This window comes from Synechococcus sp. Nb3U1 (genome assembly GCF_021533835.1).
Classification (GTDB): Bacteria; Cyanobacteriota; Cyanobacteriia; order Thermostichales; family Thermostichaceae; genus Thermostichus.
Genome location: NZ_JAKFYQ010000001.1, coordinates 1,053,450 through 1,108,965, shown reverse-complemented (window position 1 = coordinate 1,108,965; position 55,516 = coordinate 1,053,450). Strand labels below are relative to the sequence as shown.

The window sequence follows — 55,516 nt, the reverse complement described above, 5'->3', positions numbered from 1 at the left end:
TTCGATGCACCCGTGGATTTAAGCCGTTGGGCAGGTGATAGGCAATTTGCACCGGATCAGGAACAGAATCGATCGTTTGACCGACCGCAGCCAGTGCCCGTGTCAGTAAGTTGGTGGTGCCCTGAGTACCCAGGCCGAAGATCATAGAAGCCCCGACATCAAAGCGATAAGAACCCCTGCCATTGGGATCCGGACGGTCGAAATACCCAGCACTTCCCCCTGGGATCAGATACTTTTCCAGTACCAGCACCGCATACCCTTTCGCCGCCAGTTGGCTGGCGGTAACCAAGCCCCCAATCCCAGAGCCGATGACAATGGCATCCAAGATTTTGCTCTTCGGGGCCGGGGCAGAAGCTGTGGCCTGCACTTGAGGAGGCATGGTTTGGGTCAAGGGATCCCTCACAAACGGGCACTGATGTGACTTCGGGCTGCTTATCTCCAAAGAGATCGCGGCTCAACTCCCTTTCTCAACTTACCCGATGTCCGTTCGCGTTAGCGGGACGGAGTCCTTGATCCCCTCCGCGCAAGGACAGATCCAGCCGTCTTGGATTCCCTTGAGGCAGAGGGATTGTGGCACGGGCTACCAAACCGAGTTCACGAATTTGATACATAGAATCTGGGTTTGTTGATTGATGATGGTGCCCCATGTTAGTGACTCAGCATCCTGTCTTGCGGCGATTTTGGTATCCTGTGATGCCCCTGAGCCTGTTGGAGGCGGGATCCCCGCAGCCCTTCGAGCTGTTGGGGGAAAAGATTGTCCTTTGGCTAGACGAAACGGGGCAACCCCAGGCGGCAGCAGATCGCTGTTGTCATCGGTCGGCACAACTCTCCAAAGGGAGTGTCTGCGAGGGCCATATTCGCTGCCCTTACCACGGCTGGGAGTTCGATGGCACTGGTGCTTGTGTCAAGGTGCCCCAATGGGAAGATCAAGCCTCTATTCCCCGCTCCTACCGGATCCCGGCCTTTCCCTGTCAGGCCCGCTACGGGTACGCTTGGGTGTGTCTGGATCCTGAGCCGTTACGGGGGATCCCGGTGATCCCGGAAGCGGAGGATCCCCATTTTCGGCTGATTCACGAGTTTTATGAGCGCTGGGAGTGCGCGGGCCTACGCATTTGCGAAAACGAGTTCGATGCGGCCCACATCAGCTTCGTGCATCAAAACACCTTCGGCAGCATGGAAGACCTCTTACCCAGCCACTTCGAGCTCAAGGAGCTGGACTACGGCATCTACAGCCACATGGTCATGGGTGTGGCCAACCCGGAGCTACAGCAACAAAACCTGGGTATTGCTGCCAGCAAAACCGAACGCACCACCACTCTGATCTGGCATTTGCCTTTCACCAACCACATCCACATCCGTTACCCGAATGGTCGCAGCCATGTGATCGTCAATACCCCCACCCCAATTAACGACCGTGCCTCCCAAGTGGTGCAGTTCTGTCTGCGCAACGACACCGAAGTCGATACCCCAGCCGCAGAAGTAATCCGTTTTGATCGGGCTGTCACCCTGGAAGATAAAGCCATCCTAGAAACGACGGATCCCGATGTACCCCTCACCCTCAGCGCCGAACAGCACATACTCACGGATAAGCCTGGGATCCTGATGCGCAAACAATTGGCCGCCCTGATCAAAGCCCACGACACCCCCCTTAAACCAGATCTTCTAGGCTGCGGGTGCCTGCACAACGACTGTAACCATAGAGCAAGGCCAAGGTTAGCCCAGTCACCAAAAAGCTGAGGGCCGCCCCAAAGGGATAGTCGAGGCTAGAGCCAAACTGCAACTGAATCACATTGCCGATGAGCAGGGTTTTGCTGCCCCCCAGCAAATCTGGCACCACGAACATGCCAAACGCGGGGATCCCGACCAGAATCAGCCCCGAGGCCAACCCCGGCAATGTCTGGGGCAGAAGCACCCACAGGAATACCTGCCAGCCGTTAGCATAGAGATCCCGTGCCGCTTCCGCCAACCGCCAATCGATGCGCTCCACCGCTGTGTAGAGGGGCAAAACCATGTAGGGCAAAAACGTGTAGACCATGCCCAGATACACCGCCAGCCAACTGGGATAAAGCGCCGTTTGGGGTGGGATCCACCCCAGCCAAGCGGCCAAACGCGCCGGCCAAGCCTCCGGCCCCAACACTAACATCCAGGCGTAGGTACGAATCACCAGATTCGTCCAGAAAGGGATCACCACCAAGGTCAGCAGCAGATCCCGCTGGCGGGGCGGGTGCGCGGCGATAAAAAAAGCTAGCGGATAAGCCAAAAGCACACAAAAGAAGGTCGTCACCGCTGCCACCAGCAAACTGCGGCCCAAAATCTGCCAGTAAATCGGTGTCCAGCCCAAGGGGCCATAGCCGAGAATGCGCAGGTAGTTGTCCAAGGTGAGGGGCAGTTGGATCTGGCCAAAATCCCCGCGGCTGAGGAAGCTGTACACCACCAACAACAGCCCCGGCAGCACCAGAAACCCCATCACCCACAGCACTCCCGGCCCGACAAACATGAAGCTGCGCCATAGCTCCCCTAACGGGGTGAGCATTTCCCCAAACCGCACCTGTTGCTGGGATCCCTGGAGGGGGGAAGGCGGGATCCTCTCCTCTACAGGTGATTGCAGCTTCAACATCAAGGCTCCTCCGTGGAGTTGGGAATAGCAGGGGGCTGCCGCAAGCGAATCAGGCTTTTCGGGGGTAGGTGGGCCATCAAAGACTCGCCAATTTCAAAGCCAAAATCTTCGTTATCAGTATTGAGAGTATTGAGAGCAGTGGCCTTAAGGTGCTGGCCATTGGCGGTTTGCAGCAGGTACTGGTTCTCCGCCCCGGTGTAGATCAGGTTCTCTACCCGTACAGACACTTGATTGGGCAGCAGATCCCAACCTTTGCGAGAGAGCTGAATTTTTTCCGGGCGAATCGAAAGGTGCACCGGCTCCTGGCTGGCCGGGATCCCCAACACCTTCAGCCTCCCCAGGGGAGTATCTACACAGTCGGTGCCACAGGCGGTGCCCTTGAGCAGATTGCTCGCCCCCAAAAAATCCGCCACAAACGCCGTCGCCGGACGTTCGTAAACTTCATCGATCAACCCCATTTGCTCAATGCGCCCAGCCCGCATCACCGCTACCCGGTCGCTGGTCACCAAGGCTTCTTCCTGGTCGTGAGTCACGAAAATAAAAGTCATCCCCAAACGACGCTGCAACTCACACAACTGCACCTGCAGTTGCTTGCGCAACTTGGCATCCAAAGCCGACAGCGGCTCATCCAGCAAAAGTACTTCAGGCTCATTCACCAGGGCACGGGCCAAAGCCACCCGCTGCTGCTGCCCACCGGACAACTCGTGGGGTTTACGCCCGGTAAACGCCCCAATCTCCACCAATTCCAGGGCTGCCGCCACTTTTTTGCGGAGGGTCTCTCCTCGCAATCCCCGCATACGCAGGCCAAATCCGACATTTTCCTCTACGGTCATGAAGGGGAACAGGGCATAGCTCTGAAAAACGGTATTGACGTTGCGCTTGTGGGCGGGCAAATGCCCGACTTGACGGCCCCGAATCCGCACATCCCCGCCATCGGCCATCTCCAGACCAGCCAGAATACGCAGCAGGGTTGTTTTGCCACAGCCGGAAGGCCCAAGCAGGCCAAAAAACTCGCCGCGTCGAATTTGCAAATCGACGCCATCCAGGGCAACAAAATCCCCAAAGCGCTTGTAGAGGCCCTTCAATTCCACATCCCAAGGGGTGGGGACACTAGACATCACAATTGGCAAGCAAGAGGACAACACTTACCCAGTATGCAAGTCTGCGGGTGAGCTGGAGTTACGTTGGGCACAAGTTCTGTAGCTGAGCCTCCCGAAGAGGGGCCAAAACAGGAGAACATTCATGAAGAATTCGGTAGCCAGAGATACGAGCTTGACGGGCAACCTGATTCACGATTTGAGTGCACCTTTTCGTAAGGGATCCCATCTGTGCCGACCTACACCCTCAATGCCACCCCCAGCACTGTTCATTTGGGCGGGTTTTCCTCAACCCTGTCCCCAGCCTTGCGGGTGCAATCGGGGGATGTGGTACAAGTGGAGACCTACTCGGGGTTCGCCCACTACGGCAAAGCCCCGGATCACTTCTTCACACCGGAGTTCATCGAAATTTGTAAAACCCTACCTGCCGAGCGACGGGTGGGGCCGGGACCACATTTGTTAACCGGGCCGATTTATGTGGAGGGAGCAGAGCCGGGGGATGTCTTGGAGGTACGCTTGCAGTCGATAACCCCCCGGTTACCGATTGGCTTCAATGCCATTCGTCCCGGTTGGGGGGCATTGCCCGGCGAGTTCGACCAACCCCGGCTGCGCTTCATCGATTTGGATCTGGAACGGGGGGTGGCAGAATTTCCCCCTGGCAGCGGCATTCGTGTCCCGATTTGCCCCTTCTTCGGCATTCTGGGGGTAGCCACCGACGAAACCAGCCGCAACTCCGTACCGCCGGGGGCCTATGGCGGCAACATCGACAACCGCCAGCTGCAGGCGGGATCCCGTGTCTTTTTGCCAGTTTTCCTGCCCGGGGCGCTCTTTTCGGTGGGGGATGGCCACTCCGCTCAGGGGGATGGAGAAATTGATGTGACGGCGATCGAGACCTCCATGAATGGCACCCTGCAGTTGATCCTGCGCAAGGATTTGCATTTCCAGGTGCCGATGGCGGAAACCCCTACAGATTTCATCACCATGGGCTTTGCCGAAGATCTGGATACAGCCTTTGAGCTGGCCCTGAAGCGGATGATCGATTTTCTGCACAAGTTTGTCGGCATCGAGCGGGAAGAAGCCTATGTGCTCTGTAGCCTTGCCATCCACTTTCACATTACCCAGGTGGTGAATAGTCCGATGAAGGGAGTACATGGGTTGTTGCCCAAGAAGATTCTGCCCCAACCGGCCTTGCTCTAGAGGGATGCTTTGGGTCGCTCTCAATCAACCTGTGGATCAGCCTGCTGCGGTTCTTCCGTCGGCCAAACCCAATCTAACAGGTCTTCTGCTGGGATCCCTTCTGGCAGCAGCCCATAGCAACGGGAACGAAACAGACAACTGCCACAGCGTTCGGTGTGGGGTGTCATGGGAAAGTTTTGCGCTTCCAATTGCCGCAGGTGGGTCAGGGTGGCTTTCAGATGGGCCAGATCTTGCTCATAGGCGGTAGCGCTGTAGTGCAAGTGGAAGGGTTGCTGCGGGTGCTGGGCATACCAGAGGGTGAGCTGTACCTGTTCAGGGCGAAAAGGGCTCTCTAAGGGCAGTTGCTCCGCTACTCCGCAGAGCAACAAAGGATAAAGTCGAACCTGCCAGTTTTTGCGTAGGTGGCTATCAAGAGGGCGTTGGCGCTCGGTTTTCCAATCGACAATCTGGAGAGATGCCGGGGCGATCACCAACTGATCCAAACGGGCGATCAGCTTAAACCCCTCTATTCGTTGCCACAGGGGCAATTCCGCAAACACCCGCCCCTGTGGATGAGCATGGGGGCTTGCCAAAAACACTCGCCACCACTGCTGTACCTCCTCATCCAAGCTGGGCAAACGCGGCTCCACCTCTCGCCCCTGACTGTGCAATTCCACCAAACGATGAAACTGTTGGCCGTGTTGCCGCTCCAGTTCGTGTTCAAAAGCGTCAGCAGAAGGCCAAATCAACTGCTCTAGATACACGTAGCGAAACAGGCGGGGGCAGTGTTCCAGGAGCGCCAAGGAAGAGGCAGACAGGTTGATTTGCTCAAGGTCTAACCCCTCTAGAGAGCGGGGAGGAACGGGCGACGGGGCAGCAGGGATCCCAGACATGGCAGTATTGACACTCCCCGGCGTGACAACTCCCGACACCCATCTTTATTGAGTAAACACATAAACACAATTCACAACAATTCACAAATACAGTGCGGGCTAGGAACGACCTGCGGTCTACCCGCCGCTTAGCTAATAGGTCTTCTAGACATCCATCTCTTCAGATTTTAGATGAAGAAGAAGCTGCAATCTTCATCCGCTCGAGTAAGTGTTGAGCAACTGCATACAGTAGAACACCAGCGGGGCGGTGAACACGTAGCTATCCCCCCGATCCAGAATGCCGCCATGGCCTGGGATCAGATCCCCAGAATCTTTGACCCCGGCATCCCGCTTCATCAGGGATTCTGTTAAGTCTCCCAGCAAGCTGGTTAACCCGATCAGAAACCCCAAGACCCCGCCGCTGATCCATCCCCACGGCCAGCCTAAGTAGTCAGCCCCCGCCACCGCCAGCGACATACTGGCGGCAATGCCTGCCACTGCCCCTTCCACAGTTTTTTTCGGGCTAAGGATGGAGAGTTTGGTGCGCCCAAAGGCCCGCCCGCACAGGTAGGCCCCCACATCCGCCGCGATCACACAACCGATCGCCAACAGGGTAATCTGCAAGCCCTCGCCGATCCCCTCCGACAGGGGCAAAGCCCTGACCCGAATCCAAAAGCTCGGTAGCAAGGCGCAGTAAAACAATCCCAAAATCGAGGTGGCAATATCGGCAATAGTGGCCACCTTCGGCTTAAAGAGCAGATAAAAACAGATCACAGATCCCGCCACGATGAAAGCAGGACTGGTCCATTCCGGTTTCACCTGCTGCAAGATCACCAAAATCTGGCTGGAAAACATGGTGGTGCGCATGGCTGGGGCATTGCCTTTGGCCTGCACCAACCGGAAAAACTCCAATTGCGCCAAAAAGATGATCAGCCCAATCGCCGCCGTAAAGTACCAACCCCCCAGCAGGGTGACCATCAGAGCAAACAACATTGCTGCAGCACCGCTGACCAAACGTGCTCCCATCATGCGTATCCGGTCGCGTGAATCTGCCGAAACTTTCTCCACCCAAGCATGAGTTGTAAGTAAACAGAAGAGTAGGCCCTGTCACGGCTCTCGGCTCCATCAATCTCTGAATACAGCTTTTTCCAGCGATATTCACTACAGTCCATATGGGCTAATTCCTTAATCTGATAAGGATTCCAGGCCGCCTCAGATCCTCCATCTAGTCGGGAAAAGCTGTACCGCTGCCGCAATGGAAAAGCTTCTTGCCTTAGCCTCTCAGTTTAACCTTCTCAGCCAGCGGGTAACCTCTCTATCTGGGCAGAGAAGGGATCCCTTCGCAAGGCTGCAATCTGGCCGGGGCATGCAATAATTGATGGACTGCAAAGATTTGTCACCTTTGGCCCTTTCCCAGCATGGTTCAGGAACTTACGCCCCCCTTGGCTACGGCCCGCATTTCTGCCGAAGAAGCCCGCATCCTTTACCAAGATATGACGCTTGGTCGTCTGTTCGAGGACAAGTGCGCCGAGATGTACTACAAGGGCAAGATGTTTGGCTTTGTGCATCTCTACAACGGCCAAGAGGCGGTTTCCACCGGGGTAATCAAAGCGCTGAAATCCAGCGACTATGTGTGCAGTACCTATCGGGATCACGTCCATGCCCTCAGCACCGGGATCCCAGCACGGGCGGTAATGGCGGAACTCTTTGGCAAGGCCACCGGCTGCAGTAAGGGGCGAGGGGGCTCGATGCACCTGTTCTCGGCAGAACACAACTTCCTCGGGGGCTATGCTTTCGTTGCCGAAGGGATCCCAGTGGCCACCGGGGCGGCTTTTTCCGCAAAGTATCGGGGTACCGACCAAGTCACCGCCTGTTTCTTCGGGGATGGGGCCTGCAACAACGGCCAGTTTTACGAATGTTTGAATATGGCCGCCCTTTGGAAATTGCCCATTCTGTATGTGGTGGAAAACAATTTCTGGGCGATCGGTATGGCCCACGAGCGCGCCACCTCCGATACTGATATCTATCGCAAAGGCCCGGCCTTTGGCATGCCCGGCTATCAGATCGATGGCATGGATGTGCTGGCGGTACGAGAGGCCGCCCAACAGGCGATTGAGCGGGCACGCGCAGGAGAAGGCCCCACCTTGCTCGAGTGCATTACCTATCGGTTCCGGGGACACTCTTTGGCGGACCCAGACGAGTTGCGCAGCCCCGAGGATAAGGAATTTTGGCGGCAACGGGATCCGATCAAACAGCTGGAGCGCTACGCGCTAGAACACCAACTGATGAGTGAAGCGGAGTTTCAAACCATTCAAGCAGAGACCACGGCATTGATCGAAGATGCCGTTGCCTTTGCCCTGGAAAGCCCGGAACCCACCCTGGATGAGCTGTACCGCTTTGTGTTCGCAGAAGATGATTGACGCTCATTCCGCAGCGCTTCTCAAATCTTTTCAATCTATTTCGCAGCACTAAGGTGCAAGCTATATCCCAGAGCACTCCTGAAGGGAAATATTTTCTGAAGCCCTGCAAAAGCCACGGCTTCGCACATTCTACGGTCTACACCATCCAGCCAAACCTGTGCTTTTAGAGCACTGCGACGAATCTCGGTCGCGAGATTCGTCGCAGACATTTCGTGAACTCAATTTTGTAGCATGGTGCTAGGCAACGCTCCCTCTGAATTTGACTGATCCTGCCATGATGCACACCTTTGTTCCACCCCACCGTTTCTTCCCATACCTGACTTGGACCGAGATTCAGGCCATGCCCGACAAAGAGAATGTGGTGATCATCCAGCCGGTCGCCTCGATTGAACAGCATGGGCCGCATCTGCCCTTGGTGGTGGATGCTTCGATTGGCACGGCCATCATCGGACGCGCCATGGAAAAATTGGATCCCAAGATTCCGGCTTATGTTTTGCCCACCCAGTGCTATGGCAAGGCCAATGAACACTGGCATTTCCCCGGCACCATCGCCCTTACCGCCCAAACCTTGATGGCGGTGCTAACTGAAGTGGCCGAAAGCATTTACCGAGCTGGGTTTCGTAAGCTGGTCTTCCTCAACTCTCACGGCGGCCAACCGCAGGTGCTGGAGATCGTGGCGCGGGATGTGCACCAGAAGTACGAAGATTTCATGCTCTTCCCGGTAGCGGCTTGGCGTGTCCCCCACGAGGGGCGGGATCTGTTTACGGAGAAAGAACGAGAATTTGGTATTCATGCTGGCGATGGCGAAACCAGCATTCTTATGCATATTCTGCCCGAAACGGTGCGAACCGATAAGCTGGTGTGCGAGTATCCTCACGATCTACCAGAAAATAGTCTGCTCAGCATGGAAGGGGCAATTCCGTTTGCTTGGGTGACCCGCGATCTGACCCAGAGTGGTGTACTTGGAGACGCTACTGCCGCTACGCCGGAAAAAGGCAAGCTCTTGGTGGAGTCGATGTCGGATGGCTGGGTGCAGCTGATCCAGGATCTGCACAAATTCCAACAGCCCAAGGCTTGGCGCAAGTCGGTACCCAGTGCCGCTCCTATCCCCAGCTTGGCCTAGGGCCCTTACCACAGCAAAGTAGCAACCCCCGCCAACCAGGGCCAACGCCCTACCCGACGCTTTCCTGCCAATACCCCCTTCACCAAGGGATCCGCCGTCGGGCGTTGGCGAATTTGGGGGGGGCGACTGAGTTGACTGGCCAACTGAGCTTGCAACCCGGAAGGGGCACGCGGCGGAAACACCAAGCTCAAGGACAGGCGTGAACCCGCTAGGGATCTGGAGCGAGCTTCGGCCCATGTCCAGAGAGCGGCTTGCGTAGCGCTAAACTCCCCCAAGCCTGGCAGGCCAATGCGGCCATTTTGCCCAAGGAATACTCCAATGCGACCCCCGTCGGACATCGTCTGGATCCCTTGCTCGATCAGCTGGATCGGCCCCAAGACATTCACCTGCATCATTAAGGCCAGATCCTGATCAACCTGATCAAACCGAGCAGCACAGTGAAAGATTGCCTGAGGAAAATCCAGGAGTGGATCCCAGTTGGGGTCAGCTAAATCGAAGTGGAACCATTGCAAGCTCTTGCCCTGTGCTTCAGCCCAACTTTGCAGATCCTTGGGCTGGCACCGCGACAAACCCACCACCCCCCACCCTTGCCGCAGCAGACAAAGGGCGACATTCCGTCCCCAGTAGCCGGTAATACCCGTGACCCAAGCTGTCGGTGTTGCGGCAGGAACCTCAGATGGCATCCGCAAGTTTGATCACAAGATGGCGGTGTTTATCCAGCGTAACCCACCCCTGCTGGCGAAAGCGATTTAAGAGGCGGGTAATGGTGACGCGGGTAGTACCGATGGCATTGGCCAAATCTTGATGGGTGAGGCGCACCTGGATGCGAACCCCTCCAGCAACTGGGGATCCCAGTTCCGCCGCTAACAAAGAGAGCAATTGTCGCAATCGATCTTCCACTCGTCGCCGTCCTGCCAAAGCCAATAAAGCTTCGGTTTGTCGCAATCGGCGCATCACCTGCTTGAGCAAACCCTGACTCAGGGCTTCTGAGGCCTCCACTTCCGCTGCCGACAGCCGCAACACATCCACAGCCGTCAAAGCTGTTGCCTGATAGGGATCCAACAGGGTGAGAGGGGATCCCAGGGGCATGGAGGGCCCGGCAAACCCCAACAACGCCTCACTGCCATTTGGGTAGCTGGTCGTGAGCTGGACCACCCCTCGGCAGACGATCACCCATTCTTCAGAAAGCAAAGGAATCTTTTGGCCGGAGGTGTAGGGAGTTAGATTGCGTCCCCGATAGAGGTCTTCCAGCAGTTGGCGCTCCTGAATCGTCAGACTGGCGGCAGAATGGCTGGGCATCGTTTCAGGCATAGGTTGGCTCCGATAGGGCAAACTGAGCACACTTGAGGCTGGGCTTCCTTCCACCAACCAGCGGCAATCGGTTGCTGTCGAGGCTGATTTGTGTGGCCAGGTCTACGTATTCCTGACAACACCTTACCGTTTGCCTTTCGGTCTGAAGTAAAGACAGGGTTATACCTGGGTTAAGCCTGATAGCGTGCCCACATCTCAAAACAGGGTGAAAGACTCCCGCTGCCCCCACTCGATGACTACGTTCCGTTCTGTAAGCTGGAGGAGAACTCCGGTCAAGAGGGTCATCGCTTATGCCCGTTTCTGAAGCCCAGACGCTAGTGCATCCGGGAAGTGCTCGCCGCCTCCTCAAGGGATCCATCATTGGGGCCGGACAGGTGGGCATGGCCTGTGCCTACTCGATGGTGATTCAAAACACCTTGGACGAACTGGTGATCAGCGATATTGCCCGTAACAAGGCAGAAGGAGAGGTGATGGATCTCGTACACGGGATCCCTTTCGTGGAGCCGACACGGGTACGGGCGGGCGAACTGGCGGATTGTGCCGGATCGGATGTGGTGATCTTAACGGCAGGGGCTAAGCAGCGGCCTGAGGAAACCCGTCTGGATTTGGTGCAGCGCAACGTCGAGATTTTCAAGAGTTTGATCCCGGCTGTGATGGAGCATTGTCCCGACGCCATTCTGCTGGTAGTGAGTAACCCCGTCGATATCATGACCTACGTCTCCTGGAAACTGTCTGGGTTACCGACTGGGCAAGTCATCGGCTCAGGCACAGTTCTGGATACGGCCCGCTTTCGCTACCTTCTGGCGGAGCGCTTGGGAGTAGATCCGCGCAGCCTACACGCCTACATCATTGGCGAACATGGGGATAGCGAGGTGGCAGTTTGGAGTAAGGTGAACGTAGCTGGCACCCCGATTGGAGACCTCTCGCCGGAATGGGATCCCGCCCATTTGGGGGATATTTTCGAGCAGGTGCGCAATGCCGCCTATGAGATCATCCGTCGCAAAGGGGCTACCAGCTACGCCATTGGGTTGGGGGTAACCCAGATCGTGCAAGCTCTACTGCGGGATCAACACCGTGTTTTGACCGTAAGCAGCCTCACTCAAGGGGAATACGGTCTATCGGATGTGTGCCTCAGTTTGCCCAATATCATCGGGCGGCGCGGGGTAGAACGCACCCTCGCTATGTCCCTGACGGAAACCGAGCGCAAGCAACTACACCACTCCGCCCACATCCTGCGGCAAATCATTGAGGATATTCAGTGGTAGCCTAGGTACTCTCAGCTTTTTTGCCTGTTGCTGAAACTTGCGGCTGTTCTATGGAACCGGACGTGGGAGGGATGGGATATTCATCCGTTAGCCAACCAGAAGATCGTTCTTCTCCCCGACCCTGGGTAGGGATCCCGTTGCAGCGGAGCCTCAATCATCGGGTGCGGCAACACGTCAATCCATTGCAGGTGCAATATCAGCAACCCACCCCCCCGCCCCACTGGGAACGGGTGTACCGACGCTTGGGGCAGCCCTTGCATCTGGATATTGGCACGGGTAGCGGACGGTTTTTGCTACGCATCGCCCAAGAGCAGCCAGAGTGGAATTTCTTGGGGGTAGAAATTCGCCAGGCGCTGGTGGAACGAGCCAATGCCTGGGGGGATAAGCTGCAGCTCGACAACCTGCATTTTCTCTTCGCCAACATCAATGTGTCCTTGCGGCACCTGTTTGCCCCAGGGGATCTGAGCCGAGTGACAATCCAGTTTCCGGATCCCTGGTTCAAGAAGCGCCATCACAAACGGCGCGTGGTGCAGCCGCAACTGGTGGCAGACTTGGCTGTGCTGCTCCAGCCGGGTAGCCCGGTATTTCTGCAATCGGATATTCAGGCGGTAGCCGAAGAAATGGCAACGCGGTTTTTGGAACACCCCCAATTTTGGAATCCCCACGCCGGCCCGTTGGATCACAACCCGTTTGGTATTCTCACTCAACGGGAGTGGCACTGCCAACAATTGGGCTTGCCGATCTACCGCTATTGGCTGGAGCGACGATAATCAGGGGATAAGATATAACCCGCTTGAGTTGGATCCTTTGCAGTGATGTCTCATCCTGAAGTCGGAGCCTCTACTGACCCATCCCCTGCTTGGCTTTCTCTCCGCCATGGGATCCTCAACTTGCTGAGCCTTTTGGCCCTTTTGATTGTCGGACTTTCGCTATCCAGCAGTTGGTTCCAGCCACCTCCCCGAACGCAGCTGGATTTGTTTCAAACCAACCTGTCTTTGCAGGCTTCCCGAACTTTGGACGATCCCCGCTATCAGGATTTGGCGCGGGCGCTCTTGGGTCAGGATGTGTTCAAACTGGCCAACAATCGCTACCAACAAACTGCCGAGAATTATGCGGAACGTCTGAAACGTCTAAAACGTCTGACTCAGCTGGCTCCCACCGCTGTAACCGATGCACCTGATCCTGAGCCAACGGAACCGCCGCCTGTGGATCCCGTTCTGTTGGCCTCCATGCAGGATCTGCAGACAGAATTGGATGCCCTTTGGATACGCAGTGGATTACTTTATGCCTATCAAGAAGATCTGGAGGCAGCAGAACAGCAGTGGCAACAGGTGCTCGATCCAGAACGACCTATGGAGCTGGAATCCAGCCAAAAGGCGATGGCACGGATTTTGCAGGGACTGTGGGCAACACCCCGGCGGATTTTGCCAGAAGCCGAAGTGCAAATTCGCAATCATCTGGATGGCTGGTTTGAGGCGGTGGCTCTGCAACAGCTTTACCGACTACAACAGCGCAGCGATAGCCTGAATGCTCTCAATCAACAGCAGGAGAAGCTGGCTTTGTCGGCTCTATTCCGACTGGCAATAGTGGGCGGGATCCCGGTTCTGGGGGCGTTGCTGGGTCTGCTGTTACTGGTGGGCTGGGTGGGTTGGAGTCTCTGGCACAAACAACCGCTCCTGGGCCCTGCTTGGGAGGTTCCCTGGCCTGGGAGCGGGGTGCAGGCGGTGCTGACCGGTTGGTTTTTAGGGTTTATTGCCCTCAATGCGTTGGTGCCACAGCTCTATGTGATCATTCTCGGCCTACAGACGCGGCAGCTCAGCCCATGGCACCAGGCGGTGGCTTTGTTTTTGACCTACAATTCCGGGGCCTTATTGGGGGCAGGCTTGCTGTATCGCCTCTTACACCGCTACCCTACTTCCCTGCTGCGGGTGCGGCTATTTGGCACTTGGCTGCTTTGGGGCCTGTGTGGTTACTTGGTGGCTCTGCCCTTGGTGGTGTTGGCGGCGGCTCTCTCGCAACTGCTGTTGCCGCAGGCGGGGGGAGGAAACCCGATTTTGCCCCTGCTGTTGGATAGCCGGGGGTGGGGAGCACGGCTGGTGTTTTTTGCGGTGGTGTCTTTATGTGCCCCAATTTTTGAGGAGGTGCTGTTTCGCGGTTTTTGGCTGCCGGCCCTGAGTCGTTACCTGCCCATGTGGGGAGCGGTGTTAGTCAGCGCCTTTACCTTTGCCCTCGCCCATCTCAATCTTTCGGATCTGCTGCCCCTGACCATGCTGGGGATTGTGCTGGGTGTGATCTACAGCCACAGCCGCAACCTGCTGGCCCCAATTCTGCTGCATAGCCTCTGGAATACGGGATCCCTGATTACCCTGCTGGTGTTGGGGGGATCCCGCTAGGGGCCGCTATTTTTTCTTGCCGAAGAAGCGGCCTAACAACCCACCGTTGTCCTCCTTGCGGGGGGGCGGCACCACCTTTTGGGCTTGGGCGGTTTGGCGGCTGGCCGGGATCCCTGGGATCGGCTGTTGCGGCCCGGTCTGTTGCATCCAACGGCGCACCTCCAGCATCAACTCAGGATTGGTGGGATCCAGACGGGTAACTTGCAGAAAATCTGCTTTGGCCATGCCAGTATTCCCTTGCTTCAGGTGGGCAATGCCTCGGTGTAGGTAGTAGCGGGCCACATTCGGCTCAGCGCTGATGGCAAAGTTCAGATATTGCACCGCATCCCGGTATTGCTTGCGCTCGATCATATCCAGAGCTTGAATGAAGCGGGTTTCGCCAGGGCTGAGCTTGGGGGCAGGGGGTTCGGGAGGAACCGTCGGGACGGGTGGCGCAGGGGATGCAGGGGGAGTGCTCACCGCGGCTCGGGTTGGGCTCCCACCCAAGCTGCTGGAGTTGCTGGTGCTACGGGAACGGGTAGGAATCCCTTTGTAGTTGGCTTTGAGCAACAGATAGGCCAGATTTAATTCGCTCAGTTGTTCAGTTTTGTGGAGGAACTCGTCCATGGAGCTGTATTGCTCCGTCGAAAGCTGGTGTACCCGCTTGACGTACTCCTCCTGCCAATTGTCGAACTCAGCCAGCCCTTTGACGGCTTCCCCGTAGGGCCAGAGATCAGCAGGGGGTGACTCCAACAAGCGTTTGATCCGCATTTTGATGACAGCTTCGTATTCTCCCCGTTCTCGATCCTTGGTGAGCACTTCGTTGGCGGGGCTAACCAGGCGAGCAAACAGGAGGTTGGCGCGTTCTGCCGCCTCGGGATCCCCAATGAACCGATCCGGGTGTAGGGCCTTGGCTGCTTGTATATAGCCGCGCCGGATCCCTTTGGAGTCAACGTTGACGGGAACTCCTAGGACGGCATAGTAGTCGGCTTCGTATCTGGCTAACCCTAGGTTGATGCGGGGGACATCACTGTTGGCTCCCATAATTGCCACTTCTCCAAGATTTGCTGCAAAGTGCCATCCTCAGACAAAGCCGAGATCGCTTGATCCAAAGCCTGCTTTAAGGAAGGATGTTGAGACGATACCACCCCCACTAGGGGAATGGGGGACAAGGGGGGCCCCGATAGGCGCAGTCGAGATCTCGGTTGGCGCAGGGCCATGGCTGCAACCGGTTGATCAATGAGCACCGCATCCAACTGGCCAGCCTGTAACTGAGCAAACAAGCGCTCGGGGTTACTGGTGGCAAACAGGCGGATGGCATTGCCTCTTCTCTCGTTGTACGCCTCCAACAAAGCTGCCCCCGTACTATTAACTACAATGCCCACCTTTCGGCCAAATAATTGCGATAGCTCCTCGAGCAATGGCTCCTCTCGCGGCAGGGGGACGGAGTCCTTTGGGGCGGGATCCCTTACCACCAGGCGTTGTGGGCTGAGATAATAGGGCCGAGTGGCGAGAAACTGCTCAGAGTCCAAACCAAGAGGTTCTCTAGCCCCCAGAATCAAATCCACTTCATCCGCTTGCAAAGCCGCCAATTGCTCGCTCCAGGCAACAACCACAGGGTTGACCTGTACCCGAAGGGTTTGGGCAATTGCCTCCAGGATATCCCACTCAAAACCTGCGTAGGTTTCCTGATCCAAGTCGGTATAGAGATAAGCATGGCCCAGACTGGGATCCAAACCGACACGAATCCATCCCCGCTCTTGAATTTCAGCCCAACGGGAATCTGTGACCTGAGCGGCCCCATTCGCGGCTATTTCTGAGGATGCTCTGGGTAAGGGAAGTGCCGATTGTGAAGAAGCGGCTCCAGCCCCCCATGCTGCTGTTGTGATCAGCAGGAGCAGAGCAAGTGTAACCTTCCCGAACCGATATGGATTTGTCTGTTGCCTGTTGCCCAACCGCTTGCTCCTATTCTCACTTGACAGCATTTGACAGGATAGACACCGAATGGCCCGTTTACAGCCCGTTTACCGAATGATTGGATTTATGGAGTTAGGGATCCCTGAGTCACCTATGCTTCAGCCCGCATTGGAAACGAAACCGGCAGAGGACGTACCTGGGCCAGTTCCTGCTGCATGGCACTGTGCAACTCGCCATTGCTGGCCAGCAGCCTGCCACTGTAAACATCCACCGGGCTCCCATCATAAGCGGTCACCTTGCCCCCGGCTTCCCGAACCAAGACGATCCCTGCCGCGATATCCCAAGGAGAGAGGCCCCGTTCCCAGTAGCCATCCAACTGACCCGTGGCCACATAGGCCAAATCCAGAGCGGCTGATCCACCTCGTCGCACCCCTTGGGTCAGATGGGTGAAATGGCAGAACTCAGCATAATTGTTATCTGAGGTTTCACGGCGATCATAGGCAAAACCGGTTACCAGCAGGCTACGGGACAACTCGGTGGTGGTGGAAACTTGGATGGGTTTGTGGTTGCGGGTGGCCCCCATCCCTTGTCCGGCCCGAAACAGATCCCCTTGGAAAACATCGCAAATCACCCCCAAAACGGGCTCTCGACCTTGCAACAATCCCATCGAGACGGCGGCAAAAGGGTAGCCATGGGCAAAGTTGGTAGTACCATCCAGCGGATCGATCATCCAAGCGTAAAGGCCTTGAGCGGATCCCTGTTGGCCGGACTCTTCGGTCAAAATGACATCTTCCGGAAAGTGCCGCTTGAGAATGTTCAAGATTAAGTCTTCAGAAGCACGGTCAGCTGCGGTCACCAAGTCTCCCGGTCGTTTTTCTTCGATGGCCAGAGTGCCCCCCGCATAGCTGCGCAACAGAGCTGCCGCCTCTAGGGCAGCCTCTGAGGCCACATCCAACCGACACAGCAGGGCATCCGTCACTTCTGTACCGCTATTAAGAACTTGTTACCTTAGAATACCCCTGAGGGGCCCATAACCGAGAATCCGGATCCCAAACAGCCCCAGACCGTAGACAATAACCGTAGACAATAATTGTGCTTGATTAATCGATTTTGGGGAAAATGGGTTATCCCAGTACTTCACTGTTCGTGGGTTTTCTGTCAATCTACTGAAGATCCTTCTGTGCTGTGAACCCTCCAGAGAGGGTAAGGGTTGGTTCCAGCGTTTCTGGATGGAGACACGACTTGATGTGGGCATTGCTCAGCGTTGAGGGGTAAAAGCCATTGCCACATGACGTTTTTACTTCGGTTACCGAGATTGGTGGGGCAAACTTTCCCCCTGATCAAGACTCCGATGTACCGGAGGACTTATTCGATCGAGTGCCTGAGCAGCCGCTGTCTTACCCGGAGTTCACGCTGTCGATTTGTCACCCCCTCAGGCCCTGTAGCTACATTCTGCGGGGAGCTGCCTACGCAGTTGGACGGGATCCCTCCAATGCCCTGCAGATCGTCAATCGTTTTGTTTCCCGTCGTCATGCCTACCTGGTGCGGGTGCCCACCAAATCCAGCCGTACAGGCTTTACCTACTGTCTGATTGATGGCAACCGGCGCGGCCAATCCAGCACCAATGGGGTGTTCGTCAACGGGACGCGGGTGGCCACCCATTACCTGAAGAGCGGGGATGTGATCTACTTTGGGCCGGAGATACGGGCCTATTTCTTCGAGGTGGCTCGCATTCCCCATGTGCCCAATCCCTTCATTTCCGGCATCACGGAAGACCCGCGCCGGGGATCCGTTCGGGCAGAGCCCGACTCGTAGGGGTTTCGAGCTCGGCTCAACTTGATCCCGTTGACAGAGGTAAAGCAGCATCGCTACAGTAGTTAAGCGTTTGAATTGGGGCATCGCCAAGCGGTAAGGCAGCGGGTTTTGGTCCCGCCATTCGGTGGTTCGAATCCATCTGCCCCAGTGGGTTGCATCTAGGTTGGTCAGGTCAGTTGGTTAGGCAAGATCAAAGTCTGGGATCCCTTGGGGCCGGATGGAGAATAGTCCTCAGGGGGTTGTGATCAGGATGCCATCCTCTGAAAGAAAGCGGGGGCTCAAGAAAGGTCGCAATGCCTCAGGAATGCGAATGGTACCATCCGGTAGCTGATGATTTTCCAACAGGGCCGCCAACGACCGCCCCACCGCCAACCCCGACCCATTCAGGGTATGGACAAACTGAGTTCCCTTTTGGCCAGTTTCTTTGCAGCGCAAATTGGCTCGTCGGGCCTGAAAATCCCAGCAATTGGAGCAGCTAGAGATCTCGCGGTACTGGTTTTGGGAGGGGAACCACACTTCTAGATCAAAACAACGAGCTGCTGAAAATCCCAAATCGCCCGTGCACAGCTCCACAACGCGGTAGGGCAACTCCAACATCTGTAAAATGGCTTCGGCATCCTGCACCAGCTTCTCGTGCTCAGCTTCCGATTGATCCGGGTGCGTCACCTTGACCATCTCCACCTTTTGGAACTGGTGCAGCCGGATCAGCCCCTTGGTATCGCGGCCATAGCTGCCGGCTTCGCGGCGAAAACAGGGGGTATGAGCACAGAAGTAGAAGGGCAGTTGCTCGGCAGGAATCACCTCGTCACGGTACAGGTTGGTGAGGGGCACTTCCGCAGTCGGGATCAACCACAGATCGTCCTCCGCACACCGAAAGCCATCTTCGGCAAACTTGGGCAACTGCCCAGTTCCCTGCAGAGCGGCGCTATTGACCAAAAAGGGTGGGATCACCTCGGTATAGCCAGCCCTGATATGACGGTCCAACATCATGGCGATCAAGGCTCGCTCCAGGACTGCCCCCACCCCGATCATGGCGACAAAGCGGCTTTGGGCCACCTTGACGGCACGGCCAAAATCCAGCAATCCCCACTTTTCGGCGATCTCATCGTGGGGTAAGACGCTATGGGTTAGCTTCAGCTCATCTCCCCAGCGGCGTACTTCCGGGTTATCGGTTTCGTCTTTCCCCACCGGCACCACCGGCAGAGGCAAGTTGGGCACCGTGAGCAATTGCGACTGAATCTGCTCCTCGATCTCCCGCTCCTGCTGCTCCAGTTGGGCGATCTCGGCTTTCAGATCTATCCCCTGTTGCCGTAGGGCGGCGACTTCAGCTCCCTTGGGATCCGCCCCCTGGCGGATGATCTCCCCAACTTTTTTGCCGATGCTGTTGCTCTCTGCCTGCAGGGATCCCCGCTGGGTTTCCAACTGCCGCCGTTCCCGATCCAATTTGAGGATTCCGTCTAGATCCACAGTAGCTCGCCGGTTTTGGAGAGCTTGGTGTACACGTTCCGGGTGATCCCGCAGCAACTTCAGATCCAGCACAAAAATTGCCTATCTCTGCCTATTTCTTCAGCCAGCTAAACATGGCCCGCAATTCCTTGCCCACTGTTTCGATGGGGTGTTCGGCTTCGCGGCGCCGCATGGCGGTGAATCCGGGCTTGCCGGCTTGGTTTTCCAGCACAAAGTCACGGGCAAATTGTCCGGTTTGGATCTCTGCCAAGATCCGTTGCATTTCAGCGCGGGTTTCGTCGGTGACAATGCGGGGGCCACGGGTGTAGTCGCCGTACTCTGCGGTGTTGGAGATGCTGTGGCGCATTTTTTCCAGGCCGCCTTCGACAATCAGATCCACGATCAGCTTCACCTCATGCAGACATTCAAAGTAGGCCAATTCCGGCTGATACCCGGCATCCACCAAGGTTTCAAAACCGGCCTTAATCAAAGCCGTGAGGCCACCGCAAAGTACCACCTGTTCCCCAAAGAGATCCGTTTCCGTCTCTTCCCGGAAGCTGGTTTCCAAAATACCCGCTCGCGTACCACCGATCCCTTTGGCATAGGCCATGGCCCGATCCCGTGCCATTCCAGAGGCATCTTGATGCACGGCAAACAGACAGGGCACCCCTTCACCAGCTTGGTAGGTGCGGCGCACCAGGTGTCCGGGGCCTTTCGGAGCCACCATGATCACATCCACATCCGCGGGTGGCTGAATTTGGCCGAAGTGAATATTAAACCCATGGGCAAACAACAGGACATTGCCCGCTTGCAGATGGGGGCGGATCTCGCTGTTGAAAATGGCCTTTTGAACTTCGTCAGGCAGCAGAATCATCACCCAGTCGGCGGCAGCAGCGGCATCGGCCACCGACTTGACGATCAACCCATCAGCTTCTGCTTTCGGCCAGGAGGGGCTACCGGGATACAAACCGACGATCACCTTGACGCCGCTGTCGTGCAAATTCAGAGCATGGGCATGGCCTTGGCTGCCATAACCAATGATGGCAACGGTTTTGTCGGCCAAAAGCTCCAAGTTGGCGTCGGTGTCGTAGTAGAGGCGTGCCATAGTTGGGCCGTAGTATCAGTATTGTGTTTGACTTGCGCTTGACTAGAATAGCAGGATCCAAGGGATCCCTTGACAGAATCTCCGGATCTTCTCTAAACCTTCTCTAGATCTCTCCACAGTGAACCGTTTTGACCCACTTCAGGCGTTTGGGCTGCACACACATGCGAGCCGTTGTCATAATCATGACCGGGAACCAATGCAACATGTAGACCAAACCCAGTGCGGTGTGCCACCACAGTCGTCGTCCATGTAGGCCCTCTACCTGGCGTAGCCCGCGATAAAGTACCACCGTCAAGCAGCCCATCACCAGCGCATTCAGGGGTAGAAGCACCGAGGAATGGCCGGTGAACAACACCCAGAGGGTATCGGGCACCAGAGCCATCGGCAACAGGTACTGAGAAATGAAAAAGGCCCACAGATCTAGGCTTTTGGCTACCCCCATGCGGCGACTGAGGATCCCTGGCCAGTAGTCGAGATAGCGTTGATAGCCCCCTTCCGCCCAGCGGCAGCGCTGGTGCCAGAGGCTTTTCCAGGAGGTGACCCCTTCTTCGGCAATGGCCGGCTCCGCCAGAAAGGCAATATCCACGCCCGCCAAGTGCAGCTTGAAGGTCAGATCCAAGTCATCAGTGAGGGTGCTTTCGTTCCAACCGCCGCATTTTTCCAGCACATCCCGCCGTACCAGTTGACCATTGCCCCGCAACTCACCAATGCCCCTAACAGCCACCCGCTGCTGTTGCAAGTAACTGTCGGAGGCCATTTCCGCCACCTGCCCAACTGTCCAAAAGTTGACCCCAGCGTTGCTGACCGCCTTGCGTACCTGCACAGCTCCCACAGGGCGCCGGCTGGCCCGTTGAGTTTGGGCAAACAACGGCAGAGTGCGGACCAGAAAATCCGACGGCACCACAGAGTCGGCATCGCACACCAAGAGAATCTCCGCTTGGGTGAGGGGCAGCACCTCATTGAGGGCACCAGATTTGCCCCCACCTCGCCCCGGCTGCCGATGGTAAACCCGCAGATGCGGGATCCGCGTTTGGGCTTCCCGCAGAATATCAGGGGTAGCGTCACTGCTGCCGTCGTCGATGGCCCATAGCTCTAGGTGGCTGGTGGGGTAATGAAGCTGAGTCAGGCTGTCGAGCAGGCGGGGGAGCACCGCACTTTCGTTTTTGGCCGGGATCAGCACGGCCACGCAGGGCAAGGCTAGCAATTTCGACTCAGAGGACTCGGTTTCTAGCTCCTGATCGTGTTGGGGATCCCAGCGCAGGGGAGGCAAAGGGGCTGCCGGTTGCAGACGAAGTAGCCGATTGATGTGGATCACCATGAGAGTGGCGAGGCCAATGGTGAACCATCGTGCCACCGGGATCCCGTGCATTAAGCTGACCAGTCCCCACACCAGCACCAGCACCAGTAGGGCTTTGAGGCGACGGCGTTGGGCCGTTGTGAGCAGCCAATCGGGGAGATGCAGATCCTCAAGAGGTTCAGGTTCTGACCAGACGAACTCAGACATGGGGATCTCTCTTGCGGGGTGAATAACTTGGCACATCTCCCCCGCTAACTCAAGGTCAATAAGGGGACGCTGTTACTTATTGTCACCTATTGTTTCCACAGGCTAAGGGGAGATGGCAAGTGTTGGATCCCTGAGGGGGTTGCGAGGGGGTAGAGAGCTTATGGGTTACCCCGAATCTCCTTGATCACCCCATCTTCGAGGAGGATCTCCACCTGCATCTTCTGGATCAGGTTATCTCCTTGCTGCACCCGGAAGAAACTCTCCACATTGCCCTGCAGCACCTCTTGGTTGAGTTCCAGTGTGCCCAGTTGGTTGGCCTGTTGTAGGAGTTGATTTTTTTGATCGAGGAGCTTGATTTTCTGTTCGTTCACTCGGCTTTTGACCGCTTCTACCTGCTGTAGAATTTGCGGGCTGTTCGGGTTGGTGCTCTGCTTTTCCAGTTCGGCAATGGCCCGCTTGCCTTGAAACTCCAACTGCTGCATCTGGGCATCGGTGGCCTGGATTTGCCGTTGCAGTTGCTCCTGCATTTCGCTTTTCCAGAGGGAGGTGACCACCACCTTGATGGGAATGTTGCGCTTGAGCAGTAACTGGGTACCGTTGCCGATGTTGTTTTCTTCCATAAAACCTAATCCGGGCAGACTATCAACCAAACCAGGGAACCAGGCTCACATAGAACTGTCCCCTCAGGACTTCCGGGCTCAAAGAAGGGGGTTTTGACACACCAACCTTTCCCCGCCGCGACGGAGAATCCGCTTACTCATCCTATCGGCTCGGATCCCCAGGGTAAAGTCTTAGCCGCTGGGAAAAAGCCATTTTAGTTAAGGATCTTGAAGGTCAACGGCATGTCCCGGCCCAGATTCAGCTAGCGTGAAAGACGGTGTTCTTTTTTTGCAGGAGCCATGAGCGAATCAGCCTTGACCCCCTCGGAACCCTCTTCTTTGGCCACTGAAGCGGTGCGAATTGCCTCCCGCAAAAGTGAGTTAGCTTTGGTGCAAACCCATTGGGTGATGGGGCAGTTGCAGGAACACCACCCTGGCCTAACCTTTGAACTCAACACCCTCTCCACCCAAGGGGACATCATTCTCGATGTGGCGCTGGCCAAGATTGGTGACAAGGGCCTGTTCACCAAAGAATTAGAGGTGGGCCTGTTGAATGGCAGCAGTGATTTGGCGGTGCATAGCCTCAAGGATCTCCCCACCCGTCTGCCAGAAGGTCTGATGTTGGGGGCAATCACGCGGCGGGAGGATCCCTTGGATGCTTTGGTGGTACACAAGCGGTTTCAGGACTACCAATTGTCTACCTTGCCGGAAGGAACGGTAATCGGAACCTCTTCCCTGCGGCGGTTGGCTCAGTTGCGCCATGCCTTTCCCCATCTACGGTTTAAGGATGTGCGGGGCAACCTCAATACCCGTCTGGCCAAGTTGGATAACGGTGATTACGATGGGCTAATTTTGGCGGTGGCGGGCCTGAAACGCCTGGGTAAGGGGGAGCGCATTCATCAGGTGTTGGATCCAAGTGTGTCTTTGTATGCTGTCGGGCAAGGATCCCTGGGGATCGAGTGCCGTCAGGGGGATGAGCGGATTTTGGATCTGATTCAACCTTTGGCGGAGGCGGAGGCGACGGCACGCTGCTTGGCAGAACGGGCCTTGTTGCGGGCTTTGGAGGGGGGGTGCCAGGTGCCGATCGGGGTGCACAGCCAAGTGCAGGGGGATGAGCTACATCTGACGGGTATGGTGGCGCAACTGGATGGTCAACGGCTGATCCGCGATCGCCAAACGGGATCCCTGCAGGAGGCCGAAGCGATCGGAGTTGCTCTGGCGGACAAGCTGAAACAGCAGGGAGCCGATGAAATTCTACAAGCCATTTTTGCCCAAGCCCGTAGCTAGTTGAACTTCTGTTCAGGGATGTATGTTCGATGTATGTTCAGGGATATATTCCTTTTGGTTAGCTGATTGGTTAGCTGAGCCCAGCCTCATTCGACCTGCTGCACGACCCGTTGTAGGACTTCCTGGTAACCTGCCACTGCATTCCCAAGATCAAAACGAAAGAGATCTTTATCCAGCACCCGCGGCTCAGAAGTGTTCTCCCCCGCCAGATCCCAAAGGCGACAGGTATCGGGGCTAATCTCGTCTACCAGCAAGATTTCTCCAGCAGGATCTAGGCCAAACTCCAGCTTGAAGTCGATCAACTCCAACCGACAGCTCCGGAAAAAGGTTCGCAACAGCTGATTAATCTTCAAAGCCAGGGATCCCATCTGGTGCACCTGCTCTGGGGTGGCCAGCTTCAGCAGCCGAATGTGGTCGTGGGTGATCAGGGGATCCCCAAGGGCATCGTTTTTGTAGTAGAACTCCAGCAAAGGCGGCTCGATGGGCAGCCCCCGCTCTAGGCCCAGACGTTTGCACAGGCTGCCGGCAGCTCGGTTCCGTATTACCACTTCGATGGGCAGGATGGTGACCGCTTTGACCCGCATTTCAGTTGGGCTGATCTGGGCGAGAAAATGGTTGCGGATCCCCTGTTGGGCCAAGTAGGTGAACAGGTGGCTGGAAACGGTGCAGTTCACCTCCCCTTTGCCGGCGATGGATCCCCGCTTTGCGGCGTTAAAGGCGGTGGCATCGTCTTTGTATTGGCAGAGATAGACCTGTGGGTCGGCAGTGCGATAGACGCGCTTGGCTTTGCCCTCGTAGAGCAGCTCTTGTGGGGTGGGTGAGGATGGCATGGGAAAAGGAACCTTTAGTACCCGGCCAGTTGTCCCCGGATCCCTTGCCAAAGGGTGATGGCAAGAATGCGCAGATCCAACCACAACGACCAGTTTTGCACGTAATACAGATCATATTGGGTACGCCGAGCAATGCTGGTATCGCCCCGCAGGCCGTGAATTTGCGCCCAGCCAGTCAGGCCAGTTTTCACCAGATGCCGATCCAAATATTTCGGGATCTCCTGGCTAAATTGCTGGACAAAATAGGGGCGCTCTGGGCGGGGCCCCACCAGGCTCATTTCCCCCTTCAACACATTCCACAACTGCGGCAGTTCATCCAGGTTTGTCCGGCGCAAGAAGGTTCCTATCCGGGTACGGCGGGGATCCCCAGGGCGAGTCCAACCGGGTTGATCCGCTGGTTCTGCATCCACCCGCATGGTGCGGAATTTGGCGATCCAAAAGGGCTGGCCATCCAGACTAATCCGCTCTTGGTAATAAAAAATCGGGCCAGGACTGCTACAGGCCACCAGGGCGGCAATCCCCAAAAAAAGAGGGCTGAGCAGGATCAACCCCAGCAGCGCCCCGAGAATATCCATCGACCGCTTCAGGCAGCGGTTATGGGCATACCGCAACGGGGGAGCCCGCAGGGTGAACAAAGGGATCCCATCCAGCGATTGCAGGCTGAGGTTAACGGTCAAAAAAGCGAGAATATCCGGCACCAAGCGCACTTGTCGGGATAGAGCTTGCAAACTCAACACCAGGGGAGCTGTAGCCAAGTCGGGTTGCCCAAACCAAACTTCTTGAATAGCAGGATGACTTTGCAAATAGGCGGTTAAATGAGCCAACTCAATTTGTTCGATCCCTGCAACGCTCCCCCCCAAAGACTCCACCTCAGGGTTTGGTGGGCCACCGGGATCCCCGCCGATCTGGCTGTTAACTTGATCCTGAAAATCAGCGCTCTCACCCGCCCAAGCCACCACCTCAAACCCCAACTGCGGGGAGCGCCCCAATCGTTCCAGCACCTCCGCCAACATAGAGTTGGATCCCACCCAGATCACCTGCTGTCGCCCATATCCCCGGGAGCACAGCCAGCCCATGCCCAGTCGCAAACCCGCCCGCACCAAAGTGAGTTCCAGTAGGGCCAGTAATCCGGCATAGCCCAGCACCAGCCGCGACAAAGACACCGAGCGAATGAAAAAGGCCCCCGCCAAGATTAGGCCGAAGGTGAAGCCCAACCCCACCAGCACACTGGCCCACTCCTCAAAGCGGGACAGGCGTTTCGGTTCGCTGTAGCCTCCCAAACCCACTTGAATGGCCCAGTAACTAAGGATCGTTAACAACCCCAAGCCCGCGTACACATCCCAGGGCAAAAGCTGATGGGGAGAGAGGCTGCGCAGGTAATAGGCCAAGGCAAACGCCAGCCCAATACAAAGACCATCTCCGATGCAGGCCAAGGGCATCCACAGATGCCGCGGATCTAGCCAGGCCCTCTGGCCCCGTTCAGCCAATGGTTTTCTCCCACCCTCAGAAGGACTGCCAACAATCTTACAATTTCGATTTCATCAAGGTGGCGAATTGTTTTGCTCAAATCTACCCATAGCTCACATGAGCAGAGGAGAATCGACAGGGATCCCTGACTGTTTTCCTGAGGGATCGTTGCACTTATGGAGAGTTGAACATGCACCCCATCTAGATTGGATCCCTGGGCAGCCTGATTGCCGGATTGGCCACTGCTTTGGGGGCATTACCAGCGCTTTTCATTTCCTCTATCTCAGAACGGGCCCAAGGGATCCTGTTGGGGTTTGGGGGCGGGGTGATGTTGGCGGCCACCTCTTTTTCTCTGCTGGTACCGGGTACAGAAGCGGCCATGGCGTTAGGCCACTCGCGGTTCATCGCAGCCCTGATCATGGTGGCGGGTCTGCTAGTGGGGGCGGTTTTTCTGGAGAGTGCCCACCGATTTTTCCCTCACGAGCACTTTTTCAAGGGGGTGGAAGGAGAGAACCACGCTCACCTGAAGCGCATTTGGCTGTTCATCATCGCCATTACACTCCACAATCTGCCGGAAGGGTTGGCGGTGGGAGTAGGTTTTGCCACCGGCGAGATGGTACAAGGTCTGCCTCTGGCGATTGGCATCGGCTTGCAGAACATGCCAGAAGGACTGGTGGTGGCATTGTCGTTGGTGGCCCAGGGGTATCGGCGGCTGTTTGCCTTTCAGGTGGCGGTGTTGACCGGTTTGGTAGAGCCGATCGGTGGCATCATTGGGGCTACAGTGGTGTCATTGGCACAACCTTTGTTGCCGTGGGGGATGGCTTTTGCGGCGGGAGCGATGTTGTTTGTCATTTCGGATGAGACATTCCCGAATCCCATCGGCAGGGTATAGAACGGGAGGCCACCTTTGGGGTGATTAGTGGGTTTGTGGTGATGCTGCTGCTGGATGTTGCGCTGGGCTGATAAGGGATCCCATGTTGAGCAATGAACCCTTTTTGTGGCGCGGGGCTGAGGTCGGGATATCTCCCCAGGCGCACGCCTGTCTGCTGTTGCATGGGTTGGGGGGTGGCATCTATGAGTTGCAGTGGCTCGCGGAGCGGCTTCTGGCTTTGGGCCTGACGGTTCAGGGTTTCAACTATCCGGGCCATGATCACCCCTCTGTGCGCATGCCGCGTTCGAGCTGGACGGAATGGTACGGGCGCGTCTTGGAACATTATCTGGCTTTGCAGCAGGAGTACCCACGGATCTCTCTGGTTGGCTTTTCCACCGGCTGCCCTTTGGCCTTGCATCTGGCCTTTGCCCATCCCGTGCACAAATTGGTCTTGCTGGCTCCCTTTTTCGCCATTCGCCACCGGTGGTTCTACGGATTGCGCCCGGAGCAGTACCTCAATAGCCTGGGTTGGCTACTAGAGGATGTACCCCACCTTAGGTTGCCGCTTCGGGATGAGAATGCACGGGCTTTGGCGGAAAAAGCAGCCTATTTTCAGAGCTTTAATCTGCCCTCGGTGCGCAGCGCCTTGGAGCTGATCGAGCGGGTGAAAGGAGAAGTGGCCCACATTCCGGTGCCGACCCTGATCCTGCAATCTCGCCAAGATACGGTGGTGGATCCCGAACAGGCGGAGTGGCTCTGTCGGGAGCTGGGATCCCAGCAGAAAAGCTTGCATTGGCTAGAGCACTCCGATCACATCATTTCTCTGGATGTCGAGCGAGAGGAAGTATTCGCGCAGGTTTGCCGGTTTTTAGGGGATCCCTAGAACCTCATGCCCAGGCCAATCCTCAGAATAGGATCGAGCTTCAGGTTTTCGTTAAGCAACATGAAGTAAGATTGTGGGGATGAAACGCGGGAGAGCAGGCGGATGTGGAAAAAGCTGCGGGGAGGCTTCCTACTGGTTTTGGGATTTATGTTGTCGCCCTTGTCCTGGTGGAATGATTTATTTTTCAACCTGCCAATTGCCTATGGGTTTGGCTATCTCTGTAGCTTGTGGCAGCCTGAGTGGCTTCTGGGAGGAACCCTCGTCGGGTACTGGCTCTCCAATTTGATTGGCATTGTCATGATGCAGTTTGGCGCTACGGATGTTGTCGAAAAAGGCAAAAAACCACGCAATGTGAAACGGGATCTCCTGATTGGACTAGCTTCTTCTACCGCTTATACTTTGGCGATCATTGGATTGGTACAATTCCATATTGTCGATGTGAGTGCCATCTTCCCCATCTCCTAAACGAGTCTGAAGGGGGTGTCGGGATCCTTTCTTGTTTGTCTTTTGCTATAGAACTAGTTCTATGTCCGTCACTGCCTTTTGGACAACCTTATTAGAAGGGCTTATCGCTTTTTTTGCCACTCACATCGATGACTTTTTCTTGCTAGCTTTGCTGTTTGCTCAGGCTCAAATACAACCCAGTTGGAAACCCTGGCATATTTGGCTTGGGGGCTATGTTGGCTTGGCAGGGCTAATTCTGATCAGCTCCTTGGGCTATTTGGGGGGCTTGTTGTTGCCTCCAGCCGTGATTGGGCTATTGGGGCTGATCCCGATTGCTGTGGGCTGCTGGAAACTGTGGCGGCCGGGAAATGAGGAGGTGATGGAAAAGGAGCTAGAAGAACTCCGGGAGCATCCACCCCAGAAAACTTGGCTGACCTCTTTGCCTTTCTTGGCCCCGCCTGTGCTGATGTCGGTGGTTCTCACCTTTGCCAATGGCGGGGACAATATCAGCCTGTATGTTCCATTGTTTGCCAGTAGTAGCCCTTTACAGCTGGTTTTCTATTGCGTGATCTTTTTTCTGATGAAAGGGTTGTGGTTTGCCGTTGCTCAGAGGTTGGCAATGCAGCCAGCGGTTGTGAAGATCTTGATAGAACGGGGGGAATATTGGGTGCCCTGGATCTTAATCGGGTTGGGAGTGTGGATCCTGTTTGAGAATGAAACTTGGCGATGGGTATTGCCCTAGTTTATAGCCAACTCAATAGTTCTTTCTTTTTGGTTTGAAATTCCTCTTCGGTGAGGATCCCTTGCTCCCGCAGGTTGGCCAATTTTTCTAGGGATTTAAATACATCGGCTGCAGCCTCTTTCTCCTCATCCAGTTTGGATACATAGCGCGCCTCCCAAGCCCGTGAGAAATATGGCCTCCCAGTTCAGTCGTTGTGCCGCTCTGGATAGGGATCCCATTCCGACTCTTCATGGCGATGCTCTCGTTCCCAGCGATGAACCCAGTCCCAAATACGATAGTGCTGATCGGCATTGAGTTGTGTGGGATCTTGGGCCAAAGTAGCAGCCTCTTCCGGGGTCAGAAGAGCCACCTGGCTGCCGATCTCCACCAAATGGCGACGTTCTTCGGCAGTGGTATTGGACTGGTGCAACCGTCGAATCAGCCGACGTACAGAAAGCGTTTCTTGACTCATAAGCCAATCACAAACTGGGGTAGAGGGTACACCTATCGGGGTCAGGCAGATTCTGGGACAAAGTTAGCCTCTCATGCTGTAAAAACTTCAACCGTATCAAACGAAGCCAGTCCTCATGGCTAGCTCAAGAGGGAAAGTCAAATTGCCCTAAGATGCGCACCTCTGGTTCCAACAACAGGGACCATTGTTGACTAACTTTTTCCTGAGCCAACTGGATTAAATGGTGAATATCGGTGGCGGTAGCCTGATCGCAATTGAGGATGAAATTGGCGTGGCGCTCTGAAATTTGGGCCCCACCAATCCGATAGCCCTTCAACCCCACCTGCTCGATCAGCCAGCCTGCTGGGTAAGGCTCAGGGTTGCGAAAGACACTGCCACAGCTAGGCAGGTGATAGGGTTGCGAATTCAGGCGTTGGTTGAGATTGCACTGGGTTGCCAACTGCACCTGAGCCGGATCCCCACCTGGGAGCAACTGTAGCGTTACACCTGTTACTGTCCAAGGGGATTGTTGCAGCCGAGAACGGCGGTAGCCGAAGTGTAAATCCTCCCGCTCCAGCCGATACAGCTCCTGTTCCTCATCCAAAATGTGTGCCTCGATCAGCACATCCGACATCGCATAGGCATGAGCCCCGGCATTCATCACCACGGCTCCCCCCACCGTACCGGGGATCCCGATCGCCCACTCCAACCCTTGCCAACCCTGCTTGGCTGCCACCCGCGACAAATTCACCAAAGGCTCACCGGCGGCAGCCCAAATTCTCCCCCCTTCCAACAGTTGCAGCCCGCGTAACCGACGGGTGTTGATCACCAACCCCCTCAGGCCGGCATCGCTAATTAGAAGATTGCTGCCCGCCCCCAACAGCGTAACCGGGATCCCTTCCGCCCGGGCCCAACCCAAACACTGCCGCAGTTCCAAATCCGTATGGGGCTCGCAGTACCACTCAGCTTTGCCCCCAACTCGAAAAGTGGTCAGAGGGGCCAGCGGGATCCCCGACTGAATCAGTCCAGACAATCCCGCAAAACTCGAGGTAGAGGTCAATGAGGGGTCAGGCGTACGGGGGCTATCCCGCAGGATTATCACTGGAGCCGTAGTCATGATGCCAACACCTCAGATGCACCCTTCTCTCTGTCTAGGGCGGAATCTTGAACGAACCAGGCTGACCCACTTTTAGGATGCGCCAGGGGCTGCCGCTCAGCCTGAACAGCATATGCCCGCATCGTAGCCGCTATCTGCTGATTCAGATCGCCTGCACCCAGGAAAGTCACCAGATCGCCAGGTTGCAAAACAGACCGTAATATCTCTGGCAACTGCTGCAAAGAAAACACATGCCGTACATGGGGGTGATGCTCAGACACCGCCACCGCCAACCGCAAGCTGTCGGAACGCAAAGGAGGTGGCTCCCCAGCCCCGTAAGTGGGCACGATCAACACCACATCCGCATCCCCAAAACAGCGGGCAAAATCTTGAAAAAGGGTCGCCAAACGACTGTGACGATGGGGTTGAAACACCGCTACCACTCGACGTTGCTGTAGCCGGGCGGCCCGCAGGGTAGCCTGAATTTCACTGGGGTGATGGGCATAATCGTCGATGAAGGTTACCCCCCCCACTTCGCCTTTGTGCTCAAAGCGGCGATGGGCTCCCTGAAATTGAGATAATGCTGAGGCGATCACCGCAAACCCCAAACCCAACTGGCGACCCACGGCAATGGCAGCCAAGGCATTGCTGAGGTTATGGGATCCCAATACTTGTAAGCGCAGATGGCCGAGCAGGGATCCCCCTTCCCAAATTTCGGCTGTGGTGGAATCCCCGGCATAACTGATCTGATGAGCTTGGTAGAGGGCCTGTGGGTGCCCCTGCAGGCTATAGCCCACATCCACTGATAGATGAGCTGCTACATTCGGGCAATCCAGAGACGCGATCAAGGTTTGACTTTGTTGCCCATATTCTTGAAAAGCCCGGATCACTTGATCTAGATCGGTGTAATGATCCGGGTGATCCAGCTCAATATTGGTGATCACCCCCACCTTGGGGTGTAGCCGCACCAGCGATCCATCCGATTCATCCACTTCCGCTACCAAATACTCCCCCTGACCGAGGCGGGCATTGCCCTCCCAAGCATCCACCTCCCCGCCGATGATTAAGGTGGGATCCCAGCCAGCCGAGAGCAACATGTAGCCAATCATGCTGCTGGTGGTAGTTTTGCCATGGGTGCCCGCCACCCCAATGCTAGGGCGATGGTTAAACAGGGCCGCCAACAAATCGGTTCGGTGCCAAATCGGTAAGCCTTTTCCCAAAGCAGCAGCCAATTCCGGGTTACTGGGGCGAATGGCGCTGGAATAGATCACCTGCGGATCCCCGATAATCCCCTCCGGGGTATGGCCCTGGACAAAACGTACCCCCAAAGCTTCCAGTCGGCGGGTACGACCATTGGCGGCAATATCCGAACCGGAAACCCGAAACCCTTGCTTGGCCAGGATATAGGCCAGCGCCGACATGCCCACCCCGCCAATGCCCACAAAGTGATAGGTAGAAAATAATGGATTTAACGGATCTAAAGTTAGGGGCAAAGGCCGAGGATGAACCGGCACCGACGTAATGGGATCCTCCCCCCCAAGCGTTTCTAGCATCGCAACTTCACCCCACTCCTAAAGACCACCACACCCTAAAAATTGGCACCCGAAGCACAGGTTCCGAACAGGCCACATCATATCAGGAATCCCCTGAGGGAGGTAGTTCGCGCTTCACAGCGGAGCAAGGGGGCGAAAATACGGTGAAAACAGAAACCAAAGAATACAGCTGGACATCCTAGCTCAACAAATTTTACATTTGTTTAAGAATGCTCAAGACGCAGAAAGTTAACGGGATCTCGATGAAACAACATGTGCTTTGGTCGATGGTGGTGGCTGGGATCCTTGGGTCAGCAACGTTGGCAGGGTTGGTTCTGGGCCAACAGGGCGCCACGCAGTCTACATCGGCAGAGGGTTCTGAAGCGGCGGCTGAAACTCCTCTACCCCCCCGCATCGGTGCCCTGGGTCGGATCGAGCCAGAAGGAGAAGTCTTGCGCATTGCCGGCCCTGCCGGAGAACGGGTCGGTGAGCTATTGGTGGCAGAGGGGGATAAAGTGGTCGCAGGACAGGTGGTGGCCCGTCTGGAGAGTTATGCTGAGCGGGCAGCAGAACGAGAGTATGCAGCGGCCCAATTGCAGGAGGCCCGCGCCCGACTGGAGGCCGAGACCCGGTTTAGTCAGGCCCAAATCCAGGAGGCTCGCACCCGAGTGAGCCAGCTGGATCAACCCCAACTGATGCAAATTCGCTCCCAGGAGGCTGTTGTCGAACGCATTCAGGCAGAACTGGCGGATGCAGAAGCCAATTTGGCCCGCTTTCAGGCCCTTTGGCAGGAGGGGGCGGTCTCCCGACAGGAGCTAGACCAGCGCTCCCTAGTCGTGCGGCAACGGCAGGAGGAACTGCGCTCAGCTCAGGCCACCCTCACCCAACTGCAAACAGCTCGTACTCAAGATCTGCTCAATGCCCAAGCCCAAGTCCAGGCCGCCGAAGCGGGACTCACTCTGGCCCAAGCCCAAGTGCAACTGGGATCCCTGGCCCGCAATCTGGAGCTAGCAGAGGCCCGCCTAGAACGCACCCTGATCCGTTCCCCCCGAGATGGCCGGGTGTTGCAAATTCGGACTTATCCTGGAGAAGCGATCGCCAACAACGACGGCATTCTCGACCTGGGCAATACCGACCAGATGATGGTGGTGGCGGAAATCTACGAAACCGACATTCTGCGCATTCAACTGGGGCAACAGGCCACCATTAGCAACCGCGCCTTGCCAGAAGAATTGCGGGGTCAGGTGGAGCGAATTGGGCTGCAAATCCGCAAAAAAGATGTCTTAAATACCGATCCTGCTGCTGATGTGGATGCCCGCGTGGTGGAGGTGCGCATTCGTCTCGACCCGCAAAGTAGTGAGCGGGTGGCAGGGCTGACCAACCTGCAGGTAGATGTAGCAATCGATGTAGAGGGGTAAGTGCAACTGATGTCCTCCCTTTTCAGTCTCGCCTTCATTCGCACCAAAACCCCCCTAGCTTGGCTACAACTGACGCGGGAAAAGATCCGCCTTTTAGTCGCATTGGCCGGAATTGCTTTTGCCTGCATTTTGATGTTTATGCAGCTAGGCTTTCGGGATAGTTTGCTGGAAAGTGCCATTCGCTTTCATGTGGCCTTGCGGGGAGACATCTTCTTGGTCAGCCCCCAATCCAACGCTCTGATCGCTATGGACACCTTTTCACAGCGGCGGCTTTATCAAGCTCTGGGCTTTGAGGGTGTACAGTCCGTCTCACCTGTCTACGTCAGTTTCGCCCTTTGGAAGAACCCGGAAACCCGTCGTACCCGTAGCATCTTTGTGGTGGGGGTGGATCCCTCTGCGGACTTACTGGATTTGCCGCAACTGACCCCTGCGAAGCTAGAGGAGATCAAAAAAGCCGATGTGGTGCTGTTTGATCGCAGCTCTCGGAATGAGTTTGGCCCGATTCCTGAGTGGTTTGAGGCGGGACGAGAGGTGATCACTGAAGTGGGCAATCGGCGGGTCACCGTGGGCGGCCTATTCCAGATGGGGGCAACCTTCGGAGCAGATGGCACAATCCTGACCAGCGATTTGAACTTTCTGCGGCTGTTCCCACAGCGGGGGCGGGGCTTGGTGGATATTGGCGTGGTGCAGGTGCAACCGGGGGTGGATCCAGAACCGATTTTGCAACAGATGCGGGTAGTGCTGCCGGAGGATGTGCGGGTGCTCTCTCGGGATACCTTCATCGAGATGGAGAAGACCTACTGGGAGGAAGGCACGGCGATTGGCTTCATTTTCGGCCTCGGGGTAGGCATGGGCTTTATTGTTGGCATCGTCATCGTCTATCAGATTCTCTATACCGATGTGTCGGATCACTTGGCGGAATATGCCACCCTCAAGGCGATGGGATACACCGATGGCTACCTGCTGGGGGTGGTGTTTCAGGAGGCGATTTTCCTGGCGGGGCTGGGTTATATTCCGGCTTTTGCCCTGTCGATTTTGCTCTACGATTTGACGGCCAATGCCACTTTGCTGCCCGTCGCCATGACCCTGAATCGCGCTGCGTTGGTGTTAGGTTTGGCAGTAACGATGTGCTTTATTTCCGGGGCAATTGCAGTGCGGCGATTGCGAGCAGCGGATCCAGCCGATATTTTTTGACAGGTTTTCCAGTTTTTTCCCTTGTTTTTCGTTGTTGTTCTGGGTTGTCAGGATCCCTTTTTTGAATATGGTTACCTCTTTCTTCACCCAGCCTATAGCCCCCCCAGTTACTGCTTCCGGCGAACCCGTGCTGAGGGTGGAGGGTTTGAACCACTATTTCGGTGAGGGATCCCTGCGCAAACAAATCCTCTTCGATATCAACCTTACCCTGAACTCCGGTGAGATCGTCCTGATGACCGGGCCTTCGGGATCCGGCAAGACCACCTTGTTGACCCTACTGGGGGCTTTGCGCTCAGTGCAGGAGGGCAGCCTACGGATGATGGGGCAAGAACTGCGGGGAGCCGAGCAGAGTACGCTGATCCAAGCCCGCAAACAAGTCGGCTACATTTTTCAGGCTCATAACCTGCTCAAATGCCTAACGGCTGCACAAAACGTGCAAATGTCACTGGAACTGCACGATAATCTCTCCCGCAAGCAGGCCAAGCAACGGGCGGAGGAGATGCTGGCAGCCGTGGGCTTGGCGGATCGCACTCACTATTACCCTGAAAAGCTCTCGGGTGGGCAAAAACAACGGGTGGCCATTGCTCGGGCTTTGGTCAGCCACCCCAAATTGGTCTTGGCAGATGAACCGACGGCCGCTTTGGACAGCAAATCTGGGCGGGAGGTGGTGACCCTGATGGAGAAACTGGCCCGGGAGCAGGGTTGTACGATTCTGATGGTGACCCACGACAACCGCATCCTGGATGTGGCGGATCGAGTGCTGCACATGGAAGATGGCCGCCTACAGAGCCAATCAATAGCCTGAGTGCTGGCGGTACCATGCGATGGTGCGCTGCAGACCCTCCCGTAGGCTGACCTTTGCTACAAACCCCATTGTCTCGCGGGCCTTGGACACATCCAAACAGCGACGGGGTTGACCGTTGGGTTTATCGGTTTGCCAGCGAATCTCCCCGCTAAACTCCATCAGCTCACAAATTAAAGTAATCAGATCCCGAATAGAGATCTCTTCGCCTGTACCCAAGTTGAGGGGATCCGCCCCGTTGTAAAGTTGACTGGCCATGACAATGCCGCGGGCCGCATCCTCAGCATAGAAAAACTCCCGGGTCGGGCTGCCATCTCCCCAGACGTAGAGGTGATCCTGCGCCTGGAGCTGTGCCTCATGCACCTTGCGAATCAAAGCAGGAATGACATGGGAACTGGCGGGGTCGAAATTATCCATTGGGCCGTAGAGGTTGACGGGCAGTAGATAAATACCATTGAAGCCATATTGCTGCCGATAGGCTTGTAACTGCACCAGCAGAGCTTTTTTGGCCACCCCATAGGGGGCATTGGTCTCTTCCGGGTAACCGTTCCACAGATCTTCTTCTTTGAAGGGAACGGGGGTGAATTTGGGATAGGCGCAGATGGTGCCGACACAAACGAACTTTTCTACCTCCGCCTGATAGGCGGCGTGGATCAGCTGGGATCCCATGATCAAATTGTCGTAGAACAGCTCGGCAGGCTTGGCTTGGTTGAGGCCGATCCCACCTACATGGGCCGCCAAATGGATCACCAGATCTTGTCCCTGCACCACCTCCTGGCACACCTCTAAGCGACGCAGGTCATGGGTTTGGGAGCGTGGGATCCGCACTTGTTCTGGACTCACCCCCAGCACTTGCAACTGTTCCATCACGTGTTTGCCCAAAAAGCCGCTACCCCCAGTGAGCAAAATTCGCTTCTGGCTGAGATCGATGGAAGTGGAGAGGCTATTTGGCATCATGAGCCCGTGTAGAGAAACGCTGCCCTCTATTATCCCAGAGCTTGATGGCTTGCCCGGGGTAGGCTAGTTTACGGGTAGGATGCAAGCTCCTACTTTCAAATGCAGGGGTAGTCGTACCCGTAGGCCTGTTGTGGAGAAGGCTGTATCTTCAAGTCCCCAACTGCTGCTGGATGCTACAGGTGTCGGGAGTTGTCACACCCCCATCTGCAAACCCGCGCAGATCCCCCATCCCCTCTAAACTGAAAGGGGCGATTCTGCTCCTGTTCAACCATGCGGATTGTCTTTTTCGGCACACCAGAATTTGCCCTGCCCTCTTTGCAGATCCTCTTGCAACGACCCGAATTTGAGGTGGTGGGGCTGGTGTGTCAGCCGGATCGGCCTCAAGGGCGGGGACAGAGAGTGATCCCTCCTGTCACAAAGGTTTTGGCGCAGTCCCATGGAATCCCGATTTGGCAGCCAACTCGTCTACGGCGGGATGCAGAAGTGTTGGAAGCGCTAGCTACCTTGGCAGCCGATGTATTTGTGGTGGTGGCCTATGGCCAGATTTTGCCCCTGACGGTGCTGCAAATGCCCAAGTTGGGCTGTGTGAATGTGCATGGATCCCTGTTGCCTGCCTACCGGGGTGCAGCTCCGATTCAGTGGGCCATTGCTCATGGAGAAACCGAAACGGGGATCACCACCATGCTCATGGACGAAGGGATGGACACAGGAGCGATGTTGCTCCAGGCCAGCTTACCGATTGGGCCAGAGCAAACGGGATTGGAATTGACAGCACAACTGGCCCAAATGGGAGCAGAACTTCTGGTGGAAACCCTGTTGAAACTAGAAAAGGGAGAACTCATTCCAATTCCCCAGGAGGGATCCCTGGCTAGCTACGCCCCTCTGCTCAAGAAACAAGATTTCCACCTCGATTGGAACCGCCCGGCTCAGGCGCTGCACCATCAAATTCGCGCCTTTTCCCCCCAGTGTTTTACCGGCTTGCAAGGACAACGCATCAAGATTATTCGCTCTGGCTCCCCTCAGCTGCATCCTGCCCCCCCAGAACTGCCCCAGGGCCTACCCGGAGAGGTGGTGGGATTCGCCAAGGGAGAGGGAGTGTATGTGGCGACCGGTGAGGGATCCCTGCTCCTTCGCCGGGCACAACTGCCTGGGAAAAAGGAGCAATCGACTTGGGATTGGATGAATAGTGGGCGGTTGGGGGTGGGAATGCGTTTTGAAGCTTTGTCCACAGACGAAAAATAATACCAATCATGCAGGGCTACAGCTTGTTACGGAGTGAGTGCATCCTTTCTCCGATGGTTTGGATCCCGGTCACGATGCGTTCGTCCGGCTGATAGCTAAAGGCAAGACGGAACGCATCGTCTCCTTGACCATCTGCAAAACAACGGGTACCTGGTAAGAAGGTTACTCCTAACTCTCGGGTAGCTTGGAGCAGATCCGTCGCCTTGAGATCAGGGGGCAGCTCACACCAGACAAAAAAACCGCCTCCTGGAGCCTCAACCCGGACATCTTCTGGAAAAGCTTGAGCCAAGCTATCCAGCATCAACTGGCATTTTTCTCGGTAACGCTGGATCAGGTGTTGAATGTGGCGTTGCAAGCGGCCTTCTCCACAATAGCGAGCCACCACGCGCCCCAAAAAAGGGCCCAGGGATCCCTCGCTGCGAAACATATCCAACCGCCGAATGATTTCAGGATGGCCACAGGCCCAGCCCACCCGTACTCCCGGCACGACGATCTTAGAGAAAGTGCCTACATAGAGCACCCAGCCTTCACGATCCATAGAAGCCAGAGTCGGCAAGGGATCCCCGGCGAAGCGCAGATCGTAGTATGCGTCATCTTCCACCACCACCACGCCGTAGTCAGCCGCCAACTGCACCAATTTTTGCCGCCGCGCCAGGGAGAGGGTCGAGCCTTTCGGGTTTTGGAACGTGGGGATGGTGTAAATGAAACGAGGGCGGATCCCTTGGTAAGCCAAGTCTCGTAATACTTGCTCTAAGTGATCCACTACCATGCCCTCTCCATCCACCGGGATTGAGATGAGGCGTGCCCCAGCCGCTGCAAAACGGCTGACTGCCCCCATGAAGGTGGGCCCTTCTACAATCACCACATCCCCAGGCTCCACAAAAACTTGTGGCAACAGGCCCAGGATCTGTCCTGATCCATAGCTGATCAGCAGGTTTTCCAGTTCGGCCTGTACCCCTCTGGCCTGCATCAACTGCAACACTGAGTCGATCAGCCCACCAAAAGTACCGCCGTAATTAAGGGCATCCTCCCCATCTTCCGCCAACACCTCTGCTGTCGCCTGGGCCAACTCAGCCTTAGGAAACAGGGCTGGATCCGCCAGCCCAAAGGCAAAACTGGTCACCACCGGCACCGCACCGGGAATCTCCGCACCGAAGGGGGGAGGGATAAGGGTCTTGGCGCGCTCGGCGAACAAGCTGTGTAACTGGGGGCGAATAGGAGTTTGGGTCATGGGAGTGGAAGACAGAAAGGGAACGGTTGAGCTTAGGCCAACGCCTGCCAAGATAACAGGAAAGAACTGCCCAACAGCAGGGATCCCAGTACACGTCGCCAAGGAGGATAAGGGATCTCCGCCAGTACCCCTCCCGCACTCAAGCACAGCAATGGCAGCACCACCAAGCCCCAGCGGGCACTCTGCTGCAGACCATTCACCTGGGGCCCCCAAACCAGCAAAGCCAGCCAACCCATCCACAAGACATGCCCCAAACTCGCCAGACTCAATAGAGTCTGTTGTCGCTCCGCCCAGGGCCAGCCGAGCCGTACCAGGGTTAAGCCCAAAGGCAACATCAAGGTGGCCAACACCGCCAGTCCGCTTGGGTAGCTAAGACGATGTAAAGACAGGGTAGAAACGGTCATCCCTGAAAGTAAATCCGTCCGCCATAGCCAGGAAAGCCCCATCACCAGCAGGATTAAACCCGGCCCCCGCCAGCGCTGTCGAGGCCACTGCTGACTGATCCACAGCCCCATCAACAGAAATGCCAAGGGCCAAACTTTGGATGTAAGGGCACAGGCCAGAGCCAACCCTCCCCAGCGGAGAGAGGAACCCACGCCACAACTCCAGAGCAAAACCAAGCTGCCCAAAATCTCGCTGCCCGGTTCTAATCCTTGGGTCAATACCCAGGGGCTGAGCCCCCACAGTCCGGCACTCCAAAAATTGCCCCAGCTCCAACACAACAGCAGAATCACCAAGCAGGCCAACACCGACAGCACTCGCAGCACCCCTTCAGCGGGGATCCCCGTTCCCTGAGCTAGCCAAGGCAAGAGCCCACCCGCAATCGATTGGTATAGGGGCAGTTCCGGTTGGGTGGAGCCAAGGGCTCCCTCAGAACCGCCAGCAGGCAACACCCGCCACCACTGCAAATGTGTCGGTTGAGCGATGGAGCGCAGACGCTGGCCCAGCAAGAGCCCCATGCCACCCCAGAGGAGCCAGTTACTCAGCGATCCTCCCAAGCGTTGACGTTTGTTCCTCAAGCTCAGATGAGGCGCTGAACCACGGGGCTGGCGCAGAGGATTGCGGGGAGTAGCGGGGGGAAATTTCATTCTCCTCAGGCGCAATTCCATAATGCTACGCATCGCTTACGCGACCGAGAAATCGGAGCAGCCCTCCAACTCAAACAGAAGGCTTAGTTAACTCTAGATCGCCCGTCAAGGGGCAACCGGCCTGCTGCCAGCTTCGGATTGCTTGGGCGGTGATTCCATCCGTAACATCGCGGATTGCCGTACCCGATCCGGTTACCTGCAGGCGTACCAGTTGCCAGGGATCCCTGAAGGTAGAGCGGATGAGGTAAGCCTCGTAGGCCAGTTGAATGCTCTCGGTACGACGACCGGCCAAAGGGTTTTGGCTTCTTTCTGAATTGGGATCCAGAACTAAGCGGCGTTCTAGGGTGGTGAAATAGAGTCGAAAGCCCTGCGGAAGGGATCCCGTTGTTGGGATGGGTAAACCCTCCAGTGAAGATAGAGGTTCCACCTCAGGTTCTCCCACCAACACCACCTGAAACTCGGAACGGGAGCGACTCAAGGCCAAATTTAAGAACAAAGGTAACTGTTCAGTCAGCCCTTCAGCCCAAGTTTGCGGCTCCGCCAGACATCTTTCAAAGCTGGGTTCTATGCTGGGTTGACTGAGGGCAGGAGCGGTGGGTAGGCACCACAAACTGGCCGTAGTGAAGACCATTCCAAGACTCAAGTTGCCCCAACCTAGGGAGGCTATTTTTCCGAAGGTCACTTTGACCGGAGTGACCGGGGTAGGAGGCTGCTCAGTCCACAGGAGGTCTAGCTCAATGGGCAACAGCATCACACAACTGTTGAAAGGCGATCACAGGATCTGGAGCAGCAGTCACCGGGCGACCCACCACCAAATAATCGGCCCCTGCCTGTAAGGCTCTAGCCGGAGTCCAAATGCGCTGTTGGTCATCTTCCGTCGGGTCATCGCCTGTAAAGGAGGGAGAAAGGCGGATCCCTGGGGTGACAAGCAACACATCCGACCCGAAAATTTGACGCAGCCGCGCGACTTCTTGGGGGGAGCAAACTAGGCCGGTAAACCCCTGCGCTTGGGCTAGCTGAGCCAAATGTAGGGCGTAGTTAGCGGGATCCTTGCCAATACACAACTCTTGCTGCACCTGTTCGGGGCTGAGGCTGGTGAGGAGGGTAACCGCCAACAACCGACAGGGGCTGGATTGGGCTGCTTCAGCCGCTGCCCGCAACATAGCACTGCCGCCACTAGCATGAATGGTGAGCAGATCCACCCCATAACCGACGGCCACTTGGGTGGCACGCCCGACGGTATTGGGAATATCGTGCAGTTTCAAATCCAAGAAAATCCGCTTGCCCCGCTCTTTTAGGGCCCGCAAAATCGGGGATCCAACCGCCGTAAACAGCTCCAACCCCACCTTCCACCACAGCACCTGGGGCAAGCAATCCACCCATTGCAACGCCTGTTCCCAAGAGGAGGTATCCAGGGCGATGATCAAGCGATCGCAAGCCCTAGCAGGCCCACGCTCACCGGCAGTGACAACAGAAGGGCTAGCCGGGCTCCCCATGACTACCCCTCCACTTTTTCGTAATGAGGGCAACCTTCACAGGGGCCACAGGGGTTAACCGCACAGCGCAACTCGGGGGAACGGGCATTATAGCGACAGGTGGGATCCCCGATACAGCCCGGAGGAGTGGCGATGTAGGTGTAGACAACCAGGCCCCCAAATCCAATCGGGCTGACATACACGGTACTGGTGCTGAAAGTTTCGTTGGAGCGCTCCGGATCCGGTTCTGGCTCATTGACTCCCCAAAATTGCTCCCATTGGGTGAGGGTTTCCTCCAAAGGGATAGCCAGTTGCTCCGCCAGTCCAGTGAAGAAGTTTTCCAGAGAGGCTAGGCTTGCTTCGGCAGCTTCGCTGAAGGCTGCAACCCACTCTTCCAGTAGTTTCTCAAAATCCATGCAGCAGCGACCATGGGCATCCCTTTTACCTTACAGCTTTTTCAAGCTACCGAGATTCGTCGCAGTGCTCCAACCTCATTCCGACTGAGAACGGAAAAGCGCTAGAGGCAGGAGCCGTCGGACGAACGGATAAACATCATCTCGACTCATCGGCTAACTTCCCCTCTGACAAACCGTATCCACCAAAGCTTGATCCACCAGCGGAAATAGTTCCGCCAACTCTTCCGTAGATAAGTTTCCCGTACAGACATTGGCGCGAATATGCCACTCTGCCCACCTTTGCGCAGAAGGAGTCGAGGCATCCCTATCTTCAACAGAACCCGAAGCACCCACAGGCGCTGGGGATCCACCTCGCCCCGCTCCGATATTCAGCTGCAGTTGGCTGGCGCGGTTGACCGCCCCCAAACTTTGTGCATTTGCCTCTACTCCGAAAGGAATGCTGAGGGACAGAGCCATAAAAAACAATCCGGCACTCCGAAGCATGGGATCCTCGCCAGGGATAGGTATTATGACATTATGACTATTATTCTCAATTTTTTCTCAATTTTGTGCGGCTATGCCCGCAAACCAATCCCTGACCACTGCACACAATGGCGCCCTTGCTCATCCTTCAGGGATCCATCGCGGCGGTAGGAAAAAAAGTCTTGTGGCTGGCTGAGGGTGCAATGGGGGCTGAGGGCGATGTGCTCCGGCGGGATCCCATGGGTTTGGGCCTGAGCTTGATGAACCTGGCGCAGATCCAGACGCACTTTGCCGGGATGCGGATCGTCTAGGAGGGCCGAATGAGCCGCTGCAGAGGAAGGAAGGGTTTGTAAGATCTGCTCTGCCACCTCTGCGGAGACCTGGTACACCGCACCGGAAATGGCTGGCCCAATAGCGATACGGATTTGTTCAACAGGGATCCCGGCCTGGGCAAACTGTTGCAACACGTTGGGCAAAATGTTGGCGGCGGTTCCTCTCCATCCGGCATGAATGGCTGCCACCCACCGCTGACTGGCCACCAAAATCGGTACACAATCGGCGGTACATACCCAAGCGGAGTCGGATCCCTGGCGGGCGATCACCGCATCCACTTGTGGGCGAGTTATGGCCACTTCTCTGGTTTCGGAAGAGGGTTCAGGCAACATTGAGTGATCGGGAGTTGAAGTGAGCTCAACTTCGTCTGCCCAGATCCAATCGGGGCCATGCACCTGGTGGCCCCATACGGCTCGGTCGGGGGGTAACTGCAACTGAGCCGCCAACCGGGGAGGCTGATGGGGGTGAATTTGGCGACACCCAAAAGCGTGGGGCCAGTCTGACAGAAGCTGACACTGTAACCAGCGCAAGCCTTCTGTTTGTTGCCAAACCCACATCTTGGAACTGTGCATGGGTATTTATCGACTGGATGGAGCCTGTTCTGACTTGGCTGTCTCTGGGGATCCCGAACTATTCTCTGTTGCTGAAGTCAAGGGTTCTTGCTTCGGGTGCAGATATCCCACCCGCTGTTCTAGGCAGCTTTGCAATTCGGCAGGATTGAACAACGTCGGCAAAAAATGAATGCTTTGGGTTTCCCGGAAAAAGAACAAAATCGGCAGCGCAGGCCAGAAAATTTGCCAGTCCCGCCATTCACTGTAGGGAAACTCTCGAATCCGCTTGGAGCCGCTGTACACTTGCAAAGCTGTTTTGGTAAAGGCCAGCCCAATCAGAGCGGTTTGCACCACCAAAAACAGGCCAAATAGCCCCACCCCCAAGGCCGCCCAAAAAGACAGCCAAAATAAGGGCACTGACAGCGCCAGAATGGCCAAACTAAGGCGAAAATCAGGGGTAAGCAAGTGGGCAGAATCGGATTTCACCATGGTTTGCGCTCCTCTCCCGGCAGCAAGGATCCCAGCGACATTCTAGGCTGCCTCGACCCCGATTAGAAAATGACCTGCTCAGTCTCCTCTCAGGAGAGAAGGTTAGCCTGAAATCGTCATCCCCACTTCCTCCCATGTCTGAGATTACACAAAAAATCCTCTCCTGGTACGGCAGCGACACCCCAGGCACCCTGACGAATCTGGCGCGTCTCCTCGAACACGGATCCCTGGCAGGTACGGGAAAATTGGTGATTTTGCCTGTGGATCAGGGGTTTGAACATGGCCCCGCCCGCAGTTTTGCTCCCAACCCGCCGGCCTACGATCCGCGCTATCACTTTCAGTTGGCCATCGCAGCCGGTTGCAATGCCTATGCGGCCCCATTGGGGTTTCTGGAGGCAGGGGCACGAGAATTTGCCGGACAGATCCCGTTGATTTTGAAACTGAATGACCACGATCTCTTGCAAAATGAGGCGGATCCGATCCAGGCAATCACCGGCAGTGTCGCGGATGCGTTGCGCTTGGGCTGCGTGGGCATTGGCTTTACCATCTATCCCGGCTCTAGCTACCGCTTTGAGATGTACGAACAGATTCGAGCCATTGCCGAAGAAGCAAAACAGTACGGGTTGGTGGTGGTGATCTGGTCTTATCCTCGTGGATCCGGCATTTCTAAGCAGGGGGAAACTGCCATCGACATTTGTGGCTATGCGGCTCATATTGCAGCCCAGTTAGGCGCCCACATCATCAAGGTCAAACTGCCCACCGCTCATATTGAACAGGAAGCAACCCGCAAAGTTTATGAGAAGGAAGGGATCCCGATTTCAACCTTGGCGGATCGGATCCGGCATGTGGTGCAATGTGCTTTTGATGGGCGGCGGATCGTCATTTTTTCCGGTGGGCCTGCGATTGGAGAAACCGAGCTGCTCGAAGAAATTCGGGGCATTCGGGATGGAGGCGGTTTTGGCTCGATTATCGGACGCAATTCTTTTCAACGACCGAAGGCGGAAGCGATTCGGCTACTGCAAAGCATTATGAGCATTTATCAAGGGCAATGATCTAGAGGGCTACGTCGCCTGACCTCGATTGGATGGGAGGTGGAGAGAGAAGGCTAATAACGATGTTTGCGAAAAACTTCAGCTAGAGGTGTTATTTCCAGAGATGGGCTCGATGATCGGGATCCCAAGCTCTAAAATTGAATCCATGAACCTCCCCCCCGACCGACAACGAGAACATCAAGCGAACGAACGTACCTTTTTGGCTTGGTTGCGTACTTCAATTGCCCTGATTGGCTTTGGCTTTGCCATTGCGCGCTTTAGCTTGTTCTTGCGACAACTGCAGGTGAATGTAACCCAAGATCCACAACAGGCGGATCCGGTTCATGCCCTCTTGAATGCAGAAAACCTGGGGCTGTTGCTGGTTGTATTTGGAGTGCTGATGATTGGTCTTTCTGCCTGGCGGTATAACCAGGTACTCCGGCAAATTGAGCAGGGGAATTTTCGCCCGAGCCGCCTAGTGATTTGGATGATGGCTGGGGTCGTGGCTTTGTTCGGGTTACTGAGTATTCCCTTGGTGTTGTGGCGCAACCGAACTCAGGATGCTCCCCCGATCGATTTGCCTGAATAAACTAAACTGAAGAGCCTTCAGGTTCTCGCTCGCTTGGGGTTCCTCCCGACAGTCAGGTTCCAGTTGATGATCCGCTAGACTGCTCTTTGTCAGTGACTCCGTTCGGTGTGCGGGAGAGTAGATGGTTGAATATGCAAATAGTAAATACAAGAAAAACATAAGAAACTTACACCAGAATTTCTCTTTTCCTTAATCTCTGCTTAATTCAAGACTCATAAGATGAGTTCGGTTTGAGGCATTTTTTATGAGTAGTAATCAAGCGACTTTTATGAGTAGTAATCAAGCGACAGCGCTTCCGTTAGCGCGTGAAGCCGGTTACAAGCCTTTTTTGAATTGGGTTAGTGTTTTAGCGCTCATTTACCTTCTGATTGTTGCAGTCAGTGTCATTGGTTCTGGGTTTAAGGTTGCCCTTGGGGAACAAGCCAATGCCCTTTTTGCTTTTGCCACCAATCCTTTTTTGGGTTTGATTGTCGGCACGGTAGCTACAGCCCTTATTCAATCTTCCAGTACAACCACCTCGATTGTGGTGGGTTTGGTGGCGGGTGGATTGCCCGTAGTAACTGCTGTACCGATGATCATGGGGGCCAATATCGGCACCTCGATTACCAATACTCTGGTCAGTGCCGGACATGTGGCAGATAAAGAGGAGTTTCGGCGGGCCTTCTCGGCAGCGACGGTGTTGGATATGTTCAACATCATCGCAGTGGCTATTTTCCTGCCTTTAGAAATTCTTTTTCATCCTCTAGAGCGGCTGAGCTTGGCTCTGGGATCCCTGTTGGTGGGGGAAGGATCCCTCAGTATGAAGGGGCTCAACTTTGTTGGCATAGCTACTGCCCCAACGGCCAAGTTGATCACCCGTAGCACCCATATCCTGCCCGTCCCTTTCAACGGTATTGTGCAGATCATTCTCGGCATTACTCTAATCTTTTTCTCGATTTACTTTGTGGGCAAGCTCCTCAAGCAATTGTTGGTGGGTAAGGCCAAAGATATCCTGCATACCGCCATCGGTCGTGGGCCGCTGATGGGCATTTTTTCTGGAACAGTGATGACTATTCTGGTGCAGTCTTCCTCCACTACCACCAGTTTGATGGTGCCCCTGGCTGGATCCGGGGTGTTTGGCATGGCAGAAATTTATCCCTTTACCTTGGGAGCTAACATTGGCACCTGTGTGACAGCCCTGCTAGCAGCAACGCCGGTTACGGGGGCAACAGCTCTGCCTGCACTGGAAATCGCCATGGTTCATTTCCTGTTCAACTTTATCGGGGTGATCCTCATTTTCGGGATCCCGTTTATGCGAGGTTTACCGGTACTTGGGGCAGAATCTTTGGCAGCAGCAGCCAGCGAACGCAAAGCTGTGGCACTCATCTATGTGGCGGGAGTTTTCTTTGTGCTGCCAACAGTTTGTTTAGGTATCTCTTTTTTGTTCTAGGGCACTCTGCTTTAGAAGCTTTTCGAGGGATCCCTTGTTGATTGAAAAACCTTTCCTCCGGAGCAGGGTCTATGAATTCCAAAGCCGAATATCTCCAAGAGCTTGAGCAGCAGATCGCAGAGGCTACACAAGCTCTAGAAATTCTCAAATCCGAATATCGTGAAGCTCGAGAAGCTGCCCAGCACAAAGAAATTGAGCGCCTAGAGCAACATCTGGAATCTGCCAAAATTCGCTCTCAAGATCTGGTCAAAGCTACTGATGAAGTCTGGCAAGATCTCAAAGCACTTTTGGATGAGGTGCTGCATAGTATGCGGGAAAGTCTCAAGAAGCTGATCAAGCATTAATATCAAGTCCAGACTGAATTTTTTAATTTAGTCTTGAGAATATTTGGGGGATCCAATGTTATGTTGAGCATAGTTTTGGGCAGATTTAGACGCTCCTTGGGCCTAGCTATGGTGCTGGTGGCACTCTTCTTGGGTGCTGGCTTTGCGCTAGTTTTGGTATAGGCAGGAGTGGTTCAATCTGGGGATGCCAATCGAATTGTGATCGATGGTTCTAGCACCGTCTTCCCGCTGACAGAGGCTGCCAAGCGTCGCTACCTGCGCAACAACCGTCAGGCTGCTGAGGTGGTGGTGAATTTTTCGGGAACCCGTGCCGGGTTTAGCAAGTTTTGTGCTGGAGAAAGCGATATTCAAAATGCTTCACGCCCGATTATCCGCGAAGAAATTGCTGTTTGTGAGGCCAATGGCATCCAGTACATTGAAATCCCTGTGGCGATGGATGCTATTTCAATTGTGGCTCACCCTGATAATGCTTGGATAGACAACCTGACGCTTCAGGAACTGCGACAAATTTGGCAACCGAGCGCTGAAGGACAAGTGACTCGTTGGTCACAGATTCGTCCATCATGGCCTGATCGCCCATTGAATCTGTATGGCCGTGGCCAAGATTCCGGTACTTATGACTATTTCACCCAGGTGGTGGTGGGGCAAGCGGGATCCAGTCGCACCGACTACGTGGCTAGTGGCTAGTGAGGATGTGACTTTCTTAGTAGAAAACATTAGTAATGATCCCAATGCTTTAGGTTTCTTCGATATTGGCAATTACCTGCGCCATTGGGAGGCTCTCAAACCTGTTGCCGTGGATTCTGGACGCGGCTCTATCTATCCTAAGCTAGAGACCATCCATAACTTGGAATATCGCCCCTTGAGTCGGCCTCTGTTGCTCTACATCAATCTGGAATCTTTGGATCAAAAGCCGGAAATTGATAACTTTATCCGTGCTTATCTGAGTGCGCCGGAGCGGTGGATCCCGTTGGTACGATTCTTGCCCTTGTCCAAGCGAGCTTACGAGATGGCGCGTAGCCACTTTCAGCAGCGGTTGGTAGGAACTGCCTTCCGAGGGCAACCCATCGTGACCATTACGTGACCATTACGGTTGAAGAAGCGCTAGGTTCCGGCGGTTGAATAACTGGGGTAATGGGGCTAACCTGATCCAGAATTTTTTGAGGGCTTAATTGCCCCCAGGAGCAGGGGTTTGCCGATCCACTACTGGCGCACCGACGGAGTTGCCACCGCTGCAACCAACCAAAAATAGGCCCAGCACCAAAAAGTAGAGCAGGCGAGCTGAAGAACGCATAGTTTCCTGCCTTGACGAGCACAACTGACAGCACAGATTACCCCAAAGGCATTCCCTATCCTGTGAAGATTCTTTAAGGATTGGCGGGAGCAGACAGGGATCCCTCCAGGGCCAAGCGGTCGCTAACGGTGAGCCGACGGCTCTCTAGGGTAATGCCCGTTTGATTGACCAGCATCACGGAAATCCACTCCGCGCCCGGTTCTTTTGGGGCATCCGCCTGACGGAAGATCCCACCTGCCTGCAAGGGTTCGAGGGGGAAAGAGGTGACTTCTGGGTAGCCAGAGGAGGTGATGGGTTGTTCCGTAACCGCCCCCAAAAGCAAGGAACGAGTCAAGGGCTCCGCCACAATCGCCTGCAGGGAATAGGTAGATCCCGGCTTGACCACATCCGGCAGATTGAGGGTGACCGTGGGCGGGGCCGAACCGGAGGTGAGGGTGCTTGCTTCTTGCAACACCTCTTGGTCGATCAGCAGCAGTTGTTCGGGGTTAGCCGGATCCGGGCGATAGCGATTGCGCAGCAAAGTTGAGGCTTCCACCTGAAAGCTGCCCCGTACCGAGGCCTGGGAGCCCTCCAGCTGGCTCGACACATCGGCAATGATATCGGGGCCCACCTGCCGCCAAGATACAATTTGAGCAGAGTAGGTGAGATCCGGGTGATTTTCCCAGAGCTTTTGAATGGAGCGCTCCACCGCCTCTCGGTCTAAACCATCCTGATGGCGAAACTCAGGGCTGTAAGTGGCCATCACCCCTTCCAAATCGCGGCGATTGGCTGCTTCGATCTGTTGATTGAGCAGAGCAATGAGAGCCTCAGGGGGAGGATTGCTAACTTGCCGTCGGATCCCACCTTCCAATTGGGTCGGGGCTGGCTGGGCTAAAGCCTCTGTTGGAAAGACAGCCACGAACGGGATCCCCAAACACAAGACAGAGGTCAGGGTGAAAAGCTGTTGTAAACCGATCAATGGGGATCTCAAACTGTGGCCTCCAGCAAGCAAATCTGCATTCCAGTCTAGCCTTGTACCGTTTAAGATCCAGGAGGTGAGCTGGATTCCGGCTCACGAAGTTTACCCAAAAGTAAATTCCCCATGGCCCCCCATCACTCCCCTGCGTTTCTAGCCTTGGTCAACGAGGCTAAAAGCCGCATCCAAGAGCTAACGGTTGAGCAGGTACGGCAAAAGCAACTGCAAGGGGATCCCTTTTACTTTGTGGATGTGCGGGAAGAGTCAGAATGGCAGGCCGGCCATGCCGTCGGGGCTATCCATTTGGGCAAGGGTATTATTGAGCGGGATATTGAAACAGCCATTCCCGATAAAGAAGCCGAGATCATCCTTTATTGTGGGGGCGGGTTTCGCTCCGCTTTGGCAGCAGACAACCTGAAAAAAATGGGCTATCAGAAGGTGATCTCCATGGATGGTGGGATGCGGGGATGGCGGGAGGCCGGATTTCCTGAGGAATGAAGGAATTCGATTAAGATTGTGAACCTAGTGCTCTTCCTGCTCGGCCATGACTCGAATCTTACCCCGCTTAGATATTCCAGCCTGCCTACAGCAGTTACGGCAGCTTTTGCAAGAAAAGGATCTGGATGGGTTTTGGGTGCCCTCAGCAGATGAGCATTTGAACGAATATTTGCCGGAAAATCGCAAGCGACGGCAGTGGATCACAGGGTTTACTGGTTCGGCGGGGGATGCCCTCATCGGTCGGGACAAAGCCTGGCTGTGGGTGGATCCCCGCTATCACGAACAGGCCGAACAGGAGGTGGATCTGAGCCTCTTCACCCTGATCAAAGGGGGCTTGCCGGATCAGCCTAGCCTGATGGAGATCATCGAAGCCCTGGGATCCGGGTTTCGCTTGGGGGTGGATCCCTTCACAGTTTCGGTGGCTACTTATCGACAACTGAAAACCCATACTCAGGCGGGAGGTGTGTTGCTGATCCCCACCTCAGAAAACCTGGTGGATAGGGCAAGACAGGGATCCACACCTGACTCTAAACCCTCTGAGGGGGTATCAGAGTCTTTTACCCAACCGATTTATGCGGTGCCCACCAGCCTGAGCGGAGCCACAGTCACCGAAAAGCTGGGCCAAGTTCGGAAACAGATGCAGCAGAAGCGAGTCGGGTTATTGCCCCTCACCAAGTTGGATCAAGTGGCCTGGCTGTTTAACCTGCGCGGATCCGATATTCCCTATAACCCGGTGTTTCGGGCCTATGGCTTGGTCAGCACCCAAAAAGCGGCTCTCTTTACCGATGTGGAACGGCTCAGCCCAGAAGCGCAGAGCAGCCTGCAGGAAGCGGGAGTGGAAATCCTGTCCTACGCCAGCTACGTGGAACACCTGCCTCTCTGGGCCAGAAACGATGCTCCGGTGGGGCTGGATGCTAAACACACCACCCAAGGCACCCAGAACCTATTGCAGAATGTGGCCTGTCGGGATCTGGATCATCCGGTAGAAGCCCTGAAAGCCATCAAAAATCCGGTGGAACTGGAGCAGATGCGGCGGGCCAATCGCAGAGCCAGTCGAGCGAAGATTCGTACCCTGGCCTGGATTGACCGGCAAATCCAACAAGGGATCCCGATCAGCGAAGCGGATGTGGCGGCCACCATGAAGCGGCACTACCAGGAGGAAGAGGGCTGGGTAGGCCTCAGCTTTAATACCATTGCCGGAGCCGGCCCTAACAGCTCGATCATCCACTACGGCACCCCGGATCCCAACATGCTTTTGCGGGTGGGTGAACTTTTCCTGCTGGATTCGGGAGCCCAATACGAAGGGGGCACCACCGACGATACCCGCACCGTTTGGATTGGCCAAGGGGCAGCGAATCCTTTGTGCCAACAACGCTATACAGAGGTGCTCAAGGCCCATATTCAATGCGCTCGCCAGATCTTCCCGCCGGATACCTACGGGGCTTCTTTGGATGGCATCACCCGCTCGACGCTTTGGCACGCCGGATTAGACTACGGCCACGGCACCGGACATGGGGTAGGGGCTTTCTTGAATGTGCATGAGGGGCCAAACGGGATCCACCGACGGGCCAGCACCGCCCTCAAGGTGGGTATGATCAACAGCATCGAACCGGGCTACTACCTGCCGGGATGGGGTGGGATCCGCATCGAAAATCTCTACGAAGTGGTTGCTATTGGTGAGCCAAAAGGATGGATGGGCTTTCGCTCCCTGACTTGGATCCCGTTTGATCGCAGGTTAATCGACTGGGGACGACTCGATGAGGCCCAAACCGCTTGGATTGATCACTACCACCAGCAGGTCTACGAGCTCCACCACGCCACGTTGGATGAACAAGATGCCGCCTGGTTGAAACAGGCCTGTGGATTAGGAGAGCCTTGAGGATCGAAGGCCGGGATCTTGAGAGATAATAATAAGGGATGTAAACTTCACCGCTTACTCGCATGTCTTTCTGGAAACCCTTGGTGTTGCTGGTCGTGCTGCTGTTTGCCCTCGTGGGCGGGATCCCGGCGGTACAGGCTGCTACTGTGGGCGGCTCTCCCAACAATCGTGCTCAACAGGAGGTCGTGCTCTCGGCCAGCCCCGAGCAGGTGCTCAAAGCAGCTGAACAAGCCTTTCAGGTGTGGAAACGGGGGGAACTGGGATCCGTGGATGCCCAGGCTCTGCAAGTGAAAGGGATTTCCCGCACTAACTTTTTCAAATTTGTGGATGATCTGACGGTGACTCTGTCGCCAGTGGAAGGGGATCCCAGTCAAACTCGCCTAGAGATCACCTCCGTAGGCCGTGTTGGGGAGTATGACTTTGGCGGCAACCAGCGCAACATCAACGAGTATCTCAGCATCTTACGGTCGCTGTTACAGCCCGCCTGAGGGTTGGTATACCTGTTGGTACACCTACAGAAACCTGACGAGAATGACAGGATAACAGGATAGAGCCTGGATGAACCATCCGATCCGGGGGCAGCAAAGGTTGAGGGTGCATTTAGCAGCATTATGGATGCCTCTTCTGAAGCGCTGGGGGCTTCTGACTTGGACTTGGCCTGCCTTGGCCTTTTTGCTGGCATTTGCCCTCTATCCGCTGGGATACGCGCTGGTTATCTCCCTGTTTCGGTATCGACTGACGGATCCCACTGGCTCCAGTACTTTTGTGGGCCTGCAAAACTACATTCAGGCTTTGCAGGATCCGCAGGTGTTGGGATCCCTGGGGAATACTCTGCTGTTTGTGGGAGTCGCTTCTGGACTGGAGTTGATCCTGGGTTTGGGGATTGCGGTGTTGCTGGATCAGCGATTGCCAGGCATGGGCTGGGCGCGAGCTCTGTTGCTGACCCCAATGGCGCTAGCTCCGGTGGTGGCGGCCTTGGTGTGGCGGGCGCTGTACAACCCTGATTTTGGCCTGGTATCGCAACTGCTGGGAGGACTAGGGATCCCGTTGGGGCGCGGCTTGATCGGAGAAGCCCACACGGCGCTCTGGGCCTTGATTTGGGTGGATATCTGGCAGTGGACGCCCCTGTTGGCGATTACCCTGTTTGCAGGCCTGCAAAGCCAACCGCCGGAACTGTTGCAAGCAGCTCAACTGGATGGAGCCAATAGCTGGCAAGGTTTTCGCCACATTTCTCTGCCGTTGCTAAGGCCGGTGCTGGTGATTGCCTTGCTGCTGCGGGCGATGGAGCTGTTTAAGATCTTCGACTCGGTGTTTGTGATCACAGGTGGGGGGCCGGGGCGAGCCACCGAGGTGATCAACTACCACATTTTCAAGGTCGGCCTGACGTTTTTCGATGTGGGCTATGGGGCGGCACTATCGGTGCTGCTGATGGGGATTTTGTTGCTGTTTTTGGCCTTTTACGGTTGGGCGGTGGGTTGGGGGGATCGCGCGCCATGAACCTGATCCAGGAGAGGGATCCCAAAACCGCTGTGGCACCAGAGCCTAAGCCCCTCGCCCAGCCCCTTACCAAAGAGCGGAACCGCTGGCTCAGACCTGTATTGCTGTATCTGCTGACAGCTTTGGTGCTGCTGGTGTTCTTGTTGCCGTTGGGATGGATGCTGCTTATCTCCCTCAAAACTGGCCAGGGATCCCAAACCATTAACCTGTTTCAAGTCTTTCGGCCCAGCTGGGAAAACTACTGGGCCCTGTGGCGGGAGGTGCCAGTGGGGCGCTACCTGGTCAATACCCTGATCGTCTCGGTAGGATCCACCCTACTGGCCTTGCTGTTGGGGATCCCGGCGGGCTATGGCTTGGCCCGTCAACCGGGGGTTTTGGCCAATGGGTTGGCCCTGGCGCTGTTGGGGATCCGCCTGTTCCCGCCGATTGCGTTGCTGTTGCCCTTTTACTTGATGATGCGGGATCTACGCCTGCTGGATAGCTACACTGGGCTAATTCTGTTGCAGAGCGTGTTCAAAATCACCTTTGTCGCTTGGTTCATGCGCGGTTTTTTTGTTGGGATGCCGCAGGTGTTGGAGGAAGCGGCGTTGGTAGATGGTTGTGGTCGCTGGGGGGCCTTTTGGCGGGTGGCGTTGCCGCTATCATTGCCGGGGGTGATCACCGTTAGCCTGTTGGGATTCATTTTTTCCTGGAACGATTTTTTCAGCCCGTTAGTGTTGTCAGGGGTGCGCACACGCCTGTTAACCTTGGGGGTTTTAGAAGCCTTTAGCACCTACGAGGTGGCCTGGGGCCGCATGAGTGCTTTGGGGGTGATCGCGGTGGTGCCGGTGTTGATCTTGGCTTTGGTGTTGCAGCGCTACTATGTGCGGGGGCTGACGGCAGGGGCAGTGCGGGAGTAGAGAAGCTCAGGGGTGTTTGGGATCTGGCTGACGAAAGGATGGGATAGTGGAGAAGGTGGGCCAAGCCCTGGCCCGCAAGGGTTACCCCACTGGTTTATTTTTTGGATCCCATGCTCACCGCTCCTGCTTTACAAACTCAACTGCATCCTCTAATCCAGCGCCTGTCGGAGGCAATCCTAAACATTTGGGGATCCAGCCTCACGCTTGAACCCTACGCTCTACCCGAAGATCTCGGCTATGTGGAAGGCCGCTTGGATGGGGAAAAATTGCAAATCGAAAACCGTTGCTACCAAGGGGATCCCTTTCGCAAGCTGCACCTGGAGCTAGCCCGTGCCGGACAAAGCCTGGATATCCTCCATTGCGTTATGTTCCCGCAGCCGCAGTATGCTCTGCCGATGTTTGGCTGTGACATCGTGGCCGGTCGGGGACAGGTGAGCGCTGCCATTGTCGATCTGTCGCCGGTGACGCCGAACTTGCCGCAGCCTTATATCCAAAAGTTGGAAGCCTCGGGATCCCGTCTGGCCCCGTTTCAGCAACGGCGAGAGCTACCCCAGTGGGGAGACATTTTCTCTCCTTACTGTCTGTTTATTCGCCCCAGTGATGAGGAAGAAGCAGATCAGTTTTTGGCCTTAGCCAGCCGCTATCTAGAGATTCACTGTCAGCTTGCCCAGCAGATGACCCCGCAGACGGATCCGAGCCAGATTCTGGCCAACTATCAGGGACAGTACCGCTACTGCAGCCAGCAACAGCAGAACGATCGTACCCGTCGTGTCTTGGAAAAAACCTTTGGCCCCGCATGGGCCGAGCGCTACATGAACACCGTCCTCTTTGATTTACCCCCCAGCCCTGGAGTGGATTGAAATCCTCAGAGCAGAGGAGAGCGGATTTTAGCGGATTTGACCTTAATAGGGATCCCCTTGTAGCCGCTGCTGGATGCTCAGGGCCAATTTTTGCCCCAAAAACTCCGGCATCGAAGTGGAAGAATCCGGCCCCAAAAGATAGAAAATAAAGCGGGTTTGATCGCGGCGCAACATCAAATTCAGGTTGATCACCGTCAGATCCTCCTGCCAAAGGGCAGTCATCACCCGATAAAACATACCCGGTTGGTTATCGGTATCCACCAGAAGGGTGGGTAAATGAAACACTTGATCCGAATAAAAAGAAACCTGTGTGTCTTTCAGCCCAGCTTTGAGATCAAACTCTAAAGCCAAGGTTTCATGAA

General features: G+C 55.7%; 61 protein-coding genes and 1 tRNA gene (2 of these 62 only partly in view). 30 read left to right on the top strand and 32 right to left on the bottom strand.

All coding sequences use genetic code 11. The features are described 5' to 3' along the window. A protein-coding gene (crtH, locus tag L1047_RS05090; protein WP_235278865.1) for a carotenoid isomerase crosses the window boundary here: on the bottom strand, positions 1 to 379 show its 5' portion. Its footprint begins 1,172 nt before the window's first position; 379 of the gene's 1,551 nt are visible here — the first part of the coding sequence; its start codon is at positions 377 to 379; its stop codon lies off the left edge, out of view. 266 nt (positions 380 to 645) lie between these two features. Here crtH and L1047_RS05085 point away from each other — a divergent pair, with 266 nt between their 5' ends. Then, a complete protein-coding gene (locus L1047_RS05085) occupies positions 646 to 1,737 on the top strand; it encodes an aromatic ring-hydroxylating dioxygenase subunit alpha (protein ID WP_235277794.1) in 1,092 nt (363 codons plus the stop codon). Here the strand turns inward: L1047_RS05085 and L1047_RS05080 are convergent. After that, positions 1,649 to 2,617: an ABC transporter permease gene (locus tag L1047_RS05080; RefSeq protein WP_235277792.1), complete on the bottom strand. Its 969-nt coding sequence runs from the start codon at positions 2,615 to 2,617 to the stop codon at positions 1,649 to 1,651. The two genes, L1047_RS05085 and L1047_RS05080, sit on opposite strands and share 89 nt — an antisense overlap. Further along, complete coding sequence (locus L1047_RS05075; protein ID WP_235277790.1) at positions 2,617 to 3,735, bottom strand: ABC transporter ATP-binding protein; 1,119 nt, start codon at positions 3,733 to 3,735, stop codon at positions 2,617 to 2,619. Before L1047_RS05075 ends, L1047_RS05080 begins: the two co-directional genes overlap by 1 nt. Positions 3,736 to 3,945: 210 nt before the next feature. Here L1047_RS05075 and L1047_RS05070 point away from each other — a divergent pair, with 210 nt between their 5' ends. After that, a complete protein-coding gene (locus L1047_RS05070; RefSeq protein ID WP_235277788.1) occupies positions 3,946 to 4,911 on the top strand; it encodes an acetamidase/formamidase family protein in 966 nt (321 codons plus the stop codon). Positions 4,912 to 4,931: 20 nt separating this feature from the next. On the opposite strand, the gene L1047_RS05065 is transcribed toward L1047_RS05070, so the two are convergent. Continuing rightward, positions 4,932 to 5,783 carry a PD-(D/E)XK nuclease family protein gene (locus tag L1047_RS05065; protein ID WP_235277786.1) on the bottom strand — a complete coding sequence of 284 codons (852 nt, stop codon included), beginning with the start codon at positions 5,781 to 5,783 and terminating at the stop codon, positions 4,932 to 4,934. Between the two features lie 192 nt (positions 5,784 to 5,975). Continuing rightward, on the bottom strand, positions 5,976 to 6,791 hold the full coding sequence (locus L1047_RS05060; protein ID WP_235277784.1) for a phosphatidate cytidylyltransferase: 816 nt from the start codon (positions 6,789 to 6,791) through the stop codon (positions 5,976 to 5,978). A gap of 389 nt (positions 6,792 to 7,180) precedes the next feature. Between L1047_RS05060 and pdhA the strand changes: the two genes are divergently transcribed. Together pdhA and L1047_RS05050 are read left to right on the top strand one after the other, a co-directional pair. Further along, entirely contained in the window at positions 7,181 to 8,182 is a 1,002-nt protein-coding gene (pdhA, locus tag L1047_RS05055) for a pyruvate dehydrogenase (acetyl-transferring) E1 component subunit alpha (protein ID WP_235277783.1), read from the top strand. 277 nt (positions 8,183 to 8,459) lie between these two features. Further along, positions 8,460 to 9,305 carry a creatininase family protein gene (locus L1047_RS05050; RefSeq protein WP_235278864.1) on the top strand — a complete coding sequence of 282 codons (846 nt, stop codon included), beginning with the start codon at positions 8,460 to 8,462 and terminating at the stop codon, positions 9,303 to 9,305. A 5-nt stretch (positions 9,306 to 9,310) separates the two neighbouring features. Here L1047_RS05050 and L1047_RS05045 read toward each other — a convergent pair whose 3' ends face one another. Both L1047_RS05045 and L1047_RS05040 read right to left on the bottom strand, forming a co-directional pair. After that, positions 9,311 to 9,988, bottom strand: a complete 678-nt coding sequence (locus tag L1047_RS05045; RefSeq protein ID WP_235277781.1) for an NAD-dependent epimerase/dehydratase family protein — start codon at positions 9,986 to 9,988, stop codon at positions 9,311 to 9,313. After that, positions 9,978 to 10,616 carry a Crp/Fnr family transcriptional regulator gene (locus L1047_RS05040; RefSeq protein ID WP_235277780.1) on the bottom strand — a complete coding sequence of 213 codons (639 nt, stop codon included), beginning with the start codon at positions 10,614 to 10,616 and terminating at the stop codon, positions 9,978 to 9,980. Before L1047_RS05040 ends, L1047_RS05045 begins: the two co-directional genes overlap by 11 nt. 290 nt (positions 10,617 to 10,906) lie before the next feature. Between L1047_RS05040 and L1047_RS05035 the strand changes: the two genes are divergently transcribed. The 3 genes from L1047_RS05035 to L1047_RS05025 are packed head-to-tail and all read left to right on the top strand — an operon-like array spanning position 10,907 to position 14,274. Beyond that, entirely contained in the window at positions 10,907 to 11,881 is a 975-nt protein-coding gene (locus L1047_RS05035) for an L-lactate dehydrogenase (RefSeq protein ID WP_235277779.1), read from the top strand. Positions 11,882 to 11,931: 50 nt separating this feature from the next. Beyond that, the gene (gene trmB, locus L1047_RS05030) at positions 11,932 to 12,651 is read left to right on the top strand and encodes a tRNA (guanosine(46)-N7)-methyltransferase TrmB (RefSeq protein WP_443081679.1); all 720 of its coding nucleotides are present in this window, start codon (positions 11,932 to 11,934) and stop codon (positions 12,649 to 12,651) included. 45 nt (positions 12,652 to 12,696) lie between these two features. Then, entirely contained in the window at positions 12,697 to 14,274 is a 1,578-nt protein-coding gene (locus L1047_RS05025) for a CPBP family intramembrane glutamic endopeptidase (protein WP_235277777.1), read from the top strand. Between the two features lie 6 nt (positions 14,275 to 14,280). Here the strand turns inward: L1047_RS05025 and L1047_RS05020 are convergent, their stop codons facing one another. The 3 genes from L1047_RS05020 to L1047_RS05010 all read right to left on the bottom strand — a co-directional run bounded on the left by L1047_RS05020 (position 14,281) and on the right by L1047_RS05010 (position 17,149). Continuing rightward, positions 14,281 to 15,297, bottom strand: coding sequence for a J domain-containing protein (locus L1047_RS05020; protein ID WP_235277776.1), 1,017 nt, complete (start codon positions 15,295 to 15,297; stop codon positions 14,281 to 14,283). After that, positions 15,261 to 15,989: an ABC transporter substrate-binding protein gene (locus tag L1047_RS05015; protein ID WP_235277775.1), complete on the bottom strand. Its 729-nt coding sequence runs from the start codon at positions 15,987 to 15,989 to the stop codon at positions 15,261 to 15,263. Before L1047_RS05015 ends, L1047_RS05020 begins: the two co-directional genes overlap by 37 nt. A gap of 332 nt (positions 15,990 to 16,321) precedes the next feature. After that, positions 16,322 to 17,149, bottom strand: a complete 828-nt coding sequence (locus L1047_RS05010; RefSeq protein ID WP_235277774.1) for an inositol monophosphatase family protein — start codon at positions 17,147 to 17,149, stop codon at positions 16,322 to 16,324. A gap of 302 nt (positions 17,150 to 17,451) precedes the next feature. On the opposite strand from L1047_RS05010, the gene L1047_RS05005 reads away from it, so the two are divergent. Both L1047_RS05005 and L1047_RS05000 read left to right on the top strand, forming a co-directional pair. After that, a complete protein-coding gene (locus L1047_RS05005) occupies positions 17,452 to 17,985 on the top strand; it encodes an FHA domain-containing protein (RefSeq protein ID WP_235277772.1) in 534 nt (177 codons plus the stop codon). Positions 17,986 to 18,061: 76 nt separating this feature from the next. Next, positions 18,062 to 18,133 (top strand) — tRNA-Gln (locus L1047_RS05000). Between the two features lie 83 nt (positions 18,134 to 18,216). Here the strand turns inward: L1047_RS05000 and serS are convergent. The 4 genes from serS to L1047_RS04980 form a co-directional block, all read right to left on the bottom strand. Further along, positions 18,217 to 19,524 carry a serine--tRNA ligase gene (serS, locus tag L1047_RS04995; protein WP_235277771.1) on the bottom strand — a complete coding sequence of 436 codons (1,308 nt, stop codon included), beginning with the start codon at positions 19,522 to 19,524 and terminating at the stop codon, positions 18,217 to 18,219. 19 nt (positions 19,525 to 19,543) lie between these two features. Continuing rightward, positions 19,544 to 20,536: a ketol-acid reductoisomerase gene (ilvC, locus tag L1047_RS04990; RefSeq protein ID WP_235277769.1), complete on the bottom strand. Its 993-nt coding sequence runs from the start codon at positions 20,534 to 20,536 to the stop codon at positions 19,544 to 19,546. A gap of 103 nt (positions 20,537 to 20,639) precedes the next feature. Beyond that, positions 20,640 to 22,040, bottom strand: a complete 1,401-nt coding sequence (locus L1047_RS04985; protein ID WP_235277767.1) for a glycosyltransferase — start codon at positions 22,038 to 22,040, stop codon at positions 20,640 to 20,642. Positions 22,041 to 22,198: 158 nt separating this feature from the next. Next, a complete protein-coding gene (locus tag L1047_RS04980; protein ID WP_235277766.1) occupies positions 22,199 to 22,660 on the bottom strand; it encodes a YlqD family protein in 462 nt (153 codons plus the stop codon). A 279-nt stretch (positions 22,661 to 22,939) separates the two neighbouring features. Between L1047_RS04980 and hemC the strand changes: the two genes are divergently transcribed. Next, positions 22,940 to 23,926: a hydroxymethylbilane synthase gene (hemC, locus tag L1047_RS04975; protein WP_235277765.1), complete on the top strand. Its 987-nt coding sequence runs from the start codon at positions 22,940 to 22,942 to the stop codon at positions 23,924 to 23,926. Between the two features lie 86 nt (positions 23,927 to 24,012). Here hemC and purC read toward each other — a convergent pair whose 3' ends face one another. After that, on the bottom strand, positions 24,013 to 24,756 hold the full coding sequence (gene purC / locus L1047_RS04970) for a phosphoribosylaminoimidazolesuccinocarboxamide synthase (protein ID WP_235277764.1): 744 nt from the start codon (positions 24,754 to 24,756) through the stop codon (positions 24,013 to 24,015). 14 nt (positions 24,757 to 24,770) lie between these two features. Then, a complete protein-coding gene (locus L1047_RS04965; protein ID WP_235277763.1) occupies positions 24,771 to 26,243 on the bottom strand; it encodes a sugar transferase in 1,473 nt (490 codons plus the stop codon). 215 nt (positions 26,244 to 26,458) lie between these two features. On the opposite strand from L1047_RS04965, the gene L1047_RS04960 reads away from it, so the two are divergent. The 4 genes from L1047_RS04960 to L1047_RS04945 all read left to right on the top strand — a co-directional run bounded on the left by L1047_RS04960 (position 26,459) and on the right by L1047_RS04945 (position 29,163). Then, positions 26,459 to 27,115, top strand: coding sequence for a ZIP family metal transporter (locus L1047_RS04960; protein ID WP_235277762.1), 657 nt, complete (start codon positions 26,459 to 26,461; stop codon positions 27,113 to 27,115). Between the two features lie 82 nt (positions 27,116 to 27,197). Beyond that, entirely contained in the window at positions 27,198 to 27,977 is a 780-nt protein-coding gene (locus L1047_RS04955) for an alpha/beta hydrolase (protein WP_235277761.1), read from the top strand. 147 nt (positions 27,978 to 28,124) lie between these two features. Continuing rightward, entirely contained in the window at positions 28,125 to 28,442 is a 318-nt protein-coding gene (locus tag L1047_RS04950; protein WP_235277759.1) for a hypothetical protein, read from the top strand. Positions 28,443 to 28,503: 61 nt separating this feature from the next. Continuing rightward, positions 28,504 to 29,163, top strand: coding sequence for a cadmium resistance transporter (locus tag L1047_RS04945; RefSeq protein ID WP_235277757.1), 660 nt, complete (start codon positions 28,504 to 28,506; stop codon positions 29,161 to 29,163). A 1-nt stretch (position 29,164) separates the two neighbouring features. On the opposite strand, the gene L1047_RS16730 is transcribed toward L1047_RS04945, so the two are convergent. The 4 genes from L1047_RS16730 to murC all read right to left on the bottom strand — a co-directional run bounded on the left by L1047_RS16730 (position 29,165) and on the right by murC (position 32,242). Then, positions 29,165 to 29,245, bottom strand: a complete 81-nt coding sequence (locus tag L1047_RS16730; RefSeq protein ID WP_443081703.1) for an SHOCT domain-containing protein — start codon at positions 29,243 to 29,245, stop codon at positions 29,165 to 29,167. Between the two features lie 102 nt (positions 29,246 to 29,347). Continuing rightward, positions 29,348 to 29,614, bottom strand: coding sequence for a hypothetical protein (locus L1047_RS04940; protein ID WP_235277755.1), 267 nt, complete (start codon positions 29,612 to 29,614; stop codon positions 29,348 to 29,350). Positions 29,615 to 29,738: 124 nt separating this feature from the next. Continuing rightward, positions 29,739 to 30,710, bottom strand: a complete 972-nt coding sequence (gene murB, locus L1047_RS04935; RefSeq protein WP_235277753.1) for a UDP-N-acetylmuramate dehydrogenase — start codon at positions 30,708 to 30,710, stop codon at positions 29,739 to 29,741. Continuing rightward, a complete protein-coding gene (gene murC, locus L1047_RS04930; RefSeq protein ID WP_235277751.1) occupies positions 30,707 to 32,242 on the bottom strand; it encodes a UDP-N-acetylmuramate--L-alanine ligase in 1,536 nt (511 codons plus the stop codon). The genes murB and murC overlap by 4 nt, the downstream gene beginning before the upstream one ends. Positions 32,243 to 32,484: 242 nt before the next feature. Here murC and L1047_RS04925 point away from each other — a divergent pair, with 242 nt between their 5' ends. The 3 genes from L1047_RS04925 (at position 32,485) to L1047_RS04915 (ending at position 35,638) form a co-directional block, all read left to right on the top strand. Beyond that, a complete protein-coding gene (locus L1047_RS04925) occupies positions 32,485 to 33,639 on the top strand; it encodes an efflux RND transporter periplasmic adaptor subunit (protein WP_235277749.1) in 1,155 nt (384 codons plus the stop codon). A gap of 9 nt (positions 33,640 to 33,648) precedes the next feature. After that, positions 33,649 to 34,833, top strand: coding sequence for an ABC transporter permease DevC (devC, locus tag L1047_RS04920; RefSeq protein WP_235277747.1), 1,185 nt, complete (start codon positions 33,649 to 33,651; stop codon positions 34,831 to 34,833). A gap of 67 nt (positions 34,834 to 34,900) precedes the next feature. After that, on the top strand, positions 34,901 to 35,638 hold the full coding sequence (locus tag L1047_RS04915; RefSeq protein ID WP_235277746.1) for a DevA family ABC transporter ATP-binding protein: 738 nt from the start codon (positions 34,901 to 34,903) through the stop codon (positions 35,636 to 35,638). Here L1047_RS04915 and L1047_RS04910 read toward each other — a convergent pair. Next, positions 35,627 to 36,592, bottom strand: a complete 966-nt coding sequence (locus L1047_RS04910) for a GDP-L-fucose synthase family protein (protein ID WP_235277745.1) — start codon at positions 36,590 to 36,592, stop codon at positions 35,627 to 35,629. The two genes, L1047_RS04915 and L1047_RS04910, sit on opposite strands and share 12 nt — an antisense overlap. 270 nt (positions 36,593 to 36,862) lie before the next feature. Here L1047_RS04910 and fmt point away from each other — a divergent pair, with 270 nt between their 5' ends. Beyond that, positions 36,863 to 37,834, top strand: coding sequence for a methionyl-tRNA formyltransferase (fmt, locus tag L1047_RS04905; RefSeq protein ID WP_235277744.1), 972 nt, complete (start codon positions 36,863 to 36,865; stop codon positions 37,832 to 37,834). 16 nt (positions 37,835 to 37,850) lie between these two features. Here fmt and L1047_RS04900 read toward each other — a convergent pair whose 3' ends face one another. From L1047_RS04900 to L1047_RS04865, 8 genes are all read right to left on the bottom strand, one after another. Further along, positions 37,851 to 39,065: an aminotransferase-like domain-containing protein gene (locus L1047_RS04900; RefSeq protein ID WP_235277743.1), complete on the bottom strand. Its 1,215-nt coding sequence runs from the start codon at positions 39,063 to 39,065 to the stop codon at positions 37,851 to 37,853. A gap of 32 nt (positions 39,066 to 39,097) precedes the next feature. Then, complete coding sequence (locus L1047_RS04895; RefSeq protein WP_235277742.1) at positions 39,098 to 40,024, bottom strand: hypothetical protein; 927 nt, start codon at positions 40,022 to 40,024, stop codon at positions 39,098 to 39,100. A 199-nt stretch (positions 40,025 to 40,223) separates the two neighbouring features. Further along, entirely contained in the window at positions 40,224 to 40,784 is a 561-nt protein-coding gene (locus L1047_RS04890) for a hypothetical protein (RefSeq protein ID WP_235277740.1), read from the bottom strand. 103 nt (positions 40,785 to 40,887) lie between these two features. Then, complete coding sequence (gene pyrF / locus L1047_RS04885; protein WP_235277738.1) at positions 40,888 to 41,649, bottom strand: orotidine-5'-phosphate decarboxylase; 762 nt, start codon at positions 41,647 to 41,649, stop codon at positions 40,888 to 40,890. A 2-nt stretch (positions 41,650 to 41,651) separates the two neighbouring features. Further along, a complete protein-coding gene (locus L1047_RS04880; RefSeq protein WP_235277736.1) occupies positions 41,652 to 42,044 on the bottom strand; it encodes a DUF6464 family protein in 393 nt (130 codons plus the stop codon). A 153-nt stretch (positions 42,045 to 42,197) separates the two neighbouring features. After that, a complete protein-coding gene (locus tag L1047_RS04875) occupies positions 42,198 to 42,527 on the bottom strand; it encodes a hypothetical protein (RefSeq protein ID WP_235277734.1) in 330 nt (109 codons plus the stop codon). 71 nt (positions 42,528 to 42,598) lie between these two features. Next, positions 42,599 to 43,411, bottom strand: coding sequence for a peptidoglycan editing factor PgeF (pgeF, locus tag L1047_RS04870; protein ID WP_235277732.1), 813 nt, complete (start codon positions 43,409 to 43,411; stop codon positions 42,599 to 42,601). A gap of 6 nt (positions 43,412 to 43,417) precedes the next feature. Then, positions 43,418 to 43,879 carry a DUF3119 family protein gene (locus L1047_RS04865; RefSeq protein WP_235277731.1) on the bottom strand — a complete coding sequence of 154 codons (462 nt, stop codon included), beginning with the start codon at positions 43,877 to 43,879 and terminating at the stop codon, positions 43,418 to 43,420. Positions 43,880 to 44,013: 134 nt separating this feature from the next. On the opposite strand from L1047_RS04865, the gene L1047_RS04860 reads away from it, so the two are divergent. The 6 genes from L1047_RS04860 (at position 44,014) to L1047_RS04835 (ending at position 48,356) form a co-directional block, all read left to right on the top strand. Then, positions 44,014 to 44,931: a class I fructose-bisphosphate aldolase gene (locus tag L1047_RS04860; protein ID WP_235277729.1), complete on the top strand. Its 918-nt coding sequence runs from the start codon at positions 44,014 to 44,016 to the stop codon at positions 44,929 to 44,931. A gap of 103 nt (positions 44,932 to 45,034) precedes the next feature. Then, a complete protein-coding gene (locus L1047_RS04855) occupies positions 45,035 to 45,499 on the top strand; it encodes a YidH family protein (RefSeq protein ID WP_235277727.1) in 465 nt (154 codons plus the stop codon). 268 nt (positions 45,500 to 45,767) lie between these two features. Then, complete coding sequence (locus L1047_RS04850; RefSeq protein ID WP_235277725.1) at positions 45,768 to 46,928, top strand: Na/Pi symporter; 1,161 nt, start codon at positions 45,768 to 45,770, stop codon at positions 46,926 to 46,928. 71 nt (positions 46,929 to 46,999) lie between these two features. Then, complete coding sequence (locus tag L1047_RS04845; RefSeq protein WP_235277723.1) at positions 47,000 to 47,272, top strand: hypothetical protein; 273 nt, start codon at positions 47,000 to 47,002, stop codon at positions 47,270 to 47,272. A gap of 168 nt (positions 47,273 to 47,440) precedes the next feature. After that, complete coding sequence (locus tag L1047_RS04840; RefSeq protein WP_235277721.1) at positions 47,441 to 47,959, top strand: substrate-binding domain-containing protein; 519 nt, start codon at positions 47,441 to 47,443, stop codon at positions 47,957 to 47,959. After that, positions 47,889 to 48,356 (top strand): hypothetical protein, encoded by a 468-nt coding sequence (locus L1047_RS04835; RefSeq protein ID WP_235278947.1) that lies wholly within the window; start codon positions 47,889 to 47,891, stop codon positions 48,354 to 48,356. The genes L1047_RS04840 and L1047_RS04835 overlap by 71 nt, the downstream gene beginning before the upstream one ends. Positions 48,357 to 48,440: 84 nt before the next feature. On the opposite strand, the gene L1047_RS16500 is transcribed toward L1047_RS04835, so the two are convergent. Next, positions 48,441 to 48,566 (bottom strand): hypothetical protein, encoded by a 126-nt coding sequence (locus L1047_RS16500; protein ID WP_268836140.1) that lies wholly within the window; start codon positions 48,564 to 48,566, stop codon positions 48,441 to 48,443. A 73-nt stretch (positions 48,567 to 48,639) separates the two neighbouring features. Continuing rightward, on the bottom strand, positions 48,640 to 49,536 hold the full coding sequence (locus L1047_RS04830; protein WP_235277719.1) for a nuclear transport factor 2 family protein: 897 nt from the start codon (positions 49,534 to 49,536) through the stop codon (positions 48,640 to 48,642). 111 nt (positions 49,537 to 49,647) lie between these two features. Between L1047_RS04830 and L1047_RS04825 the strand changes: the two genes are divergently transcribed. The 6 genes from L1047_RS04825 to L1047_RS04800 all read left to right on the top strand — a co-directional run bounded on the left by L1047_RS04825 (position 49,648) and on the right by L1047_RS04800 (position 55,154). Continuing rightward, entirely contained in the window at positions 49,648 to 50,019 is a 372-nt protein-coding gene (locus L1047_RS04825) for a rhodanese-like domain-containing protein (protein WP_235277718.1), read from the top strand. A gap of 46 nt (positions 50,020 to 50,065) precedes the next feature. Next, a complete protein-coding gene (locus L1047_RS04820) occupies positions 50,066 to 51,898 on the top strand; it encodes a M24 family metallopeptidase (protein ID WP_235277717.1) in 1,833 nt (610 codons plus the stop codon). A 62-nt stretch (positions 51,899 to 51,960) separates the two neighbouring features. Then, entirely contained in the window at positions 51,961 to 52,386 is a 426-nt protein-coding gene (locus L1047_RS04815) for a DUF1499 domain-containing protein (RefSeq protein WP_235277716.1), read from the top strand. Positions 52,387 to 52,513: 127 nt separating this feature from the next. Further along, the gene (locus L1047_RS04810) at positions 52,514 to 53,395 is read left to right on the top strand and encodes a carbohydrate ABC transporter permease (RefSeq protein WP_235277715.1); all 882 of its coding nucleotides are present in this window, start codon (positions 52,514 to 52,516) and stop codon (positions 53,393 to 53,395) included. Next, positions 53,392 to 54,294, top strand: coding sequence for a carbohydrate ABC transporter permease (locus L1047_RS04805; RefSeq protein WP_235277714.1), 903 nt, complete (start codon positions 53,392 to 53,394; stop codon positions 54,292 to 54,294). Before L1047_RS04810 ends, L1047_RS04805 begins: the two co-directional genes overlap by 4 nt. A gap of 110 nt (positions 54,295 to 54,404) precedes the next feature. Beyond that, a complete protein-coding gene (locus tag L1047_RS04800) occupies positions 54,405 to 55,154 on the top strand; it encodes a phycocyanobilin:ferredoxin oxidoreductase (protein ID WP_235277713.1) in 750 nt (249 codons plus the stop codon). Between the two features lie 42 nt (positions 55,155 to 55,196). On the opposite strand, the gene L1047_RS04795 is transcribed toward L1047_RS04800, so the two are convergent. Then, positions 55,197 to 55,516 carry the end of a hypothetical protein gene (locus tag L1047_RS04795; RefSeq protein WP_235277711.1) on the bottom strand. The gene runs 514 nt beyond the window's last position, so 320 of the gene's 834 nt are visible here — the last part of the coding sequence; its start codon lies off the right edge, out of view; its stop codon occupies positions 55,197 to 55,199.

Coding starts and splice junctions, on each gene's coding strand:
- L1047_RS05085 (WP_235277794.1), top strand. CDS start 646: ATGTTAGTGACTCAGCATCCTGTCTTGCGGCGATTTTGGTATCCTGTG.
- L1047_RS05080 (WP_235277792.1), bottom strand. CDS start 2,617: ATGTTGAAGCTGCAATCACCTGTAGAGGAGAGGATCCCGCCTTCCCCC.
- L1047_RS05075 (WP_235277790.1), bottom strand. CDS start 3,735: ATGTCTAGTGTCCCCACCCCTTGGGATGTGGAATTGAAGGGCCTCTAC.
- L1047_RS05065 (WP_235277786.1), bottom strand. CDS start 5,783: ATGTCTGGGATCCCTGCTGCCCCGTCGCCCGTTCCTCCCCGCTCTCTA.
- L1047_RS05060 (WP_235277784.1), bottom strand. CDS start 6,791: ATGATGGGAGCACGTTTGGTCAGCGGTGCTGCAGCAATGTTGTTTGCT.
- pdhA (WP_235277783.1), top strand. CDS start 7,181: ATGGTTCAGGAACTTACGCCCCCCTTGGCTACGGCCCGCATTTCTGCC.
- L1047_RS05050 (WP_235278864.1), top strand. CDS start 8,460: ATGCACACCTTTGTTCCACCCCACCGTTTCTTCCCATACCTGACTTGG.
- L1047_RS05045 (WP_235277781.1), bottom strand. CDS start 9,988: ATGCCATCTGAGGTTCCTGCCGCAACACCGACAGCTTGGGTCACGGGT.
- L1047_RS05040 (WP_235277780.1), bottom strand. CDS start 10,616: ATGCCTGAAACGATGCCCAGCCATTCTGCCGCCAGTCTGACGATTCAG.
- L1047_RS05035 (WP_235277779.1), top strand. CDS start 10,907: ATGCCCGTTTCTGAAGCCCAGACGCTAGTGCATCCGGGAAGTGCTCGC.
- trmB (WP_443081679.1), top strand. CDS start 11,932: ATGGAACCGGACGTGGGAGGGATGGGATATTCATCCGTTAGCCAACCA.
- L1047_RS05025 (WP_235277777.1), top strand. CDS start 12,697: ATGTCTCATCCTGAAGTCGGAGCCTCTACTGACCCATCCCCTGCTTGG.
- L1047_RS05020 (WP_235277776.1), bottom strand. CDS start 15,297: ATGGGAGCCAACAGTGATGTCCCCCGCATCAACCTAGGGTTAGCCAGA.
- ilvC (WP_235277769.1), bottom strand. CDS start 20,536: ATGGCACGCCTCTACTACGACACCGACGCCAACTTGGAGCTTTTGGCC.
- L1047_RS04985 (WP_235277767.1), bottom strand. CDS start 22,040: ATGTCTGAGTTCGTCTGGTCAGAACCTGAACCTCTTGAGGATCTGCAT.
- L1047_RS04980 (WP_235277766.1), bottom strand. CDS start 22,660: ATGGAAGAAAACAACATCGGCAACGGTACCCAGTTACTGCTCAAGCGC.
- hemC (WP_235277765.1), top strand. CDS start 22,940: ATGAGCGAATCAGCCTTGACCCCCTCGGAACCCTCTTCTTTGGCCACT.
- purC (WP_235277764.1), bottom strand. CDS start 24,756: ATGCCATCCTCACCCACCCCACAAGAGCTGCTCTACGAGGGCAAAGCC.
- L1047_RS04955 (WP_235277761.1), top strand. CDS start 27,198: ATGTTGAGCAATGAACCCTTTTTGTGGCGCGGGGCTGAGGTCGGGATA.
- L1047_RS04950 (WP_235277759.1), top strand. CDS start 28,125: ATGTTGTCGCCCTTGTCCTGGTGGAATGATTTATTTTTCAACCTGCCA.
- L1047_RS04945 (WP_235277757.1), top strand. CDS start 28,504: ATGTCCGTCACTGCCTTTTGGACAACCTTATTAGAAGGGCTTATCGCT.
- L1047_RS04940 (WP_235277755.1), bottom strand. CDS start 29,614: ATGAGTCAAGAAACGCTTTCTGTACGTCGGCTGATTCGACGGTTGCAC.
- murB (WP_235277753.1), bottom strand. CDS start 30,710: ATGACTACGGCTCCAGTGATAATCCTGCGGGATAGCCCCCGTACGCCT.
- murC (WP_235277751.1), bottom strand. CDS start 32,242: ATGCTAGAAACGCTTGGGGGGGAGGATCCCATTACGTCGGTGCCGGTT.
- L1047_RS04925 (WP_235277749.1), top strand. CDS start 32,485: ATGAAACAACATGTGCTTTGGTCGATGGTGGTGGCTGGGATCCTTGGG.
- devC (WP_235277747.1), top strand. CDS start 33,649: ATGTCCTCCCTTTTCAGTCTCGCCTTCATTCGCACCAAAACCCCCCTA.
- L1047_RS04915 (WP_235277746.1), top strand. CDS start 34,901: ATGGTTACCTCTTTCTTCACCCAGCCTATAGCCCCCCCAGTTACTGCT.
- L1047_RS04910 (WP_235277745.1), bottom strand. CDS start 36,592: ATGATGCCAAATAGCCTCTCCACTTCCATCGATCTCAGCCAGAAGCGA.
- fmt (WP_235277744.1), top strand. CDS start 36,863: ATGCGGATTGTCTTTTTCGGCACACCAGAATTTGCCCTGCCCTCTTTG.
- L1047_RS04900 (WP_235277743.1), bottom strand. CDS start 39,065: ATGACCCAAACTCCTATTCGCCCCCAGTTACACAGCTTGTTCGCCGAG.
- L1047_RS04895 (WP_235277742.1), bottom strand. CDS start 40,024: ATGGGGCTCTTGCTGGGCCAGCGTCTGCGCTCCATCGCTCAACCGACA.
- L1047_RS04890 (WP_235277740.1), bottom strand. CDS start 40,784: ATGGTCTTCACTACGGCCAGTTTGTGGTGCCTACCCACCGCTCCTGCC.
- pyrF (WP_235277738.1), bottom strand. CDS start 41,649: ATGGGGAGCCCGGCTAGCCCTTCTGTTGTCACTGCCGGTGAGCGTGGG.
- L1047_RS04880 (WP_235277736.1), bottom strand. CDS start 42,044: ATGGATTTTGAGAAACTACTGGAAGAGTGGGTTGCAGCCTTCAGCGAA.
- L1047_RS04875 (WP_235277734.1), bottom strand. CDS start 42,527: ATGCTTCGGAGTGCCGGATTGTTTTTTATGGCTCTGTCCCTCAGCATT.
- pgeF (WP_235277732.1), bottom strand. CDS start 43,411: ATGCACAGTTCCAAGATGTGGGTTTGGCAACAAACAGAAGGCTTGCGC.
- L1047_RS04865 (WP_235277731.1), bottom strand. CDS start 43,879: ATGGTGAAATCCGATTCTGCCCACTTGCTTACCCCTGATTTTCGCCTT.
- L1047_RS04860 (WP_235277729.1), top strand. CDS start 44,014: ATGTCTGAGATTACACAAAAAATCCTCTCCTGGTACGGCAGCGACACC.
- L1047_RS04855 (WP_235277727.1), top strand. CDS start 45,035: ATGGGCTCGATGATCGGGATCCCAAGCTCTAAAATTGAATCCATGAAC.
- L1047_RS04850 (WP_235277725.1), top strand. CDS start 45,768: ATGAGTAGTAATCAAGCGACAGCGCTTCCGTTAGCGCGTGAAGCCGGT.
- L1047_RS04845 (WP_235277723.1), top strand. CDS start 47,000: ATGAATTCCAAAGCCGAATATCTCCAAGAGCTTGAGCAGCAGATCGCA.
- L1047_RS04835 (WP_235278947.1), top strand. CDS start 47,889: ATGACTATTTCACCCAGGTGGTGGTGGGGCAAGCGGGATCCAGTCGCA.
- L1047_RS16500 (WP_268836140.1), bottom strand. CDS start 48,566: ATGCGTTCTTCAGCTCGCCTGCTCTACTTTTTGGTGCTGGGCCTATTT.
- L1047_RS04825 (WP_235277718.1), top strand. CDS start 49,648: ATGGCCCCCCATCACTCCCCTGCGTTTCTAGCCTTGGTCAACGAGGCT.
- L1047_RS04820 (WP_235277717.1), top strand. CDS start 50,066: ATGACTCGAATCTTACCCCGCTTAGATATTCCAGCCTGCCTACAGCAG.
- L1047_RS04815 (WP_235277716.1), top strand. CDS start 51,961: ATGTCTTTCTGGAAACCCTTGGTGTTGCTGGTCGTGCTGCTGTTTGCC.
- L1047_RS04810 (WP_235277715.1), top strand. CDS start 52,514: ATGCCTCTTCTGAAGCGCTGGGGGCTTCTGACTTGGACTTGGCCTGCC.
- L1047_RS04805 (WP_235277714.1), top strand. CDS start 53,392: ATGAACCTGATCCAGGAGAGGGATCCCAAAACCGCTGTGGCACCAGAG.
- L1047_RS04800 (WP_235277713.1), top strand. CDS start 54,405: ATGCTCACCGCTCCTGCTTTACAAACTCAACTGCATCCTCTAATCCAG.